Source organism: Pseudomonas syringae group sp. J309-1, assembly GCF_032582135.1.
Lineage (GTDB): Bacteria > Pseudomonadota > Gammaproteobacteria > Pseudomonadales > Pseudomonadaceae > Aquipseudomonas > Aquipseudomonas quasicaspiana.
In genome coordinates this window covers 1-55,727 of the sequence record NZ_JAWHNU010000048.1, presented here as the reverse complement: position 1 = coordinate 55,727, position 55,727 = coordinate 1, and the positions used below count along the sequence as shown (strand labels likewise).

59 protein-coding genes and 1 riboswitch are annotated in these 55,727 nt (G+C 58.5%); of the genes, 24 read left to right on the top strand and 35 right to left on the bottom strand.

Features of this window, described 5'->3' with window-relative positions:
* Positions 1 to 216: 216 nt before the first annotated feature.
* Both RX972_RS21940 and RX972_RS21935 read right to left on the bottom strand, forming a co-directional pair.
* Entirely contained in the window at positions 217 to 510 is a 294-nt protein-coding gene (locus RX972_RS21940; protein ID WP_027902053.1) for a BolA family protein, read from the bottom strand.
* A gap of 15 nt (positions 511 to 525) precedes the next feature.
* The gene (locus RX972_RS21935) at positions 526 to 1,053 is read right to left on the bottom strand and encodes a DUF2059 domain-containing protein (RefSeq protein WP_027902054.1); all 528 of its coding nucleotides are present in this window, start codon (positions 1,051 to 1,053) and stop codon (positions 526 to 528) included.
* Positions 1,054 to 1,223: 170 nt separating this feature from the next.
* Here RX972_RS21935 and RX972_RS21930 point away from each other — a divergent pair, with 170 nt between their 5' ends.
* Positions 1,224 to 2,618, top strand: coding sequence for a class II fumarate hydratase (locus tag RX972_RS21930; RefSeq protein WP_122805729.1), 1,395 nt, complete (start codon positions 1,224 to 1,226; stop codon positions 2,616 to 2,618).
* Positions 2,611 to 3,225 carry an NAD(P)H-dependent oxidoreductase gene (locus RX972_RS21925; protein WP_027902056.1) on the top strand — a complete coding sequence of 205 codons (615 nt, stop codon included), beginning with the start codon at positions 2,611 to 2,613 and terminating at the stop codon, positions 3,223 to 3,225. The genes RX972_RS21930 and RX972_RS21925 overlap by 8 nt, the downstream gene beginning before the upstream one ends.
* Here RX972_RS21925 and RX972_RS21920 read toward each other — a convergent pair.
* From RX972_RS21920 to RX972_RS21910, 3 genes are all read right to left on the bottom strand, one after another.
* A complete protein-coding gene (locus tag RX972_RS21920) occupies positions 3,222 to 4,184 on the bottom strand; it encodes a DMT family transporter (protein ID WP_316878442.1) in 963 nt (320 codons plus the stop codon). The genes RX972_RS21925 and RX972_RS21920 overlap by 4 nt on opposite strands.
* A 97-nt stretch (positions 4,185 to 4,281) precedes the next feature.
* Positions 4,282 to 4,896 (bottom strand): tRNA-uridine aminocarboxypropyltransferase, encoded by a 615-nt coding sequence (locus RX972_RS21915; protein ID WP_316878439.1) that lies wholly within the window; start codon positions 4,894 to 4,896, stop codon positions 4,282 to 4,284.
* A 9-nt stretch (positions 4,897 to 4,905) separates the two neighbouring features.
* Complete coding sequence (locus RX972_RS21910) at positions 4,906 to 5,799, bottom strand: LysR family transcriptional regulator (protein ID WP_027902059.1); 894 nt, start codon at positions 5,797 to 5,799, stop codon at positions 4,906 to 4,908.
* Positions 5,800 to 6,095: 296 nt separating this feature from the next.
* Between RX972_RS21910 and speB the strand changes: the two genes are divergently transcribed.
* Both speB and RX972_RS21900 read left to right on the top strand, forming a co-directional pair.
* Positions 6,096 to 7,046, top strand: coding sequence for an agmatinase (gene speB / locus RX972_RS21905; protein WP_027902060.1), 951 nt, complete (start codon positions 6,096 to 6,098; stop codon positions 7,044 to 7,046).
* Positions 7,047 to 7,223: 177 nt separating this feature from the next.
* Complete coding sequence (locus tag RX972_RS21900) at positions 7,224 to 7,478, top strand: hypothetical protein (RefSeq protein WP_099270611.1); 255 nt, start codon at positions 7,224 to 7,226, stop codon at positions 7,476 to 7,478.
* 115 nt (positions 7,479 to 7,593) lie between these two features.
* Here RX972_RS21900 and RX972_RS21895 read toward each other — a convergent pair whose 3' ends face one another.
* The 3 genes from RX972_RS21895 to RX972_RS21885 all read right to left on the bottom strand — a co-directional run bounded on the left by RX972_RS21895 (position 7,594) and on the right by RX972_RS21885 (position 9,982).
* On the bottom strand, positions 7,594 to 7,722 hold the full coding sequence (locus RX972_RS21895; RefSeq protein WP_264760712.1) for a PA1414 family protein: 129 nt from the start codon (positions 7,720 to 7,722) through the stop codon (positions 7,594 to 7,596).
* 281 nt (positions 7,723 to 8,003) lie between these two features.
* Positions 8,004 to 9,368: a DNA recombination protein RmuC gene (gene rmuC, locus RX972_RS21890; RefSeq protein ID WP_161628611.1), complete on the bottom strand. Its 1,365-nt coding sequence runs from the start codon at positions 9,366 to 9,368 to the stop codon at positions 8,004 to 8,006.
* Positions 9,369 to 9,559: 191 nt separating this feature from the next.
* Positions 9,560 to 9,982, bottom strand: a complete 423-nt coding sequence (locus RX972_RS21885) for a tetratricopeptide repeat protein (RefSeq protein WP_122704296.1) — start codon at positions 9,980 to 9,982, stop codon at positions 9,560 to 9,562.
* Between the two features lie 918 nt (positions 9,983 to 10,900).
* On the opposite strand from RX972_RS21885, the gene RX972_RS21880 reads away from it, so the two are divergent.
* The 3 genes from RX972_RS21880 (at position 10,901) to RX972_RS21870 (ending at position 13,284) form a co-directional block, all read left to right on the top strand.
* The gene (locus tag RX972_RS21880; protein ID WP_027902063.1) at positions 10,901 to 11,125 is read left to right on the top strand and encodes a hypothetical protein; all 225 of its coding nucleotides are present in this window, start codon (positions 10,901 to 10,903) and stop codon (positions 11,123 to 11,125) included.
* 262 nt (positions 11,126 to 11,387) lie between these two features.
* Positions 11,388 to 11,867 carry a hypothetical protein gene (locus tag RX972_RS21875; RefSeq protein ID WP_316878432.1) on the top strand — a complete coding sequence of 160 codons (480 nt, stop codon included), beginning with the start codon at positions 11,388 to 11,390 and terminating at the stop codon, positions 11,865 to 11,867.
* A gap of 151 nt (positions 11,868 to 12,018) precedes the next feature.
* The gene (locus RX972_RS21870) at positions 12,019 to 13,284 is read left to right on the top strand and encodes an OmpP1/FadL family transporter (RefSeq protein ID WP_255886386.1); all 1,266 of its coding nucleotides are present in this window, start codon (positions 12,019 to 12,021) and stop codon (positions 13,282 to 13,284) included.
* A gap of 93 nt (positions 13,285 to 13,377) precedes the next feature.
* On the opposite strand, the gene RX972_RS21865 is transcribed toward RX972_RS21870, so the two are convergent.
* The 13 genes from RX972_RS21865 to cobO form a co-directional block, all read right to left on the bottom strand.
* Positions 13,378 to 13,929, bottom strand: a complete 552-nt coding sequence (locus tag RX972_RS21865; protein ID WP_316878428.1) for a glutathione peroxidase — start codon at positions 13,927 to 13,929, stop codon at positions 13,378 to 13,380.
* 74 nt (positions 13,930 to 14,003) lie between these two features.
* The gene (locus tag RX972_RS21860) at positions 14,004 to 14,126 is read right to left on the bottom strand and encodes a hypothetical protein (protein WP_255877355.1); all 123 of its coding nucleotides are present in this window, start codon (positions 14,124 to 14,126) and stop codon (positions 14,004 to 14,006) included.
* Positions 14,123 to 15,325: an MFS transporter gene (locus RX972_RS21855; protein WP_122805737.1), complete on the bottom strand. Its 1,203-nt coding sequence runs from the start codon at positions 15,323 to 15,325 to the stop codon at positions 14,123 to 14,125. The genes RX972_RS21860 and RX972_RS21855 overlap by 4 nt, the downstream gene beginning before the upstream one ends.
* Before the next feature lie 262 nt (positions 15,326 to 15,587).
* Entirely contained in the window at positions 15,588 to 16,319 is a 732-nt protein-coding gene (locus tag RX972_RS21850) for an adenosylcobinamide-GDP ribazoletransferase (RefSeq protein ID WP_316878424.1), read from the bottom strand.
* A 119-nt stretch (positions 16,320 to 16,438) separates the two neighbouring features.
* Positions 16,439 to 17,023, bottom strand: a complete 585-nt coding sequence (cobC, locus tag RX972_RS21845) for an alpha-ribazole phosphatase family protein (RefSeq protein ID WP_316878423.1) — start codon at positions 17,021 to 17,023, stop codon at positions 16,439 to 16,441.
* Complete coding sequence (cobT, locus tag RX972_RS21840) at positions 17,020 to 18,072, bottom strand: nicotinate-nucleotide--dimethylbenzimidazole phosphoribosyltransferase (protein WP_316878421.1); 1,053 nt, start codon at positions 18,070 to 18,072, stop codon at positions 17,020 to 17,022. The genes cobC and cobT overlap by 4 nt, the downstream gene beginning before the upstream one ends.
* A complete protein-coding gene (gene cobU / locus RX972_RS21835) occupies positions 18,069 to 18,590 on the bottom strand; it encodes a bifunctional adenosylcobinamide kinase/adenosylcobinamide-phosphate guanylyltransferase (RefSeq protein ID WP_316878419.1) in 522 nt (173 codons plus the stop codon). Before cobU ends, cobT begins: the two co-directional genes overlap by 4 nt.
* A gap of 139 nt (positions 18,591 to 18,729) precedes the next feature.
* Positions 18,730 to 20,184: a cobyric acid synthase gene (locus RX972_RS21830; protein WP_316878417.1), complete on the bottom strand. Its 1,455-nt coding sequence runs from the start codon at positions 20,182 to 20,184 to the stop codon at positions 18,730 to 18,732.
* Positions 20,181 to 21,200 carry a threonine-phosphate decarboxylase CobD gene (cobD, locus tag RX972_RS21825; protein ID WP_316878415.1) on the bottom strand — a complete coding sequence of 340 codons (1,020 nt, stop codon included), beginning with the start codon at positions 21,198 to 21,200 and terminating at the stop codon, positions 20,181 to 20,183. Before cobD ends, RX972_RS21830 begins: the two co-directional genes overlap by 4 nt.
* Positions 21,193 to 22,101: an adenosylcobinamide-phosphate synthase CbiB gene (gene cbiB / locus RX972_RS21820; RefSeq protein WP_095094914.1), complete on the bottom strand. Its 909-nt coding sequence runs from the start codon at positions 22,099 to 22,101 to the stop codon at positions 21,193 to 21,195. Before cbiB ends, cobD begins: the two co-directional genes overlap by 8 nt.
* Complete coding sequence (gene bluB / locus RX972_RS21815) at positions 22,098 to 22,748, bottom strand: 5,6-dimethylbenzimidazole synthase (RefSeq protein WP_316878412.1); 651 nt, start codon at positions 22,746 to 22,748, stop codon at positions 22,098 to 22,100. Before bluB ends, cbiB begins: the two co-directional genes overlap by 4 nt.
* Positions 22,745 to 24,040 carry a cobyrinate a,c-diamide synthase gene (locus RX972_RS21810; protein ID WP_316878410.1) on the bottom strand — a complete coding sequence of 432 codons (1,296 nt, stop codon included), beginning with the start codon at positions 24,038 to 24,040 and terminating at the stop codon, positions 22,745 to 22,747. The genes bluB and RX972_RS21810 overlap by 4 nt, the downstream gene beginning before the upstream one ends.
* 10 nt (positions 24,041 to 24,050) lie before the next feature.
* Complete coding sequence (cobO, locus tag RX972_RS21805; RefSeq protein ID WP_027902077.1) at positions 24,051 to 24,662, bottom strand: cob(I)yrinic acid a,c-diamide adenosyltransferase; 612 nt, start codon at positions 24,660 to 24,662, stop codon at positions 24,051 to 24,053.
* A gap of 97 nt (positions 24,663 to 24,759) precedes the next feature.
* A riboswitch (cobalamin riboswitch) is annotated at positions 24,760 to 24,978 on the bottom strand.
* A 102-nt stretch (positions 24,979 to 25,080) separates the two neighbouring features.
* On the opposite strand from cobO, the gene RX972_RS21800 reads away from it, so the two are divergent.
* Both RX972_RS21800 and RX972_RS21795 read left to right on the top strand, forming a co-directional pair.
* Positions 25,081 to 26,424, top strand: a complete 1,344-nt coding sequence (locus RX972_RS21800; protein WP_231674976.1) for a PQQ-dependent sugar dehydrogenase — start codon at positions 25,081 to 25,083, stop codon at positions 26,422 to 26,424.
* Positions 26,425 to 26,670: 246 nt separating this feature from the next.
* Positions 26,671 to 26,952: a helix-turn-helix domain-containing protein gene (locus RX972_RS21795; protein ID WP_316878407.1), complete on the top strand. Its 282-nt coding sequence runs from the start codon at positions 26,671 to 26,673 to the stop codon at positions 26,950 to 26,952.
* 18 nt (positions 26,953 to 26,970) lie between these two features.
* Here the strand turns inward: RX972_RS21795 and RX972_RS21790 are convergent, their stop codons facing one another.
* The 6 genes from RX972_RS21790 to RX972_RS21765 all read right to left on the bottom strand — a co-directional run bounded on the left by RX972_RS21790 (position 26,971) and on the right by RX972_RS21765 (position 32,585).
* Positions 26,971 to 27,507: a C40 family peptidase gene (locus RX972_RS21790; protein ID WP_027902383.1), complete on the bottom strand. Its 537-nt coding sequence runs from the start codon at positions 27,505 to 27,507 to the stop codon at positions 26,971 to 26,973.
* Between the two features lie 93 nt (positions 27,508 to 27,600).
* Positions 27,601 to 28,302: a C40 family peptidase gene (locus RX972_RS21785; RefSeq protein ID WP_316878404.1), complete on the bottom strand. Its 702-nt coding sequence runs from the start codon at positions 28,300 to 28,302 to the stop codon at positions 27,601 to 27,603.
* A gap of 77 nt (positions 28,303 to 28,379) precedes the next feature.
* Positions 28,380 to 29,144, bottom strand: a complete 765-nt coding sequence (locus RX972_RS21780; protein WP_164706036.1) for an NAD-dependent deacylase — start codon at positions 29,142 to 29,144, stop codon at positions 28,380 to 28,382.
* A complete protein-coding gene (gene hda / locus RX972_RS21775) occupies positions 29,138 to 29,842 on the bottom strand; it encodes a DnaA regulatory inactivator Hda (RefSeq protein WP_027902380.1) in 705 nt (234 codons plus the stop codon). Before hda ends, RX972_RS21780 begins: the two co-directional genes overlap by 7 nt.
* Positions 29,843 to 30,120: 278 nt before the next feature.
* Positions 30,121 to 31,194 carry an AI-2E family transporter gene (locus tag RX972_RS21770; RefSeq protein WP_027902379.1) on the bottom strand — a complete coding sequence of 358 codons (1,074 nt, stop codon included), beginning with the start codon at positions 31,192 to 31,194 and terminating at the stop codon, positions 30,121 to 30,123.
* A gap of 299 nt (positions 31,195 to 31,493) precedes the next feature.
* Positions 31,494 to 32,585: a DUF2066 domain-containing protein gene (locus RX972_RS21765; RefSeq protein ID WP_316878400.1), complete on the bottom strand. Its 1,092-nt coding sequence runs from the start codon at positions 32,583 to 32,585 to the stop codon at positions 31,494 to 31,496.
* Positions 32,586 to 32,914: 329 nt separating this feature from the next.
* Between RX972_RS21765 and purM the strand changes: the two genes are divergently transcribed.
* From purM to RX972_RS21745, 4 genes are all read left to right on the top strand, one after another.
* Complete coding sequence (gene purM, locus RX972_RS21760; RefSeq protein ID WP_316878398.1) at positions 32,915 to 33,973, top strand: phosphoribosylformylglycinamidine cyclo-ligase; 1,059 nt, start codon at positions 32,915 to 32,917, stop codon at positions 33,971 to 33,973.
* Positions 33,973 to 34,623: a phosphoribosylglycinamide formyltransferase gene (purN, locus tag RX972_RS21755; protein ID WP_099270631.1), complete on the top strand. Its 651-nt coding sequence runs from the start codon at positions 33,973 to 33,975 to the stop codon at positions 34,621 to 34,623. Before purM ends, purN begins: the two co-directional genes overlap by 1 nt.
* Positions 34,624 to 34,631: 8 nt before the next feature.
* Positions 34,632 to 35,345, top strand: a complete 714-nt coding sequence (locus RX972_RS21750) for a DUF3108 domain-containing protein (RefSeq protein ID WP_027899227.1) — start codon at positions 34,632 to 34,634, stop codon at positions 35,343 to 35,345.
* A 380-nt stretch (positions 35,346 to 35,725) separates the two neighbouring features.
* Positions 35,726 to 35,905 (top strand): hypothetical protein, encoded by a 180-nt coding sequence (locus tag RX972_RS21745; protein ID WP_027899228.1) that lies wholly within the window; start codon positions 35,726 to 35,728, stop codon positions 35,903 to 35,905.
* Between the two features lie 84 nt (positions 35,906 to 35,989).
* Here RX972_RS21745 and RX972_RS21740 read toward each other — a convergent pair whose 3' ends face one another.
* From RX972_RS21740 to cysM, 5 genes are all read right to left on the bottom strand, one after another.
* Complete coding sequence (locus tag RX972_RS21740) at positions 35,990 to 36,532, bottom strand: DUF2058 domain-containing protein (protein WP_316878394.1); 543 nt, start codon at positions 36,530 to 36,532, stop codon at positions 35,990 to 35,992.
* 30 nt (positions 36,533 to 36,562) lie between these two features.
* Positions 36,563 to 37,396: a nucleoside triphosphate pyrophosphohydrolase gene (gene mazG / locus RX972_RS21735; protein ID WP_231674971.1), complete on the bottom strand. Its 834-nt coding sequence runs from the start codon at positions 37,394 to 37,396 to the stop codon at positions 36,563 to 36,565.
* 97 nt (positions 37,397 to 37,493) lie between these two features.
* Entirely contained in the window at positions 37,494 to 39,737 is a 2,244-nt protein-coding gene (relA, locus tag RX972_RS21730) for a GTP diphosphokinase (protein WP_027899231.1), read from the bottom strand.
* A 158-nt stretch (positions 39,738 to 39,895) separates the two neighbouring features.
* A complete protein-coding gene (gene rlmD / locus RX972_RS21725; RefSeq protein WP_316878391.1) occupies positions 39,896 to 41,251 on the bottom strand; it encodes a 23S rRNA (uracil(1939)-C(5))-methyltransferase RlmD in 1,356 nt (451 codons plus the stop codon).
* Positions 41,251 to 42,153, bottom strand: coding sequence for a cysteine synthase CysM (gene cysM, locus RX972_RS21720; RefSeq protein ID WP_027899233.1), 903 nt, complete (start codon positions 42,151 to 42,153; stop codon positions 41,251 to 41,253). Before cysM ends, rlmD begins: the two co-directional genes overlap by 1 nt.
* Positions 42,154 to 42,410: 257 nt before the next feature.
* Here cysM and RX972_RS21715 point away from each other — a divergent pair, with 257 nt between their 5' ends.
* From RX972_RS21715 to RX972_RS21700, 4 genes are all read left to right on the top strand, one after another.
* Complete coding sequence (locus tag RX972_RS21715) at positions 42,411 to 45,164, top strand: response regulator (protein ID WP_263268100.1); 2,754 nt, start codon at positions 42,411 to 42,413, stop codon at positions 45,162 to 45,164.
* Between the two features lie 460 nt (positions 45,165 to 45,624).
* Entirely contained in the window at positions 45,625 to 46,614 is a 990-nt protein-coding gene (locus tag RX972_RS21710) for a 2-hydroxyacid dehydrogenase (protein WP_316878388.1), read from the top strand.
* 55 nt (positions 46,615 to 46,669) lie between these two features.
* Positions 46,670 to 47,107 (top strand): hypothetical protein, encoded by a 438-nt coding sequence (locus RX972_RS21705; RefSeq protein WP_027899236.1) that lies wholly within the window; start codon positions 46,670 to 46,672, stop codon positions 47,105 to 47,107.
* Complete coding sequence (locus RX972_RS21700) at positions 47,104 to 47,508, top strand: META domain-containing protein (RefSeq protein ID WP_099270636.1); 405 nt, start codon at positions 47,104 to 47,106, stop codon at positions 47,506 to 47,508. Before RX972_RS21705 ends, RX972_RS21700 begins: the two co-directional genes overlap by 4 nt.
* 87 nt (positions 47,509 to 47,595) lie before the next feature.
* On the opposite strand, the gene RX972_RS21695 is transcribed toward RX972_RS21700, so the two are convergent.
* Positions 47,596 to 48,063, bottom strand: coding sequence for a TlpA family protein disulfide reductase (locus RX972_RS21695; protein WP_122704252.1), 468 nt, complete (start codon positions 48,061 to 48,063; stop codon positions 47,596 to 47,598).
* Between the two features lie 297 nt (positions 48,064 to 48,360).
* Here RX972_RS21695 and arsC point away from each other — a divergent pair, with 297 nt between their 5' ends.
* The 4 genes from arsC to RX972_RS21675 are packed head-to-tail and all read left to right on the top strand — an operon-like array spanning position 48,361 to position 50,426.
* A complete protein-coding gene (gene arsC / locus RX972_RS21690; RefSeq protein ID WP_027901857.1) occupies positions 48,361 to 48,714 on the top strand; it encodes an arsenate reductase (glutaredoxin) in 354 nt (117 codons plus the stop codon).
* Positions 48,711 to 49,316, top strand: coding sequence for an NAD(P)H:quinone oxidoreductase (wrbA, locus tag RX972_RS21685; RefSeq protein ID WP_027901856.1), 606 nt, complete (start codon positions 48,711 to 48,713; stop codon positions 49,314 to 49,316). Before arsC ends, wrbA begins: the two co-directional genes overlap by 4 nt.
* Entirely contained in the window at positions 49,309 to 49,725 is a 417-nt protein-coding gene (locus RX972_RS21680; protein WP_316878383.1) for a DUF2069 domain-containing protein, read from the top strand. Before wrbA ends, RX972_RS21680 begins: the two co-directional genes overlap by 8 nt.
* Positions 49,726 to 49,754: 29 nt before the next feature.
* Positions 49,755 to 50,426, top strand: a complete 672-nt coding sequence (locus RX972_RS21675) for a DNA-3-methyladenine glycosylase I (RefSeq protein ID WP_027901854.1) — start codon at positions 49,755 to 49,757, stop codon at positions 50,424 to 50,426.
* Positions 50,427 to 50,521: 95 nt separating this feature from the next.
* On the opposite strand, the gene ttcA is transcribed toward RX972_RS21675, so the two are convergent.
* Entirely contained in the window at positions 50,522 to 51,346 is an 825-nt protein-coding gene (gene ttcA / locus RX972_RS21670) for a tRNA 2-thiocytidine(32) synthetase TtcA (RefSeq protein WP_027901853.1), read from the bottom strand.
* A 284-nt stretch (positions 51,347 to 51,630) separates the two neighbouring features.
* Here ttcA and RX972_RS21665 point away from each other — a divergent pair, with 284 nt between their 5' ends.
* From RX972_RS21665 to RX972_RS21655, 3 genes are all read left to right on the top strand, one after another.
* The gene (locus tag RX972_RS21665) at positions 51,631 to 52,233 is read left to right on the top strand and encodes a Yip1 family protein (protein WP_316878381.1); all 603 of its coding nucleotides are present in this window, start codon (positions 51,631 to 51,633) and stop codon (positions 52,231 to 52,233) included.
* Positions 52,234 to 52,417: 184 nt separating this feature from the next.
* Positions 52,418 to 52,912: a SprT family zinc-dependent metalloprotease gene (locus tag RX972_RS21660; protein WP_027901851.1), complete on the top strand. Its 495-nt coding sequence runs from the start codon at positions 52,418 to 52,420 to the stop codon at positions 52,910 to 52,912.
* Positions 52,913 to 53,241: 329 nt separating this feature from the next.
* A complete protein-coding gene (locus RX972_RS21655; protein WP_122704244.1) occupies positions 53,242 to 53,700 on the top strand; it encodes an REP-associated tyrosine transposase in 459 nt (152 codons plus the stop codon).
* A 153-nt stretch (positions 53,701 to 53,853) separates the two neighbouring features.
* Here RX972_RS21655 and RX972_RS21650 read toward each other — a convergent pair whose 3' ends face one another.
* Positions 53,854 to 55,212, bottom strand: a complete 1,359-nt coding sequence (locus RX972_RS21650) for a dicarboxylate/amino acid:cation symporter (RefSeq protein ID WP_122707615.1) — start codon at positions 55,210 to 55,212, stop codon at positions 53,854 to 53,856.
* Between the last annotated feature and the right edge of the window lie 515 nt (positions 55,213 to 55,727).

Below are 55,727 nucleotides of genomic sequence, written 5' to 3'. Positions count from 1 at the left end.
GGCAGGACGCCGGGTTAGCCGCATTGGGCCATGGATGGCCCGTTGCGGCGGCCCACGGTTTCAGATCTGCGGGCGGGTACACCGAGCGACAGCGAGGTGCCGAGTGATGGGGTAAAAGCCTTTTGGTTACTTTTGGGCTTTTCAAAAGTGACGCGCTGTAAAAGCGCAACCAATATCAGCCATTACCCGACATCGGATATGTACACAAAACAGCTGTCAGTCACCACCCGCACAAACAGGCGAAACCGGCGCAGCGCCGGTTTTCGCCCACTCGACCGGCGTATAGGTGTGCAACGCCAGGGCATGAAACTCGCCCATCAAGCCGCCCAGAATGCCGTAGACCTTCTGGTGCCGCTTGACAGCGTTAAGCCCCTCGAATTGCTCACTGACAATCACAGCCTTGTAGTGAGTCTGCTCGCCACGGCTATGCATATGGCTCTCATCAAGCACTTGCAAATGCAATGGTTGAAACACAGCCAGCGCCGACTCGATTCGCGTTTGCATAGTCATGACAGGCTTCGCTTATCAGGGCTTTTTGGCAGGAGCAGGAGCGGCTTTCTTGGAAGGCTCCAGTTCAGTCGTCATGTCAGCCAGCAGCTTGTTGACGACAGGAACAGCGCTTTCCAGCTTGCCCTGAGTCAATTGAGCGGACTGCTGAGTCAGCTCAGGCATCTTGGTCAGAACCTTCTTGCCCAATGGAGACTGGTAAAACGCAACCAGATCCTTCAACTCACTTTCAGTGAAGTTCGCCGTGTAAAGCTTGACCATGTCCGGCTTCAGCTTGTTCCAGCCGATGGCCTGGTCCAAAGCAGCGTTGGCTTTGGCCTGGTAAGTTTCGAGAACGGCTTTTTTAGCCTCTGGTGCTTTGGTTTCGGCGAAACGCTGAGCAAACATCTGTTGTACTTGCATGTACACCGGGGTGCCCAGCTTGTCGGCGTTAGCCAGTTTCAAGAAGGTTTCAGCGCTGGCGTTGTGGCTGGCGGTATCGGCAAGAACCTGGCCGCTGGCACATACCAGAACAGCCGCAGTACAGATGGCGCGAAGACGGGTCATCGAGTTTCCTTTCTAGCAGTCGAGGCAGAACCTCAGGGCCGACCATTCTGCGCCCATGTCTGCTTTTGGCTCAACCCCTGACTGCCCAAGCGGTTAAAAACCACGATCGGGGGAACCCAGATAGGATCATGGAGCCTAAACTGCGCATACAAACTTAAGGAGTGAGTCCAGTGAGCCGCACAGAAACCGATAGCATTGGTCCGATCGACGTTCCCGATGACGCTTACTGGGGAGCTCAGACTCAACGCTCACTGATCAATTTCGCCATTGGCGACGAGCACATGCCGTTGCCGGTGCTGCATGCTCTGGCCTTGATCAAGAAGGCCGCCGCCCGGGTCAATGACCGCAACGGTGACCTGCCTGCAGACATCGCCCGGCTGATCGAACAAGCCGCCAACGAAGTGCTCGCGGGCGAGCTGGACTCGCAATTCCCGCTGGTGGTCTGGCAGACCGGCAGTGGCACCCAGAGCAACATGAACGTCAACGAAGTTATTGCCGGACGGGCCAACGAACTCGCGGGTCAGGGACGTGGCGGCAAGACGCCCGTCCATCCCAACGACCACGTCAACCGCTCGCAAAGCTCCAACGATTGCTTCCCGACCGCCATGCATATCGCGGCTGCGCAGGCCGTCAAAGAACAGCTGTTGCCAGCAATTGCAGAGCTGTCCACGGGCCTGGCCGAACAGTCGGCGCGGCACATGAAGCTGGTGAAAACCGGGCGCACGCACATGATGGACGCGACGCCGATCACGTTCGGCCAAGAGCTGTCGGCCTATGTCGCACAACTGGATTACGCCGAAAAAGCCATTCGCGCCACCCTCCCCGCGGTCTACGAACTGGCCCAGGGCGGAACGGCAGTCGGCACCGGTTTGAATGCGCCCCATGGTTTCGCTGAAGCAGTGGCTGCAGAGCTGGCCGCGTTGTCCGGTCTGCCATTTGTGACCGCACCTAACAAATTCGCCGCACTGGCGGGCCACGAACCGTTGATGGCCTTGTCGGGCGCGCTGAAAACTCTGGCCGGGACGCTGATGAAAATCGCCAACGACCTGCGCTTGCTGGGCTCCGGTCCCCGGGCCGGGTTTGCCGAGGTGAAGCTCCCTGCCAATGAACCTGGCAGTTCAATCATGCCCGGCAAGGTCAACCCGACGCAGTGCGAAGCGCTGTCGATGCTGGCCTGTCAGGTGATGGGTAACGACGTCACTATCGGTTTCGCCGCCAGCCAGGGCCACCTGCAATTGAACGTGTTCAAGCCCGTGCTGATTCATAACCTGCTTCAGTCGATTCGCTTGCTGGGTGATGGCTGCCGTAACTTCAACGAGCATTGCGTGGCGGGCATGGAACCCGATGCCGGGAAAATGGCTGAGCATCTTGAGCGTGGCCTGATGCTGGTGACGGCGCTGAACCCGCACATCGGTTATGACAAGTCCGCACAAATCGCCAAAAAAGCGTACAGCGAAGGTCTTACCCTGCGTGAAGCGGCACTCGCACTGGGCTATCTCACCGATGAACAGTTCGACGCCTGGGTGCGACCGGAAAAAATGCTCGAGGCTGGCAGTAATGGTTGAGGCCAGACACGGCGCGACCCGTCTCGAAGGTGACGGCAAGCGCATCCTGATGATTTTCGGTACGCCGAAAAGCGCCAGCTTCGGCCATGCCTTGGGCGAAGCCTATGCACAAGGTGCCCGCAGCGGCGGGCATGTGGTGCGCATGCTGAAACTGAGCGAACTGGATTTCGACCCGGTGCTGCATAACGGTTATCAGCAAAGTCAGATGCTTGAGCATGACTTGCTGGAAGCCCAGCGCGAGATCCATTGGGCTGAGCATCTGGTGTTTGTCTATCCGGTCTGGTGGGGTGGTTTGCCGAGCCTGCTGACAGGGTTTCTGGACCGGGTGCTGATGCCCGGTTTTGCCTTCAAGAGCCATGGCCGCAAGAGTGCAGCCAACGAATTGCTCAGAGGTCGCACGGCGGAACTGCTGGTCACGATGGACACGCCGCCGCGCTACTTCCGATGGGTATATGGTGCCCCGGCACATCGGCAGATGGTCCGCACCGTACTGGCCTTCTGTGGCATCAAGACCAAACGCCTCAGCGAGTTTGCGCCGGTGCAGACTTCGACTGAGGAGCAACGTCAGCAGTGGCTCAAAAAAGCCGAACAGCTCGGTAAACGCTAAACCTGACTCGCCAGCCTGGCTTTGCGAGCGCGCAGGCCAGCCAGCAAAGACGGCCCTAGCGCTACCACGGCCGAACCCACTACTACCAGCACTGCCCCGCCATATCCCAACGCATTGATATCCTCATGCTTGACGAAATCCGGCCACAGCCAGGCGGCGACGGCAACCGATGCGAAGGTCACTAACGGCGTCAACGCGAGGGTTGCACTGACCCGGGATGCTTCCCAATGGGCCAGCGCTTCAGCAAACGCGCCATAGGCAACCAGCGTATTCAGACAGCATGCCAGCAACAGCCAGCCCTGCACCGGGCTAAGCAGCAATGCTTCCATCGGATGCGCCCAAGGTGTGATCACCAAAGCGCAAAACAGGTAGATCACCATCATCACCTGGAACGAATTCCACACGGTCAACAGTTGCTTCTGGCTCAGGCCATAGAACGTCCAGACTGTCGCCGCCAGGAAGGCAATCAGTACGCCCGTGGTGTATTCGCTCATGGATGTCAGCAGCTCTGCGAGCCGCTGATTGAAGAACAACGTAAAGCCGACCAGCAACACCGCCAGACCAAAACCCTGAGCAATGGTAAAGCGCTCCTTGAACAGGAAAACGCTGCCGATCAGCAGCAGGATCGGCCCCACCTGAATGATCAATTGCGCGGTGCCGGGGCTGAGAATCTGCAGGCCAAGCAGGTACAGGATGTAATTGCCGACCAGACCGAAGACTGCCAGCGCCACGAGGCCTTTACCGCGCATGCCCAGCGCTTTGAAACTGGGCAATTGCCGTTTCGCGGCCAGCCAGATGAACAACAACATCCCCGATACCATCAGCCGGAACCAGGTCACTGTGACCGGGTCCATCACCTGCAGAACCTGCTTGAGCTTGATCGGCAGAATGCCCCACAGGAACGCGGTGACCAGCGCCAGACAAAGGCCATAGACCCAGCGGCCAGAAGAAATATGCATGAAGAAAAAGTCCCGGATATAAAGCAGGGAGACAGTCTAGGCCCTACGAGCCTGACGACACAGTTACAGTTGCGCAGTGAGAACGCTGACAAGTGTTTTAGTCAGCCTCGACCTGGCGCGGTTCAACATGATTACGCTGGTAGGTTTCATCGCCCATGGCTGCGATCTGCTGGTCGATCAGCGCCTCAAAGGGCACTAGCAAGGGCGCGAATGAACGCGGGGCCTCAATAATCTGCAAGGCGCAGGTGATCGCTTCCAGTGTCGAAAGCGCGTCCGGCCCCGGTGCTTTTCGCAGGCGGTAGCGCGATTCAGGGGCCGTGGCCAGCGTCACTCGCGGCAACGCGGCCAGCTCCGGATTCAGATGCAGCAGCTTGCGCGCCTTGCGCCAGGTCCCGTCCGGAACCACCAACAGAATCGGCAGACTGTCCGCTGGTTGCGCCACCAGATTCTGTGCCCCCTCCCCCGGAAACAACAGGCACGGTCGATAGCCTGCCGGATGGAGCAACGCGTGCAAATCCTCGAAAACCTCACCTACTACCCACTGGGAATTGTTCAGTCCCAGCGCCGCCAACCGCGCGGTATTCAGCGCATGGTTCACTTCACTGGGATGCTGCAGGATCAGTACGCGGGTGCGGCTGTCCAGCTGTGGGATCAGTGAACACAGGCAATGGCTTTCGGGACGCAGACAACGTTCGCAGCGCGGGCGGGACATCGGTGTTCCTCAGATCGGGTTGAGTTGCGCTTTGAGCAAGTCGCGGAAAGTCTGGATCAACGGCTCACGGCTACGTCCGCGTCGCACGATCATGGAGAACGGTGCCTGATAGCCAAACGTCGCAGGCAGCAGAACACGCAGATGACCGGAGTCCACCCAGGATTGCGCGTAGTGCTCAGGCAAATAACCGATGTAAGCGCCCGACAGCACCAGAATCAATTGCGCCTCCATACTTTCCACGGTGGCAGCGCTGTGCTTGAAACCGTGCCGGGCCAGCTCTGCCTGGCTCCAATAACCGCGCCCGACCATCCGTTGCTGGGCGATGACAGGCTCAGGGATACGCCGCTCGGTAAACAATGGATGGCGATTACTGCAATACAGCCAGTGCTGCTCGCGATACAGCGGCTGATAAAGCAAGCCGTTCATGCGTGTGGAAAACGAGCCAATGGCCAGATCCAGACGGTTATCCAGCACGCCCAGCTGCAACTCATAAGGGCTCATCACTGACAGATGCAAATGCACGGCGGGATGTTCCGCGCTGTACGCACCGATCACTTCGGCAAACGGCAAAGCCCGGTCGCTGACGGTGGAGTCCAGCACCCCGAGGTTCAGGGTGCCGCGCAGTTCGCCCTTGAGCGCTGCGGCGTAGAGCTCGAAGCCTTCAAGCTCGCCGAGCAGGCGCAAAGTTTCCTGATGGAACAGCTCTCCCTTGCTCGTCAGGCTGAAACCGCCCCGGCCTCGATGACACAAGACGATCCCCAGCGCGGCTTCAAGTTGGCTCATATAAGTACTGATCGCCGAGGTCGACAGGTTCAACTCCTGTTGCGCACTGGCAAAGCCTTGATGACGCACCACACTGGCGAAAATCCGCAGGAGTTTGAGATCGGGTAAAGCGCTGGGCATGGAGGGGGTCCGGTAGAAAATCAAAATGTACTCACAACCCCTGTGGGAGCGAATTCATTCGCGAAAGGGCCATTGCAGACAATGAAAAAGTGTCGTCTGGCAAAACGCCTTCGCGAATGAATTCGCTCCCACAGACAGCGTTAGGGCGATGCTTTCGCGCTGTTACGAGACCCGCAGCTTAGCCCAAAACCGCTTTAGTTCTGAAATTCCTGAACTAAGTATTTCGCTCCAGCGATTGTTCCTCGCCCCCATGCTTCGCAAAATCGGCCCATTGAAACCAACGCTGAGGCATTCTCGTGGACAAGATTTTTCACCAGCCACTGGGCGGCAACGAAATGCCGCGCTTCGCCGGTATCGCCACCATGATGCGCTTGCCGCATTTGCAAACCGCAGCAGGTCTGGATGCCGCATTTGTCGGGGTTCCCCTGGATATTGGCACCTCGCTGCGCGCCGGCACCCGCTTCGGTCCTCGCGAAATCCGCGCCGAATCGGTGATGATCCGTCCCTACAACATGGCCACTGGCGCTGCGCCGTTTGACTCGCTGTCCGTCGCAGACATTGGCGATGTTGCCATCAACACGTTCAATCTTCTGGATGCCGTGCGCATCATCGAAGAGGCCTACGACGAAATCCTCGGCCACGACGTGATCCCTCTGACACTGGGTGGCGACCACACCATCACCCTGCCCATCCTGCGGGCCATCCACAAGAAGCACGGCAAGGTCGGTCTGGTGCATATCGACGCCCACGCCGACGTCAACGACCACATGTTTGGCGAAAAGATTGCCCACGGCACCACGTTCCGCCGTGCCGTTGAAGAGGGTCTGCTGGACTGTGACCGCGTTGTGCAGATTGGCCTGCGCGCTCAGGGTTACACCGCCGAAGACTTCAACTGGAGCCGCAAACAGGGTTTCCGCGTGGTCCAGGCCGAGGAATGCTGGCACAAGTCGCTTGCGCCTTTGATGGCTGAAGTGCGGGAGAAAGTCGGCGGCGGCCCGGTTTATCTGAGTTTCGACATCGATGGCATCGACCCGGCCTGGGCACCGGGTACCGGCACCCCGGAAATCGGCGGGCTGACCACGATTCAAGCCATCGAGATCATTCGTGGCTGCCAGGGTCTGGATCTGATCGGTTGTGATCTGGTGGAAGTCTCGCCGCCCTACGACACCACAGGTAACACCTCGTTATTAGGTGCCAACCTGCTTTATGAAATGCTCTGTGTTTTACCGGGCGTTGCTCATCGCTGAGCTGTATCTCTGCGCAAAAAGGATGCCTCAGGGCATCCTTTTTTATTTCCCGTGAACACGACAGATGGCGAGGATATTGGCGAATATGAGCTAGCCTTAAAGGGATAGCCGAATGGACACTCCCCTTGTTTTACGGAAGTCAGGGCTGATCCTCCAACGACAGAACAGGGGATTATCATGGATCGTGACGAAGTGCGAAGGTACGTCGAGGGAGCCCTTGGGGTGATCCTCGTCGACAAATCAGTGATTAGAGAGAGCCGAACGCTCGAAGACCTTGTTCTTGACGAAGAAGACATTGATGAGCTCTTCAAGAAGCTTCACGAATCTGGAATCAACGTCAAGAAACGGGAAAAAGAGGAAGCGTTGAAGCACCCCGAAAGCACAACAGTGATGGCGTTGATTGATCACATCTTTGTAAGCTTGCAGAAATGACAGCGGGTTGTGTTATTCAACGGAAAACACACTTTCGGGTAGTTTCAGGTAATCAAGACCTGAACGCTACGACGACGGGACGCGGTCGCGTCCCGGAGGGATGGCGCGGTACTGACTACCGACGCTGAGGCTGACGGCGCCGTTTGTCGTCGGTGCGCACCGGTACAGGTTGCAATTTAGGGCGCTCGATCAAACCCAGAGCAACCCCGAGATCATGAAGCCAATCTTGCAATTTAGTGTCCATATAGCCCCCCTTCAGGGAAATACTTAACGGCTGGTTCTCAAGCCGCTTGTTACAGATAAATAGTAGTGCCGAATCACACTTTACGCCTGCTCACGCAGTCTTGCGGAAAAACATCTTTCACGATGTGTTCAATGTGACATTTCTTGTGTCCATGCCGCGTATTTATGCGACAGACGGTGGGATGGGAGATTCGCGATGATCTGTAGGAGCCGAGCTTGCTCGCGATGAACGATAACGCGGTTTCCGTCACGCCAACTTCCGCCATGAGCAAACCCGCCACATCACTCCGGCAGCTGCACCAGCCCCTCATCATCGGTCATTGCTTTTTCCAGCAAGTCAGCAGGCAGGTTCTTGCTGGCCCGGGCGCCGAGTAGTTTGAGCTGTTCACTGCGGCTTACCAGGTTGCCGCGCCCGTCAGTCAGTTTGTTGCGGGCGGCGCTATAAGCCTTGTCAAGTTGCTGCAGGCGACTGCCGACTTCATCCAGATCCTGAATGAACAACACGAACTTGTCATACAGCCAACCGGCACGCTCGGCGATTTCCCGGGCGTTCTGGCTTTGACGCTCCTGTTTCCACAAGCTGTCGATAACCCGCAAGGTAGCCAGCAAGGTGGTCGGACTGACGATCACGATGTTGCGATCAAAAGCTTCCTGAAACAGATTTGGCTCAGCTTGCAGGGCCGCAGAAAAGGCCGCTTCTATCGGCACAAACAGCAGAACGAAATCCAGGCTGTGCAGCCCTTCAAGACGCTTGTAATCCTTGCCGGACAAGCCTTTGACATGATTACGCAGCGAAAGCACATGCTGCTTCAGGGCAGTCTGACCGATCACATCGTCGTCGGCACTGATGTACTGCTGATAGGCCGTCAGGCTGACCTTGGCATCCACCACCACTTGCTTATCGCCGGGCAACATGATCAGCACATCAGGCTGAAAGCGCTCGCCGTCCGGTCCCTTCAGGCTGACCTGGGTCTGATATTCGCGACCCTTTTCAAGACCGGCATGCTCAAGCACACGCTCAAGAATCAGCTCCCCCCAGTTACCCTGGGTTTTCTGCCCTTTGAGTGCGCGTGTCAGATTGGTCGCTTCATCGCTAAGTCGCAGATTGAGCTGCTGCAGCCGCTCCAATTCTTTGCCCAGAGAAAAACGTTCACGGGCTTCGGCTTGATAACTCTCCTCCACACGTTTTTCGAAAGACTGAATGCGCTCTTTAAGAGGATCAAGCAACTGGCCGAGCTGCTGCTGGCTGGTCTCTGCAAAACGCTGTTCGCGCTCATCAAAAATCTTGCTGGCCATTTCCGCGAACTGAGCCCGCAGCTCATCCCGGGAACTCTGCAGATCGTTCAGGCGTTGCTGATGATTTTCCTGTTGTTCGCGAAGCTCGGCAGTCAATGCCGCGCATTGCACATCCAGACGACGCAATTCCGCTTCTTTATTAGTGCGCTCATGGTGCCAGTCCTGGGCAGCGGCCTGGGCGTTATCGCGCTCATGACGCAGCAACTCGACTTCACGACGCGTTGCGGCCAGGTCAGCTTGCTTGACGGAGTTGGCCTGACTCAGATCACTGATCTCATCACGGCAGGCATCCAGCTGCGCATTCAATCCGTCCTGAGCCATTTGTGCAGTGCTCAGTCGCTCGTCGAGCAGCGCGGTGTCCGCTTGTTGCTGAGTCAGCTTGCGCTGCAGCTGCCAGGCCAAAACCAATAGTGGCAACGCCGCTGCACCTAGCCCAAGAAGCAGGCTGTTCAAATCCATTGCCATAGGGACTCCAGGATGCCGGATTCATGCAGCATTATGCGCGATGCAGCGTGTGCGTCAGCAGCGGATTGCGTGTGCGCTTAACGGAGGTCCAGTTGACCGAGTAGATGCCGGGCGTCCTGCGAGCCCTTGGCCGACGCCAGTTCCAGCCAGTGGCGGGCCTTTTGCGGCTCGTTGATAGGCGCTTGAGCGCACAGTCGGCCGTATTCGAATTGAGCACTGCAGTCTCCGGCGCGAGCCGCCTGCCGCAACAGTTCATGACCCATGCGACGGTCGCGGGTGTTGCCGCAATCCCGGCAGAGCATTTGCCCCAGTCGGCTCTGCGCAACCACCACACCGCTGCGCGCAGGTTGTTTGAGCAGACGACCGGCGAAGTGTTTGACGCTGGGCTTTTGATTCAAGCGCGGATTATCCAGCAACCATAACGCGACGCGCAGAGAGAGACGTGCAGGTTCGCGGGCTACAGCTTGAGATTCGTGCGATGGATCAGGACGAGACTTCATAAACACAACGGGGGCAAATCAGGAGGCGCGCAACTCTACACTTTTTCTCGCAGAGGTAAAGGGGCAGAACGCGAAAGGCGCGTCGTAGAGCCAGCGCTCGGGACAATCCACAGAAGCTGTGGATAACTCAGTGGACAACCGCCCCTCGTGCCCCGCAAACGCAGACAGAATGCGGCCTGCGCTCAAACTGACGATTTTTTCACCAGCAAAAAAATTTGATGTTTTTCATTGACTTAATAATTCGCCACGCTAAATCAAGCCCTTACAAGCGCATATGACAGTGATGTGGCAGCAATTTGCGCCAATGTGCACAAGTCAATCTCAGGTCGCGATTATTTTCTGAAAACGGCGCTTTAGACCGCTCACAACTGCAAGCGAATCTCAACTGGAACAGTAACTTGAGCGGATCCAGCGACGAACGGCGCCCTTCTCTGTATGTTTTTTCACCAGCACCCTTCCAATGACCTGACAACTCCGTTAACATCGTCGCCGTTAGTACCAAGCTGAAAGTCAATTTTTTGGTCGAAAAAGTCCCCCGGCAAACTTTCTTCAAAACGTAAGGAAGTTGCTGACAACAAGGGATCGACCACCTCGATGGTTTCCAGACATGGCCTGCATGCCGACTACCCGCAGACGGGAGTGGTGATGCAATCATCCATGGCCTGACCGAACCAGCCTGCAATTGATCAGGATCTGCACCCAGAGCGTCGAACCTTTGCTCTTGTTGTGTTGCCTGCCCTCCTAAGTACCTACCGGTCAGCCCGAGCGCCATACGATAAAGTGCGCTTCAACTGGCTGCTTTTGTTCCAGACAGGTTCTTCGCCCAGCCATATCCTGCCGATCAGGATCGCCCGCGTTTACTGGAACGTTTATTTTTGCACGGTAATGTTCCGTGTCGTTTTAGGAAACACCTTAATAATGACTACTCATCATCAGACTCAACACGCTATCCATACACTGACCAACGCTTTTGCCCCAATGAACTGCCTGATCATGGCCGCTCGCAAAGGCTGCTTCAGCTTCACCCTGGTCAACGAACACGGCATCGCTCGCCACACCGAGCGTCTGTACCCCGATCAGTACTCCAGCGCAGAGCCGCTGCAGGCCGTGATCGAGCGTACTCGTCAGGCCCTCATCGCCTGATACGCCGCTCGTTTTCGCAGGAATAAAAAAGCCCCGCCTTTCAAAGCGGGGCTTTTTTTCGCCTCGATATTACCCAAACCTTCTATCGCCAAGGGCTATATGAGAACCGACGACTGACAGGAATTAACCTGAAAACAATCCTTTACACGCGAAATATGACACTACACTTCAACTCAGGCGATCACGATCGCTTCCGACGGGCCTGATTCTATTGTCGCTGCCACACGTCCGGGCCCGCCGGTCACTTTTCCCCGAGGATGTCATGGGAATCGATGCCAGAGATTTATCCCGCCACGTAATTCGGCCCACCTTGTTGTATCTGGACCGGCACAGCCCGCGCGCCGAATCGTTCCTTCTCGCCGTCGCCGCCAGTCAATCAGATCTGGGCGCTGCACTGGACAGCCGCCGCGGGCATGGCCTGTACAGCATATCCGAAGGCTGTCATCGGCAGCTCTGGGACAACTATCTGGCGCTCGACCCTGAACTGGCCAGCCTGGTTCGCGGCCTGGCCAGTCAGCATGCTTTTCTCACAGGGCCGCACCTGGAACTGACCGTCAACCTGCGCTACTCCACCGCCATCGCCTGGTTGATGGTCGAGGCTCAAGGTTCTTGCCTGCCCGCCGACGAAGATCCCCGCGTAATGGCCAAAATATGGCGCGAAATATTTCAGCCCCAAGGCCGTTTACGCGATTTCATGAGTGCCTGGCAAAGCTGTGTAACACCACTTTCGCACCCGGCTTGAATGACTTTCGAGCAAATCACGATAAAAACAGATCGCGACATTTTTCGCGGATTGTCCTACAAAAAACGCTCTAGATCAGGCCATTCGGACTATGGCGCAATCTGAGAAATGTTGGTAATTTTCGCGCGGTGATCAACAAGGAGTTCTAATAATGAAAAAAGTAATGCTCAAGACCACACTCGGCCTCACTGTTAGCCTGGCTGCCTCCCAACTCTTCGCTGCTGGTTTTGCCATCAACGAACAAAGCATCAGCGGTATGGGGACCGGTTTTGCGGGCCGTTCCTCTTCTGCCGATGATGCAAGCACCGTATTCGGCAACCCTGCCGGTATGTCCCGTCTCAAGCGCGAACAAGTCAGCGTTGGCGCAGCAGCAATCATCGCCAAGACCGATATTGATAACGCCAGCAGCTCTTTTGGCGGCAGCAATGATGGCGATATGGTGCCAGTCGTCGGAGTTCCGATGGGCTATTACGTCAAGCCGATCGATGATCACTGGGCTTTCGGCGTGGGGGTTTATGTTCCATTTGGTCTGGTCACTGACTACGAAAGCAGCTTTGCCGGTCGTTACTTTGCTGACAAGAGCCACGTTCAAGTCGTCACCTTTCAGCCGACTATCAGCTACGCATTCAACGACAAGGTTTCCATCGGTTTTGGTCCGACGATCAACCGTATTGACGGTGAGCTGACCTCCAGCGCGCTCAACCCGGTTACCGGCCCGGTCAATGACGGCAAGGTAAAGGTCAAGGGTGATGACACCGCGCTGGGCTTCAACGTCGGCATCCTGGTGCAAGCCACTGACAGCACTCGCATTGGCGCAACCTACCACTCCAAAGTTAAGTACAAGCTGGACGGCGATACCAAAATCTCTGGTCCCAACTTCGGTCCGTTCAACGGCCAGAAGTACGACGCCTCGCTGGATCTGACTACTCCTGAATCCGTCGACTTCTCGGTTACCCATGAGCTTGACGCAAACTGGACACTTTATGCGGGCAGTACCTGGACTCGCTGGAGTCGTCTGGAAAGCATCGACGTAAAAAACAGCGGCGTCCCAGGCCCGCTGGTCCCAACGATTGGCACCATCTCCGAACCTCAGAACTGGCATGACACCTGGGCCCACGCCATCGGTGCATCCTACAAGGTCAACAAAGAGTGGACCTTGCGCACCGGGTTCTCGGTGGATCAATCGCCAACCAATAATGAAAACCGCTCGCCGCGCATCCCTACCGGTGACCGCAAAGCAGTCAGCTTCGGCGCTGGCTGGAGTCCAAACGACAACCTGACTATCGACGTTGCCTACTCGTATCTGCGCGAAGACGAAGCGAAGATCCGCGACAGCAGCGCTCGTAAAGGCACTTACGACGCGGATTTCCGCAACACCGCTCACGGTGTAGGTAGCTCGATCACTTACCGCTTCTGATCCATCGACCAAAACGGCTGACCCAGCCGTTTGCAAGTCAACAAAAAGCCCCGCAATCAGCAATGGTTGCGGGGCTTTTTTGTTAGGACTGAATCAAGGTTTGGAGGCGATAGCCTTTTCCACGGCAGCAATCAGCTCCGGGTCATCCGGCGTGGTCATGCTGGAGAAGCTGGCGACCACATTGCCTTTACGATCCACCACGTATTTGTAGAAATTCCAGCGCGGCGCGTTGCTCTGCTCGGCCAGCACTTTGAACAAGTGAGTAGCATCGTCGCCTCTGACGGGTTGCGGCTCGGTCATGGTGAAGGTCACGCCGTAATTGACGTAGCAAACCTTGGCGGTTTCTTCGCCATCCTTGGACTCTTGTTTGAAGTCGTTGGACGGCACGCCGAGCACTTCAAGGCCCTCCCCTTTGAAGCGCTGATTCAATGCTTCCAGGCTTTTGAACTGGGGAGCAAAACCACAGAAGCTGGCGGTATTGACCACCAGCATTGGCTTGCCGGCGAATCGCTCGCACAGGTTGATATTTTCCTTGGCGCGCAACTTGGGCAACTCACCTTGCAACAGCGCCGGGCAATCAGCGGCCATGGCAGTGCCACCGAAAGCGAACATGAGAACCGGCAGAGCAATCCAGCGAATGTGCATAAGGCATCCCGAGCGCCCGTGCGGCGCAGTCATTGTTGTCTATGGGACAAACTAACCCGCGCCCGACCAAATGCCTAGAGGCAAGCGCCCATGCCCAACTGTAAAGCGGCGAGCCCGACGTTTTGCCAGGCCCACCAGATCAGCGCCAGCGTCAGAGCGCCAGCCATACCCGCGCCCCAGAACCACCATCTGCTCATGCTGCTTGCGCCTGCAATCGGGCAACCGGGCGTTCACGCACCGGCCAGTTCAACCCCGCCGCCAACAGGCTCAAGAGTATCGACACTTGCCAGATCAAGTCGTAATTCCCGGTCCGGTCATACACCACACCTCCCAGCCAGCCGCCAAGGAAGGCACCCAGTTGATGGAACAGGAACACGATACCACCGAGCATCGACAGGTTACGCACGCCGAACAAGGTCGCGACGGTGCCGTTGGTCAGCGGGACGGTGGACAGCCACAGCAAGCCCATGGCCACGCCAAACAGATAGGCAGAGGTTTCACTGAGCGGCAGCGTGATGAACAACACAATCACCACGGCGCGGAGCAAATAGAGCACGGTCAGCAGACGCGGCTTGGACATGCGCCCGCCCAGCCAGCCTGCGGTATAAGTGCCAAAAATGTTGAACAAACCGATCAGCGCCAGCACTGTGGTGCCGACTTTGGCGGGTAAATGCTGATCCACCAGATAGGCAGGCAAGTGCACGCCGATGAACACCACTTGAAAACCGCAAACGAAAAACCCTAGCGCCAGTAGCCAGAAGCCCGAGTGCGAACAGGCTTCCTTCAATGCTTCGCTCAGGGTTTGCTCGCCACCGACCAGCGGCGTCGGGCTGTCCCTGAGCATCATTACCAGCGGCAGAATCAGCGCCACCAGCACGCCAAGCACCAGCAATGCACTGGACCACCCCAGCCAGCCAATCAGACCCAGCGTGCCGGGCAGCATGGCGAATTGACCGAAAGACCCTGCGGCACTGGCGATCCCCATGCCCATGCTGCGTTTTTCGGCGGGCAGCGCACGGCCGACCACGCCCAGAATCACCGAGAACGACGTGCCTGACAGGCCAATACCGATCAATAAGCCAGCGCTCAATGACAAGCTGAGAGGCGTGTCAGCCATGCTCATCAGCATCAGGCCGATGGCATAAAGAACGCCACCGATGAACACCACTTTCGCTGCGCCGAAGCGGTCGGCCAACGCACCCGCGAACGGCTGCGCCAAGCCCCACATCAGGTTCTGAAAGGCGATCGCGAACGCAAACACCTCACGCCCCCAGCCAAAGTCTGCACTCATGGGAGCGAGGAACAAACCAAAGCCATGCCGCGTACCCAGCGACAGTGCCAGAATCAACGCGCTGCCTAGCAGGATCCAGCCACTGGTACGCCAGACGGATGTCATTGTTGTTCTCCCGCTCGCCCGCTCAAGAAAAATTACGTGGATATACCCGTAACAGAATGTGTGAAAGCTACGCGGTGGGGGATGGGGGTGTCAATCTGATCGGGCTGTCGATGCGAATCTTGCAGACGCCGCCTCTTATCCATGACACCGCGCTGTCTCGCGGCATACATAGGATCTGTAGGAGCTGCCGAAGGCTGCGATAGCGGTGTGTCAGGAAGGATGCATCGCAGCCTTCGGCAGCTCCTACAATGACCTTGGTGAATCAGGCCAATACCATCGCCAATAGCACCGTAACCTCCAGCAACTCCAGCAATGCACCCGCCGTGTCTCCGGTGGTGCCACCCAGGCGCTTGAGCATCAAATGGCGCAGCCAGAAGAAACTGACGGCCGCAGCCGCCAAAGCATACAAACCCGATACACCGGCAACCAGCACACAGCCGACTGCGCAGACCCGCAGCACCTGTTTACCCGCCGAGCGCGGCAAATGGTCGGCCAGCGCCTGCCCCAACCCGCCAGCCCTGACGTAAGGCGTGCACAGAAACAGACCGAGCATGGCGCTGCGCCCCAGCACTGGTGCCAGCAGCAACGCTATGGAGTTCTGACCCTCAATCAACGCCAGCAGCGCAGTGAATTTAAGCAACAGCACCAGCATCAGTGTGACCACCGCAATGGGTCCGCTACGGGGATCTTTCATGATGGTCAAGGTGCGTTCACGGTCGCCAAAACCACCGAGCCAGGCATCGGCGCTGTCGGCAAGACCGTCCAGATGCAGTCCGCCACTGAGCAACACCCAGGCGGTCAGCAGCAATGCAGCATGGAGCATGACAGGCACGTCGCCGAGCAGCGTATTCAAGCCCAACAACACCACACCGAACAGCACGCCCACCAGCGGATAAAACAGCAACGAACGCCCTGACTCCTCGGGCTTGGGCATACCGGGCAACGTGACGGGCAAACTGCTGAGGAACTGCAGGGCGATCCAGAACGGCAACATGTCAGGCTTCCTCGCTATCGAACCCACAACTCAAATTGGAATGCTGTCTCTGTAGGAGCTGCCGAAGGCTGCGAAAGCAATTAGCCTGACACACCCTCATTCGCAGCCCTCGGCAGCTCCTACACCTTTGGTTGGGGCTCGGTCAGGAGCCCGCCATCAGCCACGCTTATCGCCAACAACGCGCCGTGCCCCACCGTCACTTGCAGCAATTGCTCACGAGGCAACCCTCGGGCGTTTGCCAGCAACAGGCGCATGACACCGCCGTGGCTGATCAACAACACGCGTTCGCCCGCATAGGCTTGATGCAGTTTTTCGACAGCAGCCAACACCCGCGTCGAAAACTCGATCACGGGCTCGCCATTGGGCGGCGTGAAACCGTAAGGATCATTCCAGAACAGGCCAAGACCTTCAGCATCGGTTTCCATCAACTGCGCGGCGCTGTGTCCTTCCCAATCGCCGAAATGCAATTCCTGCAAACCCGGTTCCAGGCTCAATGGCAATGCAAGACGCTCGGCCAGTTCTTCAGCAAAGCGCGCGCAACGCTGCAATGGAGAACTGACGATTCGATCCCATGGACCGGCTTCAGCCACCGCGGCACGCATCTGCGCCCAGCCGGTGTCGGTCAAGGCATCGTCCAGGCTGCCACGCATGCCGCCGCCCAGTTCGGTTTCACCGTGACGCAACATGTCCAGATGCAGGATCATGCGGGACGATCTGCCACTGCGGCTTCAGCGAACGTCGCCATGCCGTTGTGCAGTTGGCAGGCCAGACGCACCAGCGGCACCGCCAAGGCTGCGCCGCTGCCTTCGCCAAGCCGCATGCCCAGATCCAGAAGCGGCTCGGCTTGTAATGTCTCCAACAGATGGCGATGGCCCGGCTCAGCGCCGCGATGACCAAACAGCAGCCAGTCACGGCACGCAGGGTTCAGGCGTACCGCGACCAGTGCTGCGACGCTGCAAATGAAACCGTCCACCAGCACGGCAATGCCTTCCTGAGCACAGGCCAGGTACGCGCCCACCAGCGCCGCAATTTCAAAGCCGCCCAGGCAAAACAGGCTCTGCAAAGGATCGCCAGCCTGCTCGGCATGCAGCTTCAATGCTCGCTCGATAACGTCCGTCTTGTGGCTGATGCCCGCCGCATTCAAACCGGTGCCCGGTCCGACCAGCAATTGCGCGGCGCACTCAAGTAACGAACAGGCCACGGCACTGGCCGCGGCGGTGTTGCCGATGCCCATCTCGCCACCGACAAACAGCTCGGTACCCACCGCCTTGGCCCGCAACACACTGTCTCGCCCGGCCTGCAATGCCAACAGGCCTTGCTCTTGAGTCATCGCCGGAGCTTTGGCGAAGTTCGCGGTTCCGGCACCGATGCGCAGGTGGCGTACGCCCGGCAGATCCAATGGGCTGACAGTGCCCAGGTCCACCACGTCCAGCTGAGCCGACATCTGCTGAGCAAGCACGCTGATTGCTGCCCCACCAGTGACGAAGTTGTGCAGCATCTGCCCGGTGACTTCCTGCGGATAAGCTGAAACGCCTTCCGCAACAACACCGTGGTCACCGGCAAAAATAGCGATCCACACCGCGTCGGCTTTGGGTTTGACCCGACCTTGCAGACCGGCCAACTGCACCGCGACGCGCTCCAGTTGCCCCAGGGAACCGGTGGGTTTAGTCAACTGCTGCTGCCGCGCGAGGGCTTCTTCCCGGACCGGAACGTTGATCGACTGGGCAGGCTCAAGCCACCACGAGTTACTCATAATGCGGATCCTTTCAAGGTCAGTGGCAAACCGGCAACGGTCAGCACCACGCGCTGGCAACGCTCAGCCAGAGCTTGATGCAGCAGGCCCGCTTCATCGACATAACGACGAGTCAGCTCACCGAGAGGCACCACGCCCAACCCGGTTTCGTTACTGACAAAAATGATTTCGCCCGGCAATTGCGCCAGGCAGTCGAGCAACGCCTGACGCTCTTGCGCCAGACGCTCGGTGTTTTCAAGCATCAGCAAATTGGTCAGCCACAGCGTCAGGCAATCCACCAGCAAGCAGCGCTCGGCACTGGCGTTGTCCTGAAGAACACGCGCCAGCTCGATGGGTTCTTCAATCAGCCCCCAGGTGTCAGGCCGACGTTCGCGGTGCAGGGCGACACGCTGATTCAGTTCGCCATCTACGGGTTGGCTGGTGGCGATATAAATCACCTCCAGCCCAGAGCCAGTGGCGAGACTTTCAGCCAGTCGACTCTTGCCGGAGCGTGCGCCACCGAGGATTAGTTGCTGCATGTGAGCGCCTTTCTATCAAAACGAAATACGTTCCCCTGTAGGAGCTCACGAGCAGCGCGAGGCAGCGATAACGGTTTGTCTGATGCCCCGCTATCGCGGCCTCGCGGTGCTCGTGCGCTCCTACAGGTCAAGTGCTTTGTCATTTCAACCCACACAACTCACGCAGCAACGTGCCATCCAGATGGTTCTCAACCAGATCCGCCAACCGCTCGATGTCGCGCTCGCGCAGTGCGTGGTAATCCACTTGCTGCACGTCCTGCAAACCGGCCCAGCGCAGTAGTGCGCTGCATGCCTCAGGGGTTTCGAACAGCCCGTGCAGGTAGGTGCCGAAAATCTGGCCGTCAGCACTTTGCGCTCCGTCGCAGCGGTCATCGTCCAGTAGCACGGCCGGATTTTCCAGGGCTGAGCCGGTGGTCACGCCAGCATGGATTTCATAGCCACTGACCCGTACGCCTTCCAGCGACAGACGCCCTTTCACGTTGCGCAGCTGCTTCTCTTCTTCGAGCACCGTGCTCATCGCCAGTAAACCAAGACCGGCGCTGGAACCCGGCGCGCCTTCGAGGCCCAGCGGATCATGCAACTGCTCACCGAGCATCTGCAAACCACCGCAAATCCCCAGCAACTTGCCGCCATAACGCAGGTGTCGGGCAATAGCGCTGTCCCAGCCGTTGGCTCGCAGATAAGCCATGTCGCTGCGCACGCTTTTCGAGCCGGGCAGGATGATCAGGTCAGCTGAGGGAATGGTCTGCCCAGGACCAACAAATTGCAGATTGACCTGCGGATGCAGGCGCAGCGGATCGAAATCGGTGTGGTTGCTGATCCTCGGCAGGATCGGCACCACCACGTTGAGCACTTGCTCGACCTTGTCGGTCTGGCGCTGATCGAGACCGTCTTCGGCCTCAAGATGCAGGTCCATTACGTAAGGCAGCACGCCAACCACAGGTTTGCCGGTCCGTGCTTCGAGCCAGTCCAGGCCTGGCTGCAGTAGCGCGATGTCGCCACGAAAACGGTTGATGATGAAGCCCTTGACCCGTGCCTGCTCGCTGGGCGAAAGCAATTCCAGCGTGCCGACCAAATGGGCGAAAACACCGCCTCGGTTGATATCGGCAATCAGCAACACCGGGCAATCCACCGCTTCGGCGAAGCCCATGTTGGCGATGTCGTTGGCGCGCAGATTGATCTCGGCAGGCGAGCCAGCACCTTCGACTATGATTACCGGATAGGTCTGGCCCAGCCGCTCGTGGGATTCCAGTACCGCTTTCATGGCGATTTCTTTATAGCCGTGATACGCCACCGCATTCATGGTGGTAACGGCGCGACCATGAATAATCACTTGCGCGCCGGTGTCGCTGTTGGGCTTGAGCAATACCGGATTCATGTCGGTATGCGGCTGCAACCCGCAAGCCTGGGCCTGCACCGCCTGAGCACGGCCGATTTCGCCGCCGTCCGCCGTGACCGCGCTGTTGAGCGCCATGTTCTGTGGTTTGAACGGCACGACGGCGACACCCTGGCGGGTCAGCCAGCGGCACAGCGCCGTCACCAGAGTGCTTTTGCCAGCGTCGGACGTGGTGCCTTGCACCATCAGAGTGGTCATGGCTGCTCCTGGCCTGGCAGGCTGTGGTTGAACTCGACCAGCGCCTTCTCAAGACGCTGCCAGTGGGCTTCAGTGTCCGGCAGGCCGAAGCGCAGACTGCATTCGAGCGGGTTATCGCTGACGAACAAGCGCAACAGAATGCCGCGTCGGGCATAGAACTCGTGCAGCGACTCGGCGTGCGGGGTGATCACCCGTTGAAACAGCGCGCAGCCGCCGTCCGGCTTTAGCCCGTGGCGAGTCAGTACCTGCACAAGACGCTCGCTGGCCTGATCGGTGCGGGCACGTTGCGCAAGGTGACCCTGAACATCTTTCAGGCACGCTTCGCCGATAATTCGCGTGGGGCCGCTGACGGTCCAGGGGCCGATTTCCTGAGCCAGTGATTTGAGTAAATTTGGCTCAGCCAGGACAAATCCCAACCGCACACCGGCAAGCCCGAAGAATTTGCCAAACGAGCGCAGCACGACCAGACCGGCGAGGCCGGTGTGGGCCGCAAGGCTCAAAGCCGGCGTGTTATCCATAAAGGCTTCATCGACCACCAGCCAGCCGCCCCGCTCCGCCAGTCGCCCGTGCCACTTCAACAGGCATTCCTGGGTGAGCATCAGGCCGGTCGGATTATTCGGATTGACCACGACCAGTACGTCGAGGCTGTCGAGGAAATAATCCACTTCATGCTCAAGCACTTCGCGCACCAAAAAGCCCGCGCTGCGCCAGGCGTGAGCGTGCTCGGCATAACAAGGCGACAACACGCCCACCTTACCGGCAGTGCGCAAACGCGGCAGGGCCTGAATCGCAGCCTGGGATCCGGCAACCGGTAAAGCGCGCGCTGCGCCGTAATAAGCACAGGCGGCTTGCTCCAGACCATCATCGGCTTCGGGCAGGCGATGCCAGGCGGCTGCCGGAATCGATGGAATCGGGAAGGCCCAGGGTGCAATGCCCGTGGACAAGTCCAGCCAGTCAGCTTCATCAATGCCGTACTGTCTGGCTGCCCTGCGCAGGCGGCCGCCATGTTCAAGCATAAAATTCGGCTCCAATGCACAACACCAACAACCATAACCACACACCGCGCTGCACCAGTTGCCAGCCGCGATCAATGGAATTAGCGTCAGCGGGCACACCCTCACCCAACTGCGGACGCTGATGCAGCTCGCCGTGATAGATCGCGGCACCGCCCAGTTCGACACCCAGCGCACCCGCGCCCGCGGCCATGACCGGCCCGGCGTTGGGGCTGTCCCACGTCGGGCCTTGGGTGCGCCAGCAGCGCAGGGCCAGACGGGTTTTGCCCAGCAACGCGTACGTCAGCGCCACCAGCCTTGCAGGAATATAGTTGAGGACGTCATCAATCCTCGCCGCCGCCCAGCCGAAACGCTCAAAACGCTCGTTGCGATAACCCCACATAGCGTCCAGCGTGTTGCTCAATCGATACAGGACCACGCCGGGCGCACCGGCAACGGCAAACCAGAACAGTGCGGCGAACACCGCATCGCTGCCGTTCTCCAGCACCGATTCAGTGGCCGCGCGGGCGACTTCGGTGGCGTCCAGCTCCGAGGTCTGGCGACTGACCAGATAGCCGACGCGACGCCTCGCTTCTTCAATGTCATCCGAGCGCAGCGCCTGCGCCACCGGCTCAACGTGCTCACCCAGACTGCGTAAACCCAGCGCGCAATACAGCGCAAGGATTTCCACCAGCCAGCCAATGTAAGGCAGCCAGCTCAATGCGGTCGCCAGCAGGGTCAACGGGATGACCGCAATAAACCAGGCCGTGACGCCATGACTGCGCCAGCCGCGACCGGCCGAATTGAAGCGCCGCTCGATCCGGTCAGCGTAACGACCGAACGCGACCAATGGATGAGCGCGCTTCGGCTCGCCCAGCAACGCATCCAGCGCCACCCCGGCAACACTTAACAGCGCCACACTCATTGACCGACTCCCCATTGGTTTTCAAACAGCATCTCGTCCACCGGGCGCTCTTTGCCCCAACCTTCCATGACCAGCATCGGCACCGGATAGAACTCGGTCACCGGCCCCAGGCACAGAATCGCCAGCGGTTTTGCGCCCTCGGGCATGCCCAGCAAGTCAGCCAGGGCTTGTGGTTCAAACAGCGAGACCCAGCCCATGCCCAATCCTTCGGCACGCGCTGCCAGCCACATGTTCTGAATGGCGCAGGACAGCGACGCCAGGTCCATTTCCGGCAACGTGCGGCGGCCGAAAATGTGTTTTTCACGATCATCCATCAGCGCAGCAACCAGCACTTCTGCACAGTCGTTGATGCCTTCCACTTTGAGTTTCATGAAATCATCGGCGCGCTCGCCCAGCGCTTCGGCGGTACGAATCCGTTCAGCTTCAACCTGCGTCTGAATAGTCGCGCGCAACGCCCGGTCGGTGATGCGGATAAACCGCCATGGCTGCATCAAGCCCACGCTGGGTGCCTGATGCGCTGCTTCGAGCAGACGCGTCAGCAACTCGGGCGCTACGCTGCCACCGCTGAAATGCCGCATGTCACGGCGCTCGGCAATGGCGCGATAGACCGCAGCACGCTCTTCGGCGCTGTACGCTTGATCACTCATGGTTTGAAAAGCGCCGCAATCGCCTGGGGATTGGAAGGGAAATAGAAGTGCACATAGGACGCCGTCATGCGCCCGTCGCGATAGACCGCCTCGGCGCCGCGCCCACCGTTAGGGCTCAAGCCCCGGGCAATTGGCTGCAACTCGGTGCTGGTCAATGAATGGTGATAAGTGTGGCCGCGCAGTTCGCCTTCGGGCAATGCGACGTTTTGTAGCGCCAGGGCCGCCAGACGTTTCTGCATCACAGCCTCGCCTGCCAGCAAGCCCACCAGCTCAACCCGCAACCCGTCGACATCGGTCAAGGCATCCAGCAGATACAACATGCCGCCGCACTCCGCCAGCAACGGTTTGCCCGCTTGATGGTGTTCGCGGATTGCGGTCAGCATCGGCGTATTCTGGCTCAATGCAACGTGATGCAGTTCGGGGTAACCGCCGGGCAGATACAGACTATCCGCCTCGGGCAAAACGCCGTCGCGGATCGGCGAGAAGAACACCAGTTCGGCGCCCATTGCCCGCAACAAGTCTAGACTCGCGCCGTAGGTAAAGGCGAACGCCTCATCGTGAGCGATGGCGATGCGCACGCCTTCAAGCAGCGGCTCGGCTGGAATAATTTCCGGAGCAGCGAAGGTCACGGCGGGTGGTAAGGCCACTTCGCAGGTGCTGGCCAGGGCATCAGCCGCTGAGTCCAGGCGCAGGTCCAGGTCATTCAGCTCACTGGCTTGTACCAAGCCGAGATGACGGCTTGGCAGTTCGATTCCGGTTTCCCGAGATAACGCGCCGTACCAGCGCAAACCTTCGGTCAGGCTGCCTTCCAGCAATTGCGCATGACGCACAGTGCCGACGCGGTTGGCCAACACACCGGCGAACGGCAGGTCCGGCTGATAGCGCGCCAGCCCCAGGGCCAATGCGCCAAAGGTCTGGGCCATGGCCGTACCGTCAATCACGCCCAGTACCGGCACACCGAAATGACGAGCCAGATCAGCGCTGGACGGCGTACCGTCAAACAAGCCCATCACGCCTTCAATCAGAATCAGATCAGCCTCACCCGCGGCTTCCCATAAAAGACGACGGCTTTCATCAGCACCGACCATCCACAGGTCGAGCTGATAGACCGGCGCACCGCTGGCGCGCTCAAGAATCATCGGGTCGAGAAAATCCGGCCCACACTTGAACACGCGAACCTTGCGGCCCTGATTGCGATGCAGGCGAGCCAATGCGGCGGTGACGGTGGTTTTACCCTGACCCGAAGCGGGCGCGGCGATCAATACCGCCGGACAGTGACGCGGCTCGCTCATGACAGTGCGCTCACAGCTCAATGCCTTTCTGGGCACGAATACCAGACTGGAAGGCGTGCTTGACCACGGTGATATCGGAAACCGTGTCGGCCATGTCGATCATCTCCGGCTTGGCGCCGCGACCGGTCACGATCACGTGCTGCATCGGCGGACGCGCCTGCAAGTCGCTGAGTACCCGCTCGATGTCCAGATAGCCGTGCTTGAGGGCGATGTTCAGTTCGTCCAGCACCACCAGGCCAATGGACGGATCACGGAGCATTTCCAGAGACACTTCCCAGGCGGCTTCGGCCGCGGCGATATCGCGCTGACGGTCCTGGGTTTCCCAAGTGTAGCCTTCGCCCATCACGTAGTAACGGACCTGCTCCGGGAAACGCCGAAAGAAGAACTCTTCGCCCGTGCTGTGACTGCCTTTGATGAACTGCACGACGCCGCACTGGATGTCGTGGCCCATGGCCCGGGCGAGCATGCCGAACGCGGAGCTGCTTTTGCCTTTGCCATTGCCGGTCAAGACCAACAGCAAACCGCATTCGTTAGGGGCGCTGGCAATGCGCTCGTCCATGACGGCTTTCTTGCGCAGCATGCGCGCCAGATGGCGTTCGTCACGTTCAGGGGATTCGTTCATCTCAGCTCTCCGCTTGAGGGCACGCGAAAGCAGACGGAGGGCATAGCAAAGACTGACAGCACGACCACAGGTCATGCGCAGAGCATCGCCCGCCGTGATGCTGTTGAATGGATCAGGCCGGTCTCCGGGCTCATGAGCGGGCGAACCCGGCTGCGCGCCTTCCCATGCCTGAGCACAGTGGCAGTTTGCACAGTTTTCACTCATTTACCGTTGCGGGGGCAGCGCCGGAATAGCTCGAAAAATAGCGAGCGCACCGGCTTCCCTGTTTCACTCGATCAGTCCGCGGACGATGAGCACCTGAAACAAGCGCGCAGGTTAGAGCGTTGACCCGGGAGCGTCAATCAACACAGGGGTTGAACCTCAACCGCGTGAGGGCCTCTACCGCTTACTGCACCACTGCCCGTTACGGAGATCCACCATGTTCACGCTCAAACCGCACTACGCCGTCTTGCTCGTGCTCGCCGCTGGCCTCGCGGGCTGTGGCGAGTCCTCTACCCTGCAAGTCACGGACGGCACAGGTCCGTCTCCGAAGCTGCCGGAGCCCAACAAAACCCTGATCCCAACGGTCAACATCGCCCCGGCCGTCGGCTGGCCGCAGGGTGGCAAACCAGTTGCGGCCCCGGGCACCCAGGTCGCCGCCTTCGCTGAAAACCTCGATCACCCGCGCTGGCTGTATGTGTTGCCCAATGGCGATGTGCTGGTTGCCGAAACCAATTCCCCGCCCAAACCCGATGACGATCAAGGCGTCCGTGGCTGGGTCATGAAGAAAGTCATGGGCCGCGCCGGGGCCGGCGTGCCCAGCCCTAACCGGATTACCCTGTTGCGCGACAAGGATCACGACGGCGTGGCAGAAACCCGCACCGTGTTTCTGGAAAACCTCAACTCGCCGTTTGGCATGACGATGGTGGGTAACACGCTCTATGTGGCCGATACCGACCGGCTGATCAGCTTCCCCTATAAAGATGGGCAGACGGCGATCACCGCGCAACCGACCAAAATCGTCGATTTGCCCGGCGGTACGCTGAATCACCACTGGACCAAAAACGTCATCGCCAGCAAAGACGGCAGCAAGCTTTACGTAACGGTTGGCTCGAACAGCAACGTGGCGGAAAACGGAATGGCAGCTGAAGAAGGTCGGGCAGCAATCTGGGAAGTAGACCCGGCGAGCAAAACCCACCGCATCTTCGCCTCGGGTCTGCGTAACCCGAACGGTATGGACTGGGAGCCGACCACGGGCAAGCTGTGGACAGCTGTCAACGAGCGTGACGAAATCGGCAGTGACCTGGTGCCCGATTACGTGACCTCGGTTCAGGACGGAGCCTTTTATGGCTGGCCGTACAGCTATTACGGCCAGCATGTGGATGAGCGGGTTAAACCACAAAATCCGGAGCTGGTTGCCAAAGCCATTGCGCCTGACTTCGCGGTGGGTCCGCACACGGCCTCGCTGGGCCTGGTTTTCGCCGACGGCAAAACCTTACCTGCACCGTTTAACGAAGGGATGTTCATCGGCCAGCACGGCTCTTGGAACCGCAAGCCACACAGTGGATACAAGGTGCTGTTCGTGCCATTCAAAGACGGCAAACCAGCTGGTACGCCGATCGACCTGCTGAGCGGCTTCCTCAACGCCGATGAAAAAGCACAGGGCCGCCCGGTTGGCGTGGTGAATGATCATCAGGGTGGATTGCTGGTAGCCGATGATGTGGGGAACAAAATCTGGCGGGTGACGGGAGCGAAGGCACAACAGGCTGGGGTGAAACCTTAACGGGCCTGCCTCTGAACTTGAGGTGACCCAATCGCGGGCAAGCCCGGCTCCCACAGAGAAATGTGATTCATGTGGGAGCCGGGCTTGCCCGCGATAAGGTCAGCGTGATGCTGTGACGGACGCGCATTCACACTTGCCTACGAAACTCTCTGATTTTTCCTAACACCAATAGCGAAAGGGCTACTAAAACTTAGTATCGAACTGGATAACACTCGCCCACATCGAAAATGTGGTGAGGAAGGGCATGTGACCGAAGAACAAACCTTTGCCAGCGTCTGGGACGCTTTGGCGGATACGGCTCAAGAGGCTGCGCATCTGAAAGCTCGCTCGCAGCTCATGATTGACCTCAACGAACAGATCAGGCAGTGGCCGGGGAACGACACGGTTAAGGCCAGTAGACTGGGCGTTACCAAACCGCGCTTCTCTAATCTGAAAGCTGGCAGAGTCGATCTGTTTAGCCTTGATGCTTTGGTTGATCTGGCTGCAGCGGCGGGATTAACGGTTTCAATGCATTTCGTCGCGGCTTGATAAGCCGCTCCCGCAGCGTTACTGATTGCGCGCCAGATTCGAAGGCTGGATCACTCGCTTGGCGTCCAGATAAGCCTTCTGCCAATAAGGTTTATCGAGGCTATCCAGCTTCACGGTTCCGCCGGTAGCAGGTGCATGTACAAAGCGTCCCTCGCCAACGTAAATGCCTGCATGGCTGACTTGCGAACCGCCGCCTGTGGCGAAGAACACCAGATCACCAGACTGCAGTTGCTCGCGCCCAACGCTCGGCGCACGCATCACAATCATGTCGCGGGTTGAACGTGGCAAGGCAATGCCCGCCGCATCACGATAAACAAAACCGATCAGACCGCTGCAATCGAAACCTGAATCAGGCGTGTTGCCGCCCCAGCGATAGGGCGTGCCCACGAGCCCCAGAGCGCGGAACAACACGTCTTCGGCGGCAGGATTAGGGTTCTCGGCGGGAGCAACGATTACCGGGCGTTGAACGACCCGAGGCTGAGGCGGCGGCGCACTGGCGCAAGCACCCAGTAACGCAGCGAGAGAAATGACCACAATACGTAGCGTAATCGACATAAACACAACAACCCGAGGTGGATGCGGCTTACTTTGCCGGGAGCCCGAAAAGCACAAGACAGGCTTATAGCCTGTCTTTGTACGGGACGCTAATTATTTGTGATTACGCTTTTTGACCGCTGGAGTCTTGAGCGTCGTCGCCGTCATCGCAGTGGTCTGAGCGGGCGCAGTTGGCGATTCCATCGCCAGAGCACGCTTGGCTTCGATGAAGGTCTTGCTCCAGTACACATCGTCCAGGCTGTCTACACGGACACCGCCACTGCGACGGCTGCTGGAGTGGATGAACTGATTGTCGCCCAGGTAGATAGCCGCGTGGCTGACGCGACCGCGACCGGCGGTGCTGAAGAACAGCAGATCACCTGGTTCCAGATCATTGCGCTTAACCAGCGGAGCATCGATGTTGATCATTTCACGGGAAGAACGCGGCAGGCTCATGCCCGCCTCTTCACGGAACAGATAACCAATGAAGCCGCTGCAATCAAAACCGGACTTGGTGGAGGTACCGCCGAAACGGTAACGGGTACCGATCAGGGATTTACCACGTTCAAGAATGCTGTCAGCCAAAACTGGCAACTGATAAGGCTTGTTGTCGGAGAAACGCGCCAGTTCAGCTTCTGTCGCCAGTTCTTCCTGCAAAACCGAACGATCTGAACGGACGTTTGCATTGGGAGCGCTGTCCGATCTGGCGGTTTGCTGCTGTACTTGCTGTTGTTGCGAGACCGGTGAATTGGCGGCGCAACCTATAAGCAGGGTGACAAGTGCGAGAGGCACGAGGGGTGCGAAGCGAGCTAGCATGGGCACGACCGTGGCTGATAAGTATTAAGAAGCCGCGACTATGCCCACTCTCATTCTGATTTGCAAATTCAATCGAACTAAATGTGACTTACCAGATCGTCCATGACATGTACCGCTCGACAGGCCAAAAACACGTCCATTTGGGCGCTATGATCGGTAGGCGTCAAATTTACTAGCGCCGTAAAACCGCCGCAAACCCTTGTTCTTACTACGGGTTCATGGATATAGGGGAAGCTTGCAGTGGTGCCAATACTCAGCACTGCATCAAAGCCTTTTGCCATCTCTTCATAGAGTATTTGCATCGCTTGCTCGGGCAACATCTCTTGAAACAAAACGACGGATGGTCGCATTACGCCACCACAAAACGAACAGAGAGGTGGAAGAGGTCGTTCCAGGTGCGTACTTAAATCAGCATCCTCTGCACCGCATGACTGACAAAAAAGCGGTGCCATCTGCCCATGAATTTCAATCAGTCGCTCAGGCGGACTGCCCGCCGCGCGATGATAGCCATCCACATTTTGCGTCAGCACCCAGCATTCCGGCTTTTTGCGTTGCAGCTCGGCGATGGCGTAATGGGCGGCATTGGGCTGGCCTCCCAGGCATGCCCTTCCCAACTGCGCGATGTACTTCCAGCAAAGCGCAGGATCGCGGCGCAGCATGGGGCCGGACAGAGCCATTTCGATAGGAATACCGTCGTCGGTTTCGCCGTTATACAAGCCACCGACGCCGCGGTAGGTCGGTAGCCCCGAATCCGCTGACAAACCTGCACCGGTAATAACCAGAATCCGCCGGGCATGACGCAGCGCCGAGGCGGTTTGCAGCAGCAACGCGGGGTCTACCACCCAAGCGTCTCTTTAAGGAAGGGAATGGTCAGCTTGCGCTGGGCCTGCAATGAGGCCTGATCGAGGGTTTCCAGCAGATCGAACAATGCGCTCATGCTGCGAGTGCCACGGGTCAGGATGAAATGCCCGACCTCGTCAGTCAGATGCAGCCCGCGTCGCGATGCCCGCAGTTGCAGAGCACGCAGTTTGTCTTCGTCAGACAGGCCACGCATCTGGAACACCAGCGCCATGGTCAGGCGTGATTTGAGGTCGGGAAGTTTGACCGGTAACTCGCGGGGGGACTGCGACGCTGCAATCAGCAGACGGCGACCACTGTCGCGCAATCGATTGAACAGGTGAAAGAGTGCTTCTTCCCATTCCGGCTTGCCGACGATGGCTTGCAGGTCGTCGAGGCAGACCAGTTCGTATTGCTCAAGGTTGTCGAACAGTTCGACGCCTTCATCGATCACTTCAGCCAGTGGCAGGTAAACCGCCGGCTCGCCCATCTGCTCGAAACGCAGGCACGCGGCCTGCAACAGGTGAGTCCGACCTACGCCATCCTTGCCCCATAGATAAATGAGGCTTTCGGTCCAGCCCGCCTCGGCTTCGCACAGCCGCTCGACGTAGCCGAGTGCCGCAGCATTGGCGCCGGGATAGTAATTGATGAAGGTGGCGTCATCACGCAGACGCACACCCAGGGGCAGCTGAATAGGTTTCATGCTGGCTGAACGATTCAAATGAACCGTTAGGGGCCTCTGTGTAAAGTGCGCAAAGTTTATACCCGTGACGCTGGGGGCACAATGCGCCAGACCATAAGCAAAATCAAAGGTTTGCGTGATTCCGGGGTATTTACGGGCCATCGCGATCCCTTGTGGGAGCAGGGCTTGCCCGCGATAAGGGCGCCACAGATATCAGGTCTATAGCGTCCAGCCTTATCGCGGGCAAGCCTCGCTCCCACATAGGATTGCATTTCAACCCCAAATCCGGGGAGTACTTCCTACAACTCCGGATCTTCCGCCCCGCCGTAAACATCCGACTCTTTATAGACGTCATGCGCATGACGAACCAGGACCATGATCACCGCTGCCACCGGTAGAGCCAGCAGGATCCCGGTGAAGCCGAACAACTCACCGCCCGCCAGAATCGCGAAGATCACCGCCACCGGATGCAGGCCGATCCGATCGCCGACCAGCAAGGGCGTGAGCACCATGCCTTCAAGCGCCTGACCGACCATGAACACCGCCGCGATACCCAGCATCGGGTACAGGTCGCCGCCAAACTGGAACAGCCCGGCCACCAGCGCTGCGCCGATACCGATCACGAAACCCATATAAGGCACGATGGCGGCCAGACCGGCAATCACCCCGATCAACAGACCCAATTCCAGGCCCACCAGCATCAAGCCCGCTGCATAGATAACGCCCAGGCCAACCATCACCAGCAACTGGCCGCGAATGAATGCGCCCAGTACTTCATGACATTCGCCCGCCAGCTTGACGACCTGCTCTTCACGGTGGCGCGGCAATAGGCCACGAATCTTGGCCATCATCACGTCCCAGTCCCGCAGCAGGTAGAAACACACCACAGGGATCAGCACCAGATTGGTGATCCAGCCGATCAGCGCGAGGCTGGAGGCTGTCGCCCTGGACAATACAGCGCTGACGATATCGCCGGTCTGGCCCATGTGTTCGGAAATCGCTGCCTTGACCTTATCGAACTTCCAGAAGCCGTCAGCCAGTCCGAACTTGGTCTGCACCCACGGCAAAGCGCTGTGCTGCAACCAGTCCAGTATTTGTGGCGCCAGCTCATACAGACGGAACAGCTGCTTGGCGAGCATCGGTATCAGCACCAGCAGCAAGCCCATCAGGATCAGCGTAAACAGACCAAACACGGCCACCACGCTTAACGTCCGCGACAGGCCCAGCTTTTCCAGCTTGTCGGTCAGCGGGTCGCCCATATAAGCCAACAGCAGCGCCACCAGAAACGGAGTCAGAATCCCGTGCAGCAAGAATACAAACAGGAACAGCAGAACAACCCCGCCAATCCAGAACCAGCGCCGTGTGTCAGTCATCAAAGCCCCTCGACTACTATAAAAAGCCCGTTGGAGAATCTACGTTGGCCTGCCAATACAATTCCCCGGTCGATCCCATAGACGCATCCATAACACACCGCTGTCACGCGGCAAACACAGGACCTGTAGGAGCTGCCGAAGGCTGCGATCGCGGCTTGTCAGGAGAAATGCTTCGCAGCCTTCGGCAGCTCCTACAGAAAAACATTCCAAATCACTTCGCGTGCAAGTCGGAACGCCGCCCGCTCGCTCATACAGATCCAGTCTCGCTCTCTTAACCGACAGCTTGCCGCAGCGATAAGTCACCAGCGGAAGTAAATCTGCGGTGCTGCTGTTGGCACGATTGTCGGCGCGGGAGCCTGAACCGCTCCTGTAGCGTCAACTGGTGCCGGTGCAGCCTGCTCAGGTGCAGCGGGAGCAGTCGGCGCCTGAGCAGCTTCGGCTGCCGGAATCTCCTGCAACTTGGCCAGCGACAATTGCGAACGCAGTTGCTCGGCACTGCCGTTCACTTCGTAAATGATACGGTCGCCTTCAACCAGCTTCAGACGCGCGCCAAACGGTTCGAGTAACTGCATCAGTTGCGCGTAGCGCTCCAGATTCATGCCTTGTACCTGCATCAGCAGCCCGCTGGAGGCGCCTGGTTTGGCCACAAAACGCGGCGCCAGTCGTTCGCTGACGGCCAACAACACAGCGTCGGCCAGGGCCTCGGAGCTGGCAGCAGTCGCGGTGCCCTGCTCGCGCTTGTCACCCATCCACAACCGCCATTTGCCCTGCCACTGTCCGGCCTCTTCCTTGGCATGTACGGCGAGCAAGGCATCTGCGCCGTATCGCTCTGACGCCTGCTTCAACGCAGTGGGATCCGTGCCTTCAATATTTTTCGCGGTGCCCACGCCCTGCTCTTCGAGGTCCGCCAGCGGCAGCCGCAATGGCAACGCACGGTGCTGGGCCGCACGACGCAGGGGTTCAGCAGAAGCCTGACCGTCGCCGACCAGATTGGAACCTTCGGTTGCATCATTCAGCCACCACCCAAGGATAGTCGGCCGATTGCTGCCCCACAGCGAATAACCGGCCTGACGCAACGCACGGTCGGTGCTGGCCGGGTCGAAATCCACCAGCAGGGTTTCCGGAGGCCCGGCGTCATAACCATATTGACTGATGATCTGCTGCGGATCCTTGCACAACTCGGCCAGCGATGAACTCTGCGGAGCACGAGCATCGCCGGTCAGGCGCAGGACCATGGTTTCCAGCGCAGCCTGAGTGGCACGCGTGCGCTCGTCAGGCGTCTGGCCACTGACGGGTTCACGGACTTGATAAAGATTGTTAACGGTTTCAGCGAAGCCCGGCAGACTGAATAGTGAGAGGCAGCCGGCAAAAAACAGATTCGAAAGACGCATGGACAGTTCCCGAACGGAAAAGCGGCAATAAAGAACCGCATCGAAATGACTGGCGTGAGTGAGACCGCAGCGAGCAGCTAAACATTCACAACAAAGATGAAGGCTACACCTTATAGGGGCGGCATCGAATCAACCAGTCCACAGACACACAGGTTTTTTTGCTTTCAATGCGCCAGCCCGTCGGCCTAAGGATGGCCGGTAAGGCCCAAGCCTGATAAAATCGCGCGCCTTCGCAGACTGGCGATGGTGGCGGCCCGAAAACTGGACACAGCTTTCAGCGGCCCCGCTGTTTCGGTCGATCCCCCGAATCCCCCCTAAAGGCCTGGATTATGAGCAAGCAACCCTCCCTGAGCTACAAAGACGCCGGTGTAGACATCGACGCCGGTGAAGCATTGGTCGAACGCATCAAGAGCGTTGCCAAGCGCACCAAGCGGCCGGAAGTCATGGGCGGCCTGGGTGGCTTCGGCGCCCTCTGCGAAATCCCGGCTGGCTACAAGCAGCCTGTGCTGGTTTCCGGCACCGACGGCGTCGGCACCAAACTGCGCCTGGCGCTGAACCTGAACAAGCACGACACCATCGGCATCGATCTGGTCGCCATGTGCGTCAACGACCTGGTGGTGTGCGGCGCAGAGCCGCTGTTCTTCCTGGATTACTACGCCACCGGCAAACTCAACGTCGACACCGCTGCTGACGTGGTCACCGGCATCGGCGCTGGCTGTGAACTGGCGGGTTGCTCGCTGGTAGGCGGCGAGACTGCCGAAATGCCAGGCATGTACGAAGGCGAAGACTACGACCTGGCAGGCTTCTGCGTTGGCGTCGTGGAGAAGGCCGAGATCATCGACGGCTCGAAAGTCGCTGCCGGTGATGCCCTGCTCGCCCTGCCGTCTTCCGGTCCGCACTCCAACGGCTACTCACTGATCCGCAAGATCATCGAAGTCGCCGGTGCCGATATCGAAACCATCCAGCTGGACGGCAAGCCGCTGACCGAACTGCTGATGGCACCGACCCGCATCTACGTCAAACCTCTGCTCAAGCTGATCAAGGAGACGGGCGCTGTCAAAGCCATGGCCCACATCACTGGCGGCGGTCTGCTGGACAACATCCCGCGCGTGCTGCCAGCTGGCGCTCAGGCAGTGGTCGACGTGGCGAGCTGGCAGCGTCCAGCGGTATTCGACTGGCTGCAGCAGCAAGGCAACGTCGCTGAAAACGAAATGCACCGCGTGCTGAACTGCGGCGTCGGCATGGTTATCTGCGTCGCTCAGGAGCACGTTGAAACCGCGCTGAACGCTCTGCGCGAAGCGGGCGAGCAGCCTTGGGTCATCGGCCAGATCGCCACCGCTGCCGAAGGCGCTGCGCAAGTCGAGCTGAAAAACCTCAAGGCGCACTGATGCCCGCAACCTGCGATGTAGTGGTGCTGCTGTCCGGCACCGGTGGCAACCTGCAAGCCATGATCGACAGCTTCAAGGGCGGTGATCACCCCGCCCGTATCCGCGCGGTGATTTCCAACCGCGCCGATGCCTTCGGTTTGCAGCGCGCCAGGGACGCAGGTATCGATACCAGCGTCCTCGATCACAAGGATTACGACGGTCGCGAGGCATTCGATGCCGCGCTGATCGAAGTGATCGACACCTACCAGCCGAAGCTGGTTGTCCTCGCCGGATTCATGCGCATCCTGACCGCGGGCTTCGTCCGGCATTATCAGGGGCGCCTGCTGAACATCCACCCTTCCCTGCTTCCTCTCTATAAAGGCTTGCACACCCACCAACGGGTGCTGGAAGCTGGCGACGCCGAGCATGGCTGTACCGTGCACTTCGTCACCGAGGAACTCGACGGTGGACCACTGGTCGTACAATCAGTGATTTCGGTGGAGCCCAACGATACGCCGAGCACTCTTGCCCAGCGTGTTCATGTTCAGGAACACCACATCTACCCACTGGCTATTCGCTGGTTTGCCGAGGGCCGCTTGAGCCTTGCCGCAGAAGGCGCATTATTGGACGGGCAGTTGATCGCCGCCAATGGCCACTTGATTCGAACCTAGGAGATATTATGCGTCGCGCTTTGCTGTTCGCTTTCGCTCTGCTCGCATTGCCTGCCACCCAGGCCGCAGACCTGCAACCCTTCTCCGCCAGCTACACCGCCGACTGGAAACAGCTGCCCATGAGCGGCACGGCCGAACGCAGCCTGACCTCCGGCCCAAACGGCGTCTGGACCCTGAATTTCAAGGCTTCCATGATGATCGCCAGTCTGAGCGAAGTCAGCACGCTGAAGGTCGACAAGGACACCATGCTGCCGCAGACCTACAACTTCGAGCGTGGTGGTCTGGGCAAGTCCAAGAAAGTTGATCTGGCGTTCGACTGGTCCACCAAGTTCATCACCGGCACGGATCGCGGCGACGCCGTCAAGCTGCCGCTGAACCGTGGTGTTCTGGACAAATCCACTTACCAACTGGCCCTGCAACACGATGTGGCCGCTGGCAAGAAGACCATGACCTATCAAGTCGTCGACGGTGACGAGATTGATACTTACGATTTCCGTGTGCTGGGCTCCGAGAAGGTCGCCACCAAGGCCGGTCAGATCGACGCCATCAAGGTCGAGCGCGTGCGCGACCCGACGCAAAGCAAGCGTATTACCGTGCTCTGGTTCGCCAAGGACTGGGACTACCTGCTGGTTCGCCTGCAACAGGTCGAAACCGACGGCAAGGAATACAACATCATGCTGCTGGACGGCACGGTGAATGGCAAAGCGGTCAAAGGCAGCTGATAGCAGCCAAGCCGTACTCAAGAGCCCCGCCATTGTGCGGGGCTTTTTTGTGCGGTCCTCGACATCACCACCCACGGTAGGAGCCAACTTGTTGGCGAGGCGGTTAGGCAGGCGATGCTCATCTATCGTCTGTACCAGCCCCTCGCGAACAAGTTCGCTCCTACCGGGATTACGCGTCAGTCTGAACCTGCGAGCGCCACATGAAATAATCTTCATTTACCTGACAGACCCGCTGTAGCCCTTATAAATAAAGGCTCCCGGCAACCTGCCGTGCTCTGCAACCGAACATGAAAAAAACCAACTATTTACGTAGTCAGCTAACAAATTCTATAACTGAGGCCTGCGACAGATCGCCGCAGTCCAAGTCAGGAGTTTGAACGATGACCGTAATAGTAACTGAACGCGATGACGCCCATATCTCCCATGAAAGCATTGCCGATGGCATTCAAATCTGGGACGTCTACCAGCAGGATCAACTGGTCGGCATGTTTCACGTAGAGTCCGATGCGCAGCGCTACAAGATGGAACTCGAGGCGCAGGAAAACCAACGCAGTCAGTGATCGCTAACGTGCTGGATGACAAACAGAATCGCTTAAAAAACAAAACCCGCACTTGGCGGGTTTTGTTTTGACACGACGCTGGTATTACCACATCAGATCATCAGGGATCTTGTAAGCCGCGTACGGATCATCGCCGTCTGCCTTCTCTTCAGTCGGCTCGCTCAACATCACGATGCGACGCGGGTCGCGCTCCTGAATCTTCAGCGCCGCCTCACGGGGAATGACTTCATAGCCCCCACCATGACTGACGATGGCCAGCGAGCCGTTGCTCAGCTTGCTGCGCATCAGGTTGTTGACCGACAGGCGCTTGACCTTCTTGTCGTCGACGAAGTTGTAGTAATCCTCGGTGGTCAGCTTGGGCAGACGCGAAGATTCGATCAATTGCTTGACCTGAGCGGCGCGGGCCTTCTGCTCGACCTTCTCCTGCTGCTGCCGATTGAGCTCCTGATCGCGCTTGACCTTCTCGGCCGCGGCTTCATGGGCGGCACGCTTTTGCGAGTCGTCAATTTCAATCTGACCTTTGTGGGCCAGACGCTGTTCTTTCTGCTTGTCTTTGCTGACCTGTTTGGCCTGCTTCTGGTTGACCAGGCCTGCCTTGAGTAACTGATCGCGAAGGGAAATGCTCATTGTCTACTCACTTATGCAGATGCAGCGAGCTCAGCCACAGCTGGGCGCGTTCTTTTCCTGACGTTTGGCTTCGCCCCACAGAGCGTCCATTTCTTCAAGGGTGCAATCTTCCATGGGACGCTGGGTGTCGCGCAATGCCTGTTCGATAAATCGGAAGCGGCGTTCGAATTTGCGGTTGGCAGCGCGCAGGGCATTTTCAGGATCGACCTTGAGATGCCGGGCCAGATTCACCGCTGCAAACAACAGATCGCCAACCTCTTCCTCAATGCCCGCAGCGTCGTTGTCAGCCATGGCTTCCAGCACTTCATCGAGCTCTTCGCGGACATTGTCGACCACGGGCAAGGCTGAAGGCCAGTCGAAACCTACCTGTGATGCCCGTTTTTGCAACTTGGCGGCACGAGACAACGCAGGCAACACGGCGGGCACATCGTCGAGCAGTGACAACTGCTCAGGCGCTTTTGCCTTGACGGCCCGTTCCTGAGCCTTGATCTCCTCCCAGCGCTGCTTGACCTCTTCGTCGCTCAAGCGCGGCGTTTCCAGTGGCGCATACAAATCGCCAGTGGGAAAAACATGAGGGTGACGACGGATCAGCTTGCGCGTAATGCCATCAATCACGCCGTCAAACTCGAACCGCCCTTCTTCCCTGGCCAGTTGGCTGTAGTACACCACCTGAAAAAGCAAATCGCCCAGCTCACCCTTGAGATCATCGAAGTCACCGCGCTCAATGGCGTCGGCCACTTCGTAAGCCTCTTCAAGGGTGTGCGGCACGATGCTGGCGTAATTCTGCTGCACGTCCCACGGGCAACCGTATTTCGGGTCACGCAGACGGGCCATGAGGTGGAGCAGGTCTTGGAGCGAATACATGGGGTTCCCTTCGGTCACAGCTTTAAGCTACAAGCCCCAAGCTACAAGTTGTCCGCGTCCAGCTTGCGGCTTGTAGCTTAAAGCTTGCAGCTACGCCTCAAGGCGTTCTGTTACGCCGCGTCTCGATAATGTTCGGCAATTGCGAGATCCGCCCCAGCAAGCGGCCCAAGGCATCCAGCCCCGGGATCTCGATGGTCAGCGACATCAACGCCGTGTTGTCCTCTTTGTTCGAGCGGGTGTTGACCGCCAGCACGTTGATCCGCTCGTTGAGCAGGATCTGCGATACGTCACGCAGCAGACCGGAACGGTCGTAAGCACGGATGATGATGTCCACCGGATAAGTGAGCACCGGCACCGGGCCCCAACTGACCTGAATGATCCGCTCGGGCTCGCGACCGCCCAACTGCAGGACCGAGGCGCAGTCCTGACGGTGAATGCTCACCCCACGGCCTTGCGTGATATAGCCGACGATGGCATCGCCCGGCAGCGGCTGGCAGCAACCCGCCATCTGCGTCATCAGGTTGCCGACACCCTGAATCTGAATATCGCCACGCTTGCCGGGCTTGTAGCCGGTGGCTTTGCGTGGGATCAGTTCCAGTTGCTCGTTGCCGCGCTCTGGCTCGACCAGCTGTTGCGCCAGATTGACCAGTTGAGTCAGACGCAGATCGCCCGCACCCAATGCCGCGTACATATCGTCGGCGGCGCGCATGTTGGCTTTTTCCGCCAACCGCTCGTGGTCCACCGCTGGCAGTGCCAGACGCGCCAGCTCCCGCTCAAGCAAGGTTCGACCCGCAGCAACGTTCTGATCACGCGCCTGCAATTTGAACCAGTGAACGATCTTCGCCCGCGCCCGGGAGGTGGTGATGTAACCCAGGTTGGAGTTCAGCCAGTCACGGCTCGGCGTCCCCTGCTTACTGGTGATGATCTCGACCTGCTCACCAGTCTGCAGGCTGTAGTTGAGCGGTACGATCCGGCCATTGATCTTCGCGCCCCGGCAGTTATGGCCGATTTCGGTGTGCACCCGATAAGCGAAGTCCAGCGGCGTAGCCCCCTTGGGCAAGTCAATGGCGTGGCCGTCCGGCGTGAAGACGTAGACGCGATCCGGCTCGATGTCGACGCGCAGCTGTTCAGCCAGCCCACCGATATCGCCCAGTTCTTCGTGCCATTCCAGCACCTGACGCAGCCAGGAGATTTTCTCTTCGTAATGATTGGAGCCGGATTTGACGTCGGTGCCTTTGTAACGCCAGTGCGCACAAACCCCCAGTTCGGCTTCTTCGTGCATCGCATGGGTACGGATCTGGACTTCCAGCACCTTGCCTTCCGGCCCGATGACCGCGGTGTGCAGCGAGCGATAGCCGTTTTCCTTGGGGTTGGCGATGTAGTCGTCAAACTCCTTGGGAATGTGCCGCCACAAGGTGTGCACGATACCCAGCGCGGTGTAGCAGTCGCGCATTTCCGGAACCAGCACCCGCACGGCGCGAACGTCGTAGATCTGGCTGAAATCCAGACCCTTGCGCTGCATTTTGCGCCAGATGGAATAGATGTGTTTGGCCCGGCCACTGATATCGGCTTTGACGCCGGTGGCCAGCAGTTCGTTGTCCAGTTGCGACATCACATCGCTGATGAAACGTTCGCGATCAAGGCGACGTTCATGCAACAACTTGGCGATCTGCTTGTATTGCTCAGGTTCCAGGTAGCGGAAGGACAAGTCCTCCAGCTCCCATTTGATATGGCCGATACCCAAGCGGTGGGCCAAAGGCGCATAAATATCAAAGACTTCACGGGCCACGCGATTGCGCTTTTCTTCGTCGGCATTTTTCACCGCACGGATCGCGCACGTACGCTCGGCCAGCTTGATCAAGGCAACGCGGACGTCGTCGACCATGGCGACCAGCATCTTGCGCAGGTTTTCCACCTGCACCTGAGTGCCCAATACCAACGACTGGCGCGGACTGAGGCTGGCGCTGATTGCCGCCATGCGCAGCACGCCATCAATCAGTCGGGCGACCGTTGCGCCGAAACGCTGTTCGACATCCGGCAACGGAATCTTGCCTTCGCGCACGCCCCGGTACAGAACCGCTGCAACCAGCGAATCCTGGTCCAGCTTGAGGTCGGCGAGGATCTCGGCGATTTCCAGTCCCGTATGGAAACTGGACGTGCCTTCGGCCCAGAGATTCTTCGCTGCATTGTCCTGCTGCTCGGCTTGCCGAACAAATTCACAGGCCTCTTTCAGCGCCTGTCGGTCCACTATGAGGTCGACGCTGACCACATGATCAAGCCACGCGTCGAGATTGATACTGCCGTCTGTGTTTATCGGCTGGTGTGCTCTCACCTGTACCATGTTGCTTACCTTCCCTACGGCGCGATGAATAGCGCCTACAGTCGCTGACCTTCTTGAGCGAACACTCCTCACCGGGCAAGCGAGGACTGGTGTCCGCGGGTCAGTCGGATTAAACGAGACTCCGTGTAAGCAGCCGACTCGATTCCCTGGGCCGCCGCTTACTTACTCGCTTCAAATAACGCCATCGCCTCGACATGTGCCGTCTGTGGAAACATATCGAGGATACCGGCACGTTTTAATCTGTAGCCCTGACTGAGCAATTCGACAGTGTCACGAGCCAAAGTTGCCGGATTACATGAAACATAAAGTAACCGGCGGGCGCCTAATGTCTTCAGCTTGCGCACCACCTCAAAAGCACCGTCACGCGGCGGGTCCAACAGCACCGCAGTAAAGCCTTGCGCTGCCCATTCAGCCTTGTCCAGCGGCTGCGAAAGATCCGCCTGAAAAAATGCCACGTTGTGTAGATCATTACTCATTGCATTGCGGGTAGCACGCTCGACCATGGTCGCAACCCCTTCGACCGCTACCACCTCTTTGACCGTTTTCGCCAATGGCAGGGCAAAATTGCCCAGCCCGCAAAACAGATCCAGTACCCGCTCATCGGCCTGAGGTGCCAACCACTCCAGCGCCTGTTCGATCATCGCGGTGTTGACCGCCGCGTTAACCTGAATGAAATCTCCCGGCCGATACGCCAGCTCCAGATCCCAAGGCTCCAATCGATAGCCCAGGGATTGCGAAGCGTCTACCGGCTGCGGATCACCGTCCCCATGCAACCATAGTTGTGCGTCATGAGTATGGCAAAATGCTTTCAAATTATTGAGATCGGTTTCAGCCAGTGGCGCAGTGTGCCGAACCAGTACCGCGCTCGATGTCCCCCAAAACAATTCGACATGCCCCAGCACCTGAGGCTTGCTAAAGCTTTTCAGCATTCCCGGCAGCTGCATCATGATCGGTTGCAAAGCCTGTACCAGCACCGGGCATTCATCGATGGCGACGATGTCCTGGCTGGCGGCGGCACGAAATCCCACGTCCAGCCGTTTCGCCTTGATGTCCCAGCGTACCGCGACCCGGGCGCGCCTGCGGTAGGCAAACTCCGGACCGGTCAGCGGCGCTGCCCACTGCTCCGGCTCAACGCCCGCGACCCGCTGCAACTGCTCGGCGAGCATGCGCTGTTTCAGGGCGAGCTGTTCAGCGTGGGGCACATGCTGCACGCTGCAGCCGCCGCAGCGACCAAAATGCACGCACGGCGCAGGACGACGCATCGCGCTGCCCTGGAACACACGTTCGGTGCGTGCTTCAACGATTTTGCCGTGGGCATTGAGTACCCGCGCCTCGACCGCTTCGCCTGCCAGGCTGCCCGCGACGAACCAGGTCTTGCCTTCGAAAAACGCGATGCCGCGCCCATCGTTCGCCAGGCGCTCGATGGTCAGCCGCTGTTTCTTGCCCGTCGGGATCTGGTTTGCCCGGGTACCGCCTGCTGGCTGGAAGCGCAGGCCTCTTTCATGTTTGGCCATCAGTTGGGCGCGTCATAGACGCCGGTCGACAAGTAACGGTCGCCACGGTCACAAATGATCGCGACCAGGACCGCATTTTCGACTTCACGGGACAGACGCAACATGCCCGCGACCGAACCGCCCGAGGACACACCGCAGAAGATGCCTTCTTCGCGGGCCAGACGGCGCATGGTCTCTTCGGCCTCGACCTGGCCCATATCAATGATGCGATCCACCCGATCAGCCTGATAAATGCGTGGCAGGTACTCTTCCGGCCAGCGACGAATACCCGGAATCGCTGCGCCTTCCATCGGTTGCAGTCCGACGATCTGCACATTCGGATTCTGTTCTTTCAGGTAACGCGACACGCCCATGATGGTGCCGGTGGTCCCCATGGAGCTGACGAAATGGGTGACTGTGCCACCTGTCTGCTGCCAGATTTCGGGGCCGGTGCTGGTGTAATGCGCCTGCGGGTTATCGCCGTTGGCAAACTGGTCAAGCACCTTGCCGCGACCTTCGCTCTGCATCCGCTCGGCCAGGTCACGGGCACCTTCCATGCCCTCTTCCTTGCTGACCAGAATCAGCTCGGCGCCATAGGCAGTCATCGCCGCCTTGCGTTCGGCGCTGGAGTTGTCCGGCATGATCAGGACCATCTTGTAACCCTTGATCGCGGCGGCCATGGCCAGGGCGATGCCAGTGTTACCGGAGGTCGCTTCGATCAGGGTGTCACCAGGATGAATCTGACCACGCAGTTCGGCACGGGTAATCATCGACAGCGCAGGACGATCCTTGACCGAACCGGCAGGGTTGTTCCCCTCCAGTTTCAGCAGGAGCGTATTGCTGGTATTACCCGCCATGCGCTGCAAGCGCACAAGCGGGGTGTTGCCGACGCAATCGGCAATGGTTGGGTACTGCAGGGTCATGGCGTATTCGCAATCCAGACTGCGGGGGCGCCTATCATAACGGCAAACTCCTAAAGCCCATATCACGCAAAGTGCGGGTCTTATCGCCAAATGGAATAACGCATAGTCAGCGATGCAAAGCCACCCTTCACCCAGTAGGGGTAATATGCGGCGATTGTCTCCGGTTAAATAGCTACACTGCCTGACACCAACCTGCCATCACCACCTTACAAGCCTGTGTAGCTCACCGGCCATCCTCGCCCGCTGGAGAAAAAAGTGTGCTGAAAAAGCTGGGTATCAAAGGCCGCGTCCTGCTGCTGACCGTCGTGCCGGCCATTCTCATGGCGACGCTGCTGGGGGGATATTTCACCTGGATGCAGCTGCACGACTTGCAGGAGCAATTGTTACAGCGCGGCGAAATGATTGCCGAGGAGCTTGCGCCTCTTGCCGCGCCAGCGCTGGACCGCGGTGACAGCGCCCTGCTTGAACGCATCGCAGTGGAGACGCTGGAAGAGAACGACGTACGTTCCGTATCGTTTCTCAGCGCAGACCGGGTGCCACTGGCCCATGCCGGGCCGAGCATGATCAACTCGCCTCCCGAGGGCAACAGCACAAAACTCCTGCAACGCACCGGCAACGATGCGACACGCTACTTGCTACCGGTGCTCGGTCGCGAACGTCACCTGACCGGCGAAATCATCCCGAATGAAGCCGACCGCCTGCTGGGCTGGGTCGAAGTCGAGCTGACCCACAGCGGTACATTGCTGCGCGGTTATCGCAGCATGTTTTTCAGCCTGCTGCTGATTCTGGGCGGGATGGCCCTGACCGCAGTGCTCGCGCTGCGCATGAGCCGCACGATCAACGGCCCTATCAGCCTGATCAAACAAGCGGTTTCCCAACTCAAGGACGGTAATCTGGAAACCCGCCTGCCACCGCTGGGCAGTCTGGAACTGGATGAACTGGCTTCGGGCATCAACCGCATGGCCGCAACGCTACAAAACGCTCGGGAAGAATTGCAACACAGCATCGAGCAGGCCACTGAAGACGTCCGGCAGAATCTGGAAACCATCGAAATCCAGAACATCGAACTGGATCTGGCGCGCAAAGAAGCGCTGGAAGCCAGCCGGATCAAATCCGAATTCCTGGCCAACATGAGCCATGAAATCCGCACGCCGCTCAATGGCATTCTTGGTTTTACCCATTTACTGCAGAAAAGCGATCTGACGCCGCGCCAGTACGATTACCTGAGCACCATCGAAAAATCGGCCGACAGCCTGCTGGGGATCATCAACGAAATTCTCGACTTCTCGAAGATCGAGGCCGGCAAACTGGTCCTCGATAATGTGCCGTTCAACCTGCGTGATCTGCTGCAGGACACACTGACCATTCTTGCCCCGGCTGCCCACGCCAAACAGCTGGAACTGGTCAGTCTGGTGTACCGCGACACGCCACTGTCATTGCTTGGCGACCCGCTGCGCCTGAAGCAGATCATGACCAATCTGGTCAGCAACGCGATCAAGTTCACCCGGGAAGGCACTATCGTCGCCAGGGCCATGGTCGAGGACGAAAGCGAAGACAGCGCCCAGTTACGCATTAGCGTGCAGGACACTGGGATCGGCTTGTCCAGCCAGGACGTGCGCGCCTTGTTTCAGGCCTTCAGCCAGGCCGATAACTCGTTGTCCCGACAGCCGGGCGGTACCGGTCTGGGCCTGGTGATTTCCAAGCGGTTGATCGAGCAGATGGGGGGCGAGATTGGCGTCGACAGTGAGCCGGGCGAAGGTTCGGAGTTCTGGATCAGCCTGCGCCTGCCCAAAGCCCGAGACGATATCGAGGACGCACCCGCCCTGCCGTTGCAGGGGCTGCGGGTCGCGGTAATGGAGCATCACGATCTGGCGCGGCAAGCCCTTGAGCATCAACTGGAAGACTGCGGCTTGCAGACACTGGTGTTCAACAACCTGGAAAACCTGCTCAACGGTGTCACCGCGGCGCATCAAACACCCGCAGCGATCAGCCTCGCCGTATTGGGTATCACCGCTCACGAGCTGCCGCCCGAGCGCCTGCGCCAGCACATCTGGGACCTGGAAAACCTCGACTGCAAAGTGCTGGTGCTGTGTCCGACCACCGAGCAGGCGTTGTTCCAGCTTGCGGTCCCGGACATCTATACCCAGTTGCAGGCCAAACCGGCCTGCACCCGCAAACTGCGCCGCGCCTTGTGCGAGCTGATCAGCCCGGTCGCCCAGCGCAGCGATACCGCCGAACCGTTGTCGAGCCGTCCGCCACGTCTGCTGTGCGTGGACGACAACCCGGCCAACCTGCTGCTGGTGCAAACCCTGCTGGAAGACATGGGCGCCGAAGTGACTGCGGTGGACAGCGGCTATGCAGCGCTGCACGCGGTGAAGACCGAGACGTTCGATCTGGTGCTCATGGACGTGCAAATGCCCGGCATGGACGGGCGTCAGACCACTGAAGCAATCCGCGCCTGGGAGACCGAACGCCAGAGTTCGTCGCTGCCTATCGTCGCCCTGACCGCCCACGCCATGGCCAATGAAAAGCGCGCGCTGCTGCAGAGCGGCATGGACGATTACCTGACCAAGCCTATCAGTGAACGACAACTGGCCCAGGTGGTGCTCAAGTGGACCGGCCTGGCCCTGCGCAATCAGGCACCGGAGCGTCAAACCGAAAACACTCACCGCAGTGCCGACATGCATGTGCTTGATCACAGCGAAGGATTGAAACTGGCCGCTGGCAAACCCGATCTCGCCGCCGACATGCTGGCCATGTTGCTGGCATCACTGGAAGGCGACCGTGAAGCGATTCGCTCAGCCCGTGAAAGCGATGACCGGGAAGCCCTGCTCGAACGCGTCCATCGCCTGCACGGCGCAACCCGATACTGTGGAGTTCCGCAATTACGTGCTGCATGTCAACGCAGCGAAACGCTACTCAAGCAAAATGCACCACAAGTTCACGATGCTCTGGACGAACTCGAATCAGCCATAAAACGCCTGGCCGACGAAGCGCGGGTGAGTGCCTGATCGAAGGGTTTGAGCCCACGATCCATGGCACCGCGCTCACTCGCGCCAAACATAGAACTGTAGGAGCGCGCTTGCCCGCGATTCGGTCTGTCAGTCGATGAATATATCGTCTGTGCTGGCGCAATCGCGGGCAAGCGCGCTCCTATCAGACATCACTCCAATAATGGATTTGAAACGCGGACCTTGTAGGAGCTAACTTGTTGGCGAAGCGGAATTTCTGACGATGCGGGTCCGACGTCTCGCCAACAAGTTGGCTCCTACAGGGTCATCCGTTTGCTTAGCGACAGCGAGGTGTCAGGGATACCGGGACCACTCCTACAGAAAAAGCATTTGAATTCAGTTAGTTATTTTTGATGGGAGCCGCCGAAGCTGCAAAGCAATATATCTGACACACCGCTTTCTCGGCCTTCGGCAGCGCCTACAGGATCCGGTATCTCTCCAACACTACAAGGAATCGTAGATGCGCACTCTGATCTTCAGCAGCCAGACTTACGACCGCGACAGCTTTCTTGCCGCGCGTCTGCCTGAATCGCTGCAACTGCACTTCCAGCCGGCTCGCCTGACAATGGAAACAGCCGCACTCGCGGACGGCCACGAAGTCGTGTGCGCGTTCATCAATGATGACCTCAGCGCGCCCGTACTTGAACGTCTGGCCGCCGGTGGCACTCGTTTGATTGCTCTGCGTTCGGCCGGCTACAACCATGTCGACCTGCCAACCGCGCAGAAACTGGGGATCAGCGTGGTGCGGGTACCCGCCTATTCACCGCATGCCGTGGCCGAACATGCCGTTGCGCTGATTCTGGCCCTCAACCGTCGCCTGCATCGCGCCTACAACCGCACCCGCGACGGCGATTTCAGCCTGCATGGCCTGACCGGCTTCGATCTGGTGGGCAAAACCGTCGGCATCGTCGGCACTGGGCAGATCGGCGCAACCTTCGCCAAAATCATGTCGGGTTTCGGGTGCGAGTTGCTCGCCTACGACCCCTTCCCCAATCCACACGTCGAAGCCTTGGGCGCCCGCTACCTGAGCCTCGAAGAATTGCTGCAACAGTCACAGATCATCAGCCTGCACTGCCCGCTCACGCCACAAACCCGACACCTGATCAATGCCCGGTCGCTGGCGACCATGCAGCGCGGTGCCATGTTGATCAACACAGGACGCGGCGCGCTGGTCGACACCCCGGCCCTGAGCGAAGCCTTGAAAAGCGGTCAGTTGGGTTATCTGGGGCTGGATGTCTACGAAGAAGAAGCGCTGCTGTTTTTCGAGGATCGGTCCGATCACCCGTTGCAAGATGACGTGCTTGCCCGCCTGCTGACCTTTCCCAATGTAATCGTGACCGCTCATCAGGCTTTTCTGACCCACGAAGCCCTGGGTGCTATCGCGCAGACCACGCTGGACAACATTCATGCCTGGGCCAGCGATCAGCCGCAAAATCTCGTGGCAAGCTAGCGGGAAGAGAAATCCCACAACTGCGTGATAGGATGCGCGCAATTTGGAGGACCTCATGGCCGAACACGATTTTCGCTACAGCATGCTCAACCCGCAACACACCCTGACCGAGTGCCGCACCCTGGCACCGGGGCGCTATCAAGTGACTGGCAACGGCGGTTCGATTCACGACCGTGACGAACTGCTGGTGACCATCAAAGGCAGCAAAACCCTGCACATGCGCCTGCAGGTCGAGAAGGTCCGCCACTTGATCAACCCGCCCGGCCAATGGATTGCAGTCGCCAAAGGTCCAGTGTTCGACGAGCTGGCCATCCATCAGTGGAAGGTCAATTGCGACAGCTGCGGTGTGGTGCTGGACTTCGAGTTCATGGTTGACGCCAAGGCTGGCGTTGCCGCACAGAAACCCGCCGCATCAGCACGCATTGCCGAGCTGGGCTGGAAATCCGAAGGTGAGAAGCACTTCTGCAAGAAGTGTCAGGAGAAAGCTGCATGAAACCGTTTGCCCTGTCAGCACTCGTCGGTGCTGCCTTGCTGGTCGGCTGCGCGGCTAAACCGCTGCCGATCAAGCATGACCAAAGTTACGTGCTGGAATGGATCGGCGAACGTCCGCTGATCGACAACAGTCACCTGACCATGACCCTGGGCGCCGATGGCCGCGCCTACGGCAATGCCGGCTGCAACCACTGGTTTGCGTCGTATACCCTGCAGGACGAGACCATCACGTTTGGTGCCGTCGGCAGCACCCGCAAAATGTGTGCCCCGGCCCTGATGGAGCAAGAGCAACGCTTCCTGCAAGCGGTTGGCAAAGTCCAACGCTGGGACATCTCGCCCATCGACCAACTGCGCCTGTGGCCTGCGCAAGGCAAACCGTTGAGGTTCTGGGAAGAGGGTTGAACCCTGGGTTGCACCATTTCCGGTAGGAGCGAACTTGTTCGCGAGGTGATGGTGCAGCCGATAGAGGTTTTTCCTGCCTATTAGATTTCACCCCTCCCCGCGTAGCGCCTTCAACTTCGCCGTCACACCGGCGGCGGTCTGTTCGCCCAGCAACTGCGCACGCATCTTGCCCTTGTCGTCGATGATGTACGTCACCGGCAAGGCTTCACTCGGCGGCAGGTCATATTGCGCAGCCGGGTCCTGAGCCAACACAGTGAACTTGATGCCCAGCGCGTTGCTGGCGGTTTTCAGCTCTTCGCCCTGCAAGTTGTCGAAATTGACGCCAAGCACCGTCACCTTCTGGTCCTTGAGCTCTTCCGACAGGTGATTCAGCTCCGGGATTTCAACCCGGCACGGGCCGCACCATTCAGCCCAGTAATTGATCACCAGCCAATGCTTGTCGATACGCTCGCTGGCAACTTTCTGGCCGTTCTGGTCAGTCCCCAGATCCACGCCACACCCCGCCAGCAACATACTGCCGACCAATGCCACTACCGCTGCCAATCGCCTCGCCATGTTGTTCCTCACTCCTGTCAAACAAGCTGCAATTTTCAGAGTTGACCCAAATCCTGTAGGAGCTCACCGAGGTTACGAGGCCAGCGATAGCGGTTTATCTGACACACCGCCATCGCTGGCCTCGTAACCTCGGTGAGCTCCTACAGTCCAATGTTTGCTCCGCGACAGCGTGCTGTCAGGGACGCCGGGGCGACTCTCATCGAATACTTAAACCTGCGACCGATCACCACTTGGTGTTTAGCCCAGGTCCTATGGCGGGTAGAATAGCCGCCACTTCATGCTGGATGCGACCTGCAAATGACCGACCTGACGCTTTATCACAACCCGCGCTGCTCCAAATCGCGCGGCGCGCTGGAACTGCTGCAAGCCCGAGGCCTGAGCCCGTCCATCGTGTTGTACCTGGAAACCCCGCCCGACGCCGGGCAATTGCGCGACGTGCTGAACAAGCTGGGCATCAGTGCCCGTCAACTGCTGCGCACCGGCGAAGACGATTACAAAACCCTCAACCTGGCCGACCAAAGCCTGAGCGACGACGCATTGATCGACGCCATGGTCGCGCACCCCAAACTCATCGAGCGGCCGATTCTGGTCGCCGGTGACAAGGCCGTCATCGGCCGCCCACCAGAAAACGTCCTGGAGCTTTTACCATGAGCACGCCGTACATCCTGGTCCTCTTTTACAGCCGCAACGGCTCAACCAGCGAAATGGCCCGGCAGATCGCCCGCGGTATCGAACTGGGCGGTATGGAAGCGCGCTTGCGTACCGTACCCGCGATTTCCACCGAATGCGAAGCCGTGGCGCCGAGCATCCCGGAAAGTGGCGCGCTGTTCGCCACACTGGATGACCTGAAAAACTGCGCGGGCCTGGCCCTTGGCAGCCCGACGCGGTTCGGCAACATGGCGGCACCGCTCAAGTACTTCCTCGACGGCACCAGCAACCTGTGGCTGACCGGCGCGCTGGTGGGCAAACCGGCCAGCGTGTTCACCTCAACCGCCAGCCTGCACGGCGGCCAGGAAACCACTTTGATGTCGATGCTACTGCCGTTGCTGCACCACGGCATGCTGATCACCGGCCTGCCTTACAGCGAATCAGCACTGGTGGAAACCAGCGGCGGCGGCACCCCCTATGGCGCCAGTCACCACGCCGGGCCTGACGGCAAGCGTCCGCTGGACCCGCATGAAACCCAACTGTGTCGCGCACTCGGTCAGCGTCTGGCGAAAACCGCCCTTCTGCTAGACCCGGCCCGTGGCTAAAAAGCCTGAAGTCCTGCCTGCGCTGGACTGGCTTGAGCCGAGAGTAAAAATCAGCCGCCTGATCAGCCTGAGCAGTTTTTTCGGGCTGATTGCGCTGCTGAGCATTTATTACCTGTGGATTGCCGACCTGCACGGCGCGAGGCCCTGGGTGATTCTGCTGATCGAACTGGTGCCGCTGCTGTTGTTCGCACCGGGCATCATCAGTGGCAGCCCCCGCTCTTATTCGTGGCTGTGTTTCGTGGTCAACCTGTATTTCATCAAAGGTGCGCTGGCAGCGTTCGATCCCAACCGTTCGCTGTTCGGCATCCTGGAGATGCTTGCCAGCCTCGGGGTATTTGTCAGCGCGCTGCTGTACATCAGATGGACTTTTCAGCGAAACCGTAAACTTGCGGGCGAAGGCCAAGTCTGAGGCTGTACGCATCATTTTCTGGAGCAGTAATGCACGATTACAAATGGCTGAATGAGTACTGCCTGAACCGCTTCGGCTCGGCCAAAGCCCTCGAAGCACATTTGCCGACACCCAAGACCGCTAAACAACTGCAAGCCATCGGCGACGACCGCTACCTGTCGACCATGGCCCTGCGGGTGTTCCGCGCCGGTTTGAAACACAGCCTGGTGGACGCCAAGTGGCCGACTTTCGAGGAAGTGTTCTACCGCTTCGATCCGGAAAAAGTCGTGCTCATGGGCGCCGACCATCTTGAGCGGCTGATGCAGGATGCGCGGATCATTCGCCACTTGGGCAAACTCAAAAGCGTGCCGCGCAATGCGCAACTGGTACTGGACATCGAAAAGGAACACGGCAGTTTCGGCAACTTCATCGCCCAATGGCCGGTGGATGACATCACCGGGCTCTGGCAGTACCTCGCCAAACACGGCAACCAGATGGGCGGACTGTCTGCGCCGCGCTTCCTGCGCATGGTGGGTAAAGACACCTTTATCCCGACCTGGGACGTGGTAGCCGCGCTCAACGCCCAGAAGATCGTCGACAAAGTCCCGACCAGCAAACGCGATCAGGCCATCGTCCAGCAAGTGTTCAACCAATGGCAAAGCGAAAGCGGCAGGCCGTTGTGCCAGCTGTCAGCGATGCTGGCGTTTACGGTGAATCACTGAGTCTACTAAATCTGTAGGAGCTGCCGAAGGCTGCGAATCGCGGAGTATCAGCCAATGCGCTTCGCAGCCTGCGGCAGCTCCTACAGAAACCGTCTTTAGATATTCACCACATTCACAAACCGCGATGCGGCGGTTTCGTCGATGCGCAGATTCGTGAAGTCGAACAGATTGCGGTCAGCCAGCTGTGACGGAATGACATTCTGCAGGCTGCGGAAAATACTGTCGGTCCGGCCCGGCGTCTTGCGCTCCCACTCCTGAAGCATGTCCTTGACCACCTGACGCTGCAGGTTTTCCTGAGAACCACACAGGTTGCACGGGATGATCGGGAAATTCCTGAAGTCGGAATAAGCCTGAATGTCCTTCTCATGGCAGTACGCCAATGGCCGGATCACCACGTTGCGACCATCGTCGGCGCGCAGCTTGGGCGGCATGGCTTTCAGCGAGCCATTGAAGAACATATTCAGGAAGAACGTCTCGACGATGTCATCGCGATGATGCCCCAGCGCCATTTTCGTTGCGCCAATCTCGTCGGCAAAGGTGTACAGCGTGCCGCGACGCAGGCGTGAACACAGCGAACAGGTGGTCTTGCCTTCCGGGATCAGTTCCTTGACCACCGAGTATGTGTCTTTCTCGACGATGTGATACTCGATGCCCAGCGTTTCCAGATAAGCAGGCAGCACGTGCTCGGGAAAACCCGGCTGCTTCTGATCCATGTTCACGGCGACGATATCGAACTTGATCGGAGCGACCTTCTGAAAATGCATCAGCACATCAAGCATGGTGTAGCTGTCTTTGCCGCCAGACAGGCAGACCATGACCTTGTCACCCTCTTCAATCATGTTGAAGTCGGCCACGGCTTCACCGGCCAGGCGACGCAGGCGTTTCTGCAGTTTGTTCTGATTGACTGAAAGGGTGCCCATGGCGCTGGTATCCGGTTGCAATGACAAGGAGAAAAGCCCGGCATTTTACGCATAAATACGGCGTGGGGCTAAAGCTTGCTGTTTACTGCCTGAGGGCATTAGCAGCGGCCTGTAGATCGCCAATTGCTCTAACCGGGTGCTTTTTGTACAGGTCAGGCTTCCTATACTGAAATCGAGGGCGGACGAGAAAGCAGTATTTTCAGGGATGTAAATCTATCGCCTGTACTGCTTCTTCCCGGCTAAAGACGGTTCCATGTCGTACAAGAAAGGAAGGAGTACTCCACATGATCCATCACGTCTGGGGGTTGTTTGTCCATCCTGATCAGGAATGGCAGGACATCCGTGGCGAGGAAGAACAAAGCATCGGCCATCTATACCTCACGCATACCCTGATCCTGGCGGCAATCCCGGCGGTTTCGGCCTATATCGGGACCACGCAGATGGGCTGGGTAATTGGGGATCGAGCGCCGGTCATGCTGACCCACGAAAGCGCAATATGGATGACGATCATGTCGTACATCGCCATGCTCGCCGGTGTTGCGATCATGGGCGGCTTCATCCACTGGATGGCCCGCACCTACGATGCGACGCCTAGCCTGGCACGCTGCCTCGCCTTCGCGACTTACACGGCGACGCCGCTGTTCATCGGCGGTCTTGCTGCACTTTATCCACACATGTGGCTAGGCATGATGGTCGGCACGGCAGCCGTCTGCTACACGGTTTACCTGCTGTACGTCGGCGTGCCGACCTTCATGAAAATCCCGGCGGACGAAGGCTTCATGTTCTCAAGCTCCATACTGGCCGTAGGTTTGGTGGTGCTGGTGGCGATCATGGCGTTTACGGTGGTGCTGTGGGGCATTGGCGTTGGGCCGGAGTACACCAATTGAACACACCCCTTCGCTTTCTGTAGGAGCTGCCGAAGGCTGCGAATCGATTTTCCCTGACACTCCGCTTCGCAGCCTTCGGCAGCTCCTACAAGGATATGCGTCTGCCCATGACCATTCGGCAGCTTGGGTTTTCGATATCCAGCCCTTTTACGGCATACTTGGCGTCTCTGGAGACCCATGAAGCATGCTCGAGCCACTCAACACCCGTGTCGAAGTCTGTTACCAACAAGCCGAAGCCTTTTTCAAACGCCCTTTCACACGCCCGGTAGTCAGCCTCAAGCTGCGCGGCCAAAAAGCCGGTGTCGCGCATTTGCATGACAACATGCTGCGCTTCAACCCACAGCTGTACCGGGAAAACAGCGAAGACTTTTTACGCCAGACCGTCGCCCACGAAGTCGCGCACCTGATCGCCCACCAATTGTTCGGTGACCGCATCCAGCCCCACGGCGAGGAATGGCAACTGATCATGCGCGGCGTCTACGAACTGCCGCCCAACCGCTGCCACACCTACGCCGTCCAGCGCCGCAGCGTCACGCGCTATATCTACCGCTGCCCGTGCCCGGGAAGCGAATTCCCGTTCTCGGCCCAACGTCACCAAATGGTCCGCAAAGGCCGCCGCTATTTATGCCGCAGCTGCCGCGAAACGCTGGTGTTCAGTGGTGAAACGCGGGTGGTTTGAGGTTCTACGCGATTGCGCAGAATCTGTGGGAGTGGTCCCGGTATCCCTGACACCTCGCTGTCGCTAAGCAAACGGAAGACCCTGTAGGAGCCAACTTGTTGGCGAGACGTCGGACCCGCATCGTCAGAAATTCCGCTTCGCCAACAAGTTAGCTCCTACAAGGTCCGCGTTTCAAATCCATTATTGGAGTGATGTTTGATAGGAGCGTGGCTTGCCCGCGATAAGGGCGACCCGGTATAAGCGGCAGACACATTCTGGCAAGCAATCCCACTCCCCTACTCGAGAGCCTGGTCTAGCTTTTGGGTCTCGCAAGGTAGAAAGGCAGTGGAATGCTATCAACCCATCAGTCTCGCCAGCTCCGCGTCGGCCGATACAGTGAAAGCGGTCGATTTTATCTAATCACGTCCAATACTCGAGATCGTCAGCCGATATTTGGCGATCTGCGGATAGGGCGCCTTGTGGCCCGTCAGTTCATGGAAGCCGAGCGCGACGGTCTTGTCCAATCGCTGGCATGGGTAGTGATGCCTGACCATTTCCACTGGTTACTCGAACTGAAGAGTGGTTCATTGAGTCAGGCAGTCGGGCGTACAAAGTCCCTGACGTGCGCAGCAGTAAATGCTGCACAAGGGCGCACGGGCAGTATATGGCAGCAAGGTTTTCATGACCGTGCCGTTCGACGTGATGAGGATCTAAAGGCGTTGGCGCGCTATGTCGTGATGAACCCGGTGCGCGCAGGCCTGGTCAAGCGTATTGGTAATTATCCTCTTTGGGACGCTGTCTGGATTTAGTTGCCCCTAAGACCGAGTCGTCCTTATCGCGGGCAAGCCACGCTCCCACATATCCCACGTCGTCGAATCAGCTTGCTAAAGATAGTGGCGGCTAGCCGCCAGCCCATAAAAAAACCCATCCGAAGATGGGTTTTTCAGTAACGCGGGCTGTGGTTAGACAGGCTTGCGCGTCGGGATCGGGCGGGTCAGTGGCTCTTCAGCCAGTTCAGCAACACCCAGATCATCTACTGGAGCGGTGTTGTCGATAGCACGACCACCGGAAGCCAGCTCGGTTTGCAGCTTGTCGGTGTCCAGCTCGCCGACCCACTTGGCAACCACGACGGTGGCAACAGCGTTACCTACCAGGTTGGTCAGGGCGCGGGCTTCGGACATGAAGCGGTCGATACCGAGGATCAGCGCCAGGCCGGCAACCGGCAGATGGCCGACAGCCGACAGGGTTGCAGCCAGTACGATAAAGCCGCTACCGGTCACGCCAGCAGCACCTTTGGACGACAGCAGCAGAACAAGCAGCAGGGTGATCTGATGGGTGATGTCCATGTGAGTGTTGGTCGCCTGAGCGATGAACACTGCAGCCATGGTCAGGTAGATCGACGTACCGTCCAGGTTGAACGAGTAGCCAGTGGGGATAACCAGACCTACTACCGACTTCTGTGCGCCCAGACGCTCCATCTTGATCAGCATGCGAGGCAGTGCCGATTCCGACGAGGAAGTACCCAGTACGATCAGCAGCTCTTCACGGATGTAGCGGATCAGCTTGAGAACGCTGAAGCCGTGAGCGCGGCAGATGCCACCCAGTACGATCAGAACGAACAATGCGCACGTGATGTAGAAGCAGATCATCAACTGGCCCAGTTGCACCAGCGAGCTCACACCGTAAGCACCGATGGTGAACGCCATGGCACCGAAGGCACCCAGAGGCGCGAGCTTCATGATCATGTTGATGATGTTGAACATCACGTGAGCGAAGCGATCGATGAAGTCCAGAACCGGCTTGCCGTAAGCACCCAGGCGATGCAGCGCGAAGCCGAAGATCACCGAGAACATCAGGACTTGCAGGATATCGCCGTTAGCGAAGGCACCGACGATGGTGTTCGGGATCACGTTAAGCAGGAAGCCAACGATGCTCTGGTCAGCGCCCGCTGTCACATAAGCAGCGATCTTGGAAGCATCCAGCGTGCTCACGTCGATGTTCATGCCGGCACCCGGCTGAACAACGTTGACCACAACCAGACCGATCAGCAGGGCAATAGTCGATACGATTTCGAAGTACAGCAGCGCGTACCCACCAGTCTTGCCCACCGACTTCATGTTCTGCATGCCAGCGATACCGCTAACCACAGTACAGAAGATGATAGGGGCAATGACCATTTTGATTAGTTTGATGAAACCGTCGCCCAGCGGCTTGAGCGCCTTGCCGGTGTCAGGATAGAAGTGGCCGATAAGAATACCGATCACGATTGCTACGATGACCTGGAAATACAGGGATTTGTAAATCGGCTGACGAGTCGTCATGAAATCATCCTCAAGGGCGTTGTCGGCACCATTCATGTGATGCGCGCGACGCCTAACGAGCTAACCCTCCTGCAACTGGAGGGATTTGTTTTGTCGAGCTGCACGGGGCAGACCCCTCCCCTGTATCGCAAGGCTCGTGCCACTTTCAAGAAACACGCTGAACAGCATGTAAACCGGTGTGTTGGAGTCTAGTTGGGGTTTGAGGATCCGCTCAGAGTGGCGGATTTCCGCCGATTAGCGGGAGAAATTCAGGAAGAGTGGCGGGTATCCGCCGATCCGCCATCATATCGCCACCCCATGGTTATAGACGATGGCCAGGATTTTGGATGTGAATTAAATATCCGGATTAAAACCCTTTCTCTGTGGGAGCCGGGCTTGGTCTGGGCGGCATTCCGACGATGAATGAGACGCAGCCAGAAGCTCAGACCGCGTCATCGTTTATCGCGAGCAAGCTCTGCTCCTATCAAACATCACTCCAATAATGGATTTGAAACGCGGACCTTGTAGGAGCTAAC

Bases quoted from the DNA above. Each gene is read 5' to 3' on its own strand.
- RX972_RS21940 (WP_027902053.1), bottom strand. From the start codon at position 510: ATGACTATGCAAACGCGAATCGAGTCGGCGCTGGCTGTGTTTCAACCA.
- RX972_RS21935 (WP_027902054.1), bottom strand. From the start codon at position 1,053: ATGACCCGTCTTCGCGCCATCTGTACTGCGGCTGTTCTGGTATGTGCC.
- RX972_RS21925 (WP_027902056.1), top strand. From the start codon at position 2,611: ATGGTTGAGGCCAGACACGGCGCGACCCGTCTCGAAGGTGACGGCAAG.
- RX972_RS21920 (WP_316878442.1), bottom strand. From the start codon at position 4,184: ATGCATATTTCTTCTGGCCGCTGGGTCTATGGCCTTTGTCTGGCGCTG.
- RX972_RS21915 (WP_316878439.1), bottom strand. From the start codon at position 4,896: ATGTCCCGCCCGCGCTGCGAACGTTGTCTGCGTCCCGAAAGCCATTGC.
- RX972_RS21910 (WP_027902059.1), bottom strand. From the start codon at position 5,799: ATGCCCAGCGCTTTACCCGATCTCAAACTCCTGCGGATTTTCGCCAGT.
- RX972_RS21900 (WP_099270611.1), top strand. From the start codon at position 7,224: ATGGATCGTGACGAAGTGCGAAGGTACGTCGAGGGAGCCCTTGGGGTG.
- RX972_RS21895 (WP_264760712.1), bottom strand. From the start codon at position 7,722: ATGGACACTAAATTGCAAGATTGGCTTCATGATCTCGGGGTTGCTCTG.
- RX972_RS21885 (WP_122704296.1), bottom strand. From the start codon at position 9,982: ATGAAGTCTCGTCCTGATCCATCGCACGAATCTCAAGCTGTAGCCCGC.
- RX972_RS21880 (WP_027902063.1), top strand. From the start codon at position 10,901: ATGACTACTCATCATCAGACTCAACACGCTATCCATACACTGACCAAC.
- RX972_RS21875 (WP_316878432.1), top strand. From the start codon at position 11,388: ATGGGAATCGATGCCAGAGATTTATCCCGCCACGTAATTCGGCCCACC.
- RX972_RS21870 (WP_255886386.1), top strand. From the start codon at position 12,019: ATGAAAAAAGTAATGCTCAAGACCACACTCGGCCTCACTGTTAGCCTG.
- RX972_RS21865 (WP_316878428.1), bottom strand. From the start codon at position 13,929: ATGCACATTCGCTGGATTGCTCTGCCGGTTCTCATGTTCGCTTTCGGT.
- RX972_RS21860 (WP_255877355.1), bottom strand. From the start codon at position 14,126: ATGAGCAGATGGTGGTTCTGGGGCGCGGGTATGGCTGGCGCTCTGACG.
- RX972_RS21855 (WP_122805737.1), bottom strand. From the start codon at position 15,325: ATGACATCCGTCTGGCGTACCAGTGGCTGGATCCTGCTAGGCAGCGCG.
- RX972_RS21850 (WP_316878424.1), bottom strand. From the start codon at position 16,319: ATGTTGCCGTTCTGGATCGCCCTGCAGTTCCTCAGCAGTTTGCCCGTC.
- cobC (WP_316878423.1), bottom strand. From the start codon at position 17,023: ATGATCCTGCATCTGGACATGTTGCGTCACGGTGAAACCGAACTGGGC.
- cobT (WP_316878421.1), bottom strand. From the start codon at position 18,072: ATGAGTAACTCGTGGTGGCTTGAGCCTGCCCAGTCGATCAACGTTCCG.
- cobU (WP_316878419.1), bottom strand. From the start codon at position 18,590: ATGCAGCAACTAATCCTCGGTGGCGCACGCTCCGGCAAGAGTCGACTG.
- RX972_RS21830 (WP_316878417.1), bottom strand. From the start codon at position 20,184: ATGACCACTCTGATGGTGCAAGGCACCACGTCCGACGCTGGCAAAAGC.
- cobD (WP_316878415.1), bottom strand. From the start codon at position 21,200: ATGCTTGAACATGGCGGCCGCCTGCGCAGGGCAGCCAGACAGTACGGC.
- cbiB (WP_095094914.1), bottom strand. From the start codon at position 22,101: ATGAGTGTGGCGCTGTTAAGTGTTGCCGGGGTGGCGCTGGATGCGTTG.
- bluB (WP_316878412.1), bottom strand. From the start codon at position 22,748: ATGAGTGATCAAGCGTACAGCGCCGAAGAGCGTGCTGCGGTCTATCGC.
- RX972_RS21810 (WP_316878410.1), bottom strand. From the start codon at position 24,040: ATGAGCGAGCCGCGTCACTGTCCGGCGGTATTGATCGCCGCGCCCGCT.
- cobO (WP_027902077.1), bottom strand. From the start codon at position 24,662: ATGAACGAATCCCCTGAACGTGACGAACGCCATCTGGCGCGCATGCTG.
- RX972_RS21800 (WP_231674976.1), top strand. From the start codon at position 25,081: ATGTTCACGCTCAAACCGCACTACGCCGTCTTGCTCGTGCTCGCCGCT.
- RX972_RS21790 (WP_027902383.1), bottom strand. From the start codon at position 27,507: ATGTCGATTACGCTACGTATTGTGGTCATTTCTCTCGCTGCGTTACTG.
- RX972_RS21785 (WP_316878404.1), bottom strand. From the start codon at position 28,302: ATGCTAGCTCGCTTCGCACCCCTCGTGCCTCTCGCACTTGTCACCCTG.
- hda (WP_027902380.1), bottom strand. From the start codon at position 29,842: ATGAAACCTATTCAGCTGCCCCTGGGTGTGCGTCTGCGTGATGACGCC.
- RX972_RS21770 (WP_027902379.1), bottom strand. From the start codon at position 31,194: ATGACTGACACACGGCGCTGGTTCTGGATTGGCGGGGTTGTTCTGCTG.
- RX972_RS21765 (WP_316878400.1), bottom strand. From the start codon at position 32,585: ATGCGTCTTTCGAATCTGTTTTTTGCCGGCTGCCTCTCACTATTCAGT.
- purM (WP_316878398.1), top strand. From the start codon at position 32,915: ATGAGCAAGCAACCCTCCCTGAGCTACAAAGACGCCGGTGTAGACATC.
- purN (WP_099270631.1), top strand. From the start codon at position 33,973: ATGCCCGCAACCTGCGATGTAGTGGTGCTGCTGTCCGGCACCGGTGGC.
- RX972_RS21750 (WP_027899227.1), top strand. From the start codon at position 34,632: ATGCGTCGCGCTTTGCTGTTCGCTTTCGCTCTGCTCGCATTGCCTGCC.
- RX972_RS21745 (WP_027899228.1), top strand. From the start codon at position 35,726: ATGACCGTAATAGTAACTGAACGCGATGACGCCCATATCTCCCATGAA.
- RX972_RS21740 (WP_316878394.1), bottom strand. From the start codon at position 36,532: ATGAGCATTTCCCTTCGCGATCAGTTACTCAAGGCAGGCCTGGTCAAC.
- mazG (WP_231674971.1), bottom strand. From the start codon at position 37,396: ATGTATTCGCTCCAAGACCTGCTCCACCTCATGGCCCGTCTGCGTGAC.
- relA (WP_027899231.1), bottom strand. From the start codon at position 39,737: ATGGTACAGGTGAGAGCACACCAGCCGATAAACACAGACGGCAGTATC.
- rlmD (WP_316878391.1), bottom strand. From the start codon at position 41,251: ATGGCCAAACATGAAAGAGGCCTGCGCTTCCAGCCAGCAGGCGGTACC.
- cysM (WP_027899233.1), bottom strand. From the start codon at position 42,153: ATGACCCTGCAGTACCCAACCATTGCCGATTGCGTCGGCAACACCCCG.
- RX972_RS21710 (WP_316878388.1), top strand. From the start codon at position 45,625: ATGCGCACTCTGATCTTCAGCAGCCAGACTTACGACCGCGACAGCTTT.
- RX972_RS21705 (WP_027899236.1), top strand. From the start codon at position 46,670: ATGGCCGAACACGATTTTCGCTACAGCATGCTCAACCCGCAACACACC.
- RX972_RS21700 (WP_099270636.1), top strand. From the start codon at position 47,104: ATGAAACCGTTTGCCCTGTCAGCACTCGTCGGTGCTGCCTTGCTGGTC.
- RX972_RS21695 (WP_122704252.1), bottom strand. From the start codon at position 48,063: ATGGCGAGGCGATTGGCAGCGGTAGTGGCATTGGTCGGCAGTATGTTG.
- arsC (WP_027901857.1), top strand. From the start codon at position 48,361: ATGACCGACCTGACGCTTTATCACAACCCGCGCTGCTCCAAATCGCGC.
- wrbA (WP_027901856.1), top strand. From the start codon at position 48,711: ATGAGCACGCCGTACATCCTGGTCCTCTTTTACAGCCGCAACGGCTCA.
- RX972_RS21675 (WP_027901854.1), top strand. From the start codon at position 49,755: ATGCACGATTACAAATGGCTGAATGAGTACTGCCTGAACCGCTTCGGC.
- ttcA (WP_027901853.1), bottom strand. From the start codon at position 51,346: ATGGGCACCCTTTCAGTCAATCAGAACAAACTGCAGAAACGCCTGCGT.
- RX972_RS21665 (WP_316878381.1), top strand. From the start codon at position 51,631: ATGATCCATCACGTCTGGGGGTTGTTTGTCCATCCTGATCAGGAATGG.
- RX972_RS21660 (WP_027901851.1), top strand. From the start codon at position 52,418: ATGCTCGAGCCACTCAACACCCGTGTCGAAGTCTGTTACCAACAAGCC.
- RX972_RS21655 (WP_122704244.1), top strand. From the start codon at position 53,242: ATGCTATCAACCCATCAGTCTCGCCAGCTCCGCGTCGGCCGATACAGT.
- RX972_RS21650 (WP_122707615.1), bottom strand. From the start codon at position 55,212: ATGACGACTCGTCAGCCGATTTACAAATCCCTGTATTTCCAGGTCATC.